Origin of the sequence: Kitasatospora sp. NPDC001540, from assembly GCF_042894345.1 — a bacterium.
Taxonomy (GTDB): Bacteria; Actinomycetota; Actinomycetes; order Streptomycetales; family Streptomycetaceae; genus Kitasatospora; species Kitasatospora phosalacinea_C.
Window position 1 is genome coordinate 79,400 of the sequence record NZ_JBIAVO010000021.1, and the last position, 56,523, is coordinate 135,922.

Annotated in this window: 48 protein-coding genes, 1 pseudogene and 2 CRISPR repeat arrays; of the genes and pseudogenes, 33 read left to right on the forward strand and 16 right to left on the reverse strand. The window is 74.7% G+C overall.

Annotated features, from left to right (window positions below; translation table 11 throughout):
* Positions 1-27: 27 nt before the first annotated feature.
* Positions 28-2,555: a CRISPR direct-repeat array (repeat unit 28 nt; unit sequence GAGCAACCCCCGCGAGCGCGGGGCCGAG).
* Between the two features lie 157 nt (positions 2,556-2,712).
* The 8 genes from cas3 to cas2e all read left to right on the forward strand — a co-directional run bounded on the left by cas3 (position 2,713) and on the right by cas2e (position 12,227).
* Positions 2,713-5,592 (forward strand): CRISPR-associated helicase Cas3', encoded by a 2,880-nt coding sequence (cas3, locus tag ACFY00_RS23830; RefSeq protein ID WP_388033598.1) that lies wholly within the window; start codon positions 2,713-2,715, stop codon positions 5,590-5,592.
* A gap of 212 nt (positions 5,593-5,804) precedes the next feature.
* Entirely contained in the window at positions 5,805-7,517 is a 1,713-nt protein-coding gene (casA, locus tag ACFY00_RS23835) for a type I-E CRISPR-associated protein Cse1/CasA (RefSeq protein ID WP_388033552.1), read from the forward strand.
* Positions 7,507-8,109, forward strand: coding sequence for a type I-E CRISPR-associated protein Cse2/CasB (gene casB / locus ACFY00_RS23840; protein WP_388033553.1), 603 nt, complete (start codon positions 7,507-7,509; stop codon positions 8,107-8,109). Before casA ends, casB begins: the two co-directional genes overlap by 11 nt.
* A 59-nt stretch (positions 8,110-8,168) precedes the next feature.
* Complete coding sequence (gene cas7e, locus ACFY00_RS23845) at positions 8,169-9,305, forward strand: type I-E CRISPR-associated protein Cas7/Cse4/CasC (RefSeq protein WP_388033554.1); 1,137 nt, start codon at positions 8,169-8,171, stop codon at positions 9,303-9,305.
* Positions 9,305-10,138 carry a type I-E CRISPR-associated protein Cas5/CasD gene (cas5e, locus tag ACFY00_RS23850; RefSeq protein WP_388033555.1) on the forward strand — a complete coding sequence of 278 codons (834 nt, stop codon included), beginning with the start codon at positions 9,305-9,307 and terminating at the stop codon, positions 10,136-10,138. The genes cas7e and cas5e overlap by 1 nt, the downstream gene beginning before the upstream one ends.
* A gap of 8 nt (positions 10,139-10,146) precedes the next feature.
* On the forward strand, positions 10,147-10,914 hold the full coding sequence (gene cas6e, locus ACFY00_RS23855) for a type I-E CRISPR-associated protein Cas6/Cse3/CasE (protein ID WP_388033599.1): 768 nt from the start codon (positions 10,147-10,149) through the stop codon (positions 10,912-10,914).
* Between the two features lie 3 nt (positions 10,915-10,917).
* Complete coding sequence (gene cas1e / locus ACFY00_RS23860; protein ID WP_388033556.1) at positions 10,918-11,952, forward strand: type I-E CRISPR-associated endonuclease Cas1e; 1,035 nt, start codon at positions 10,918-10,920, stop codon at positions 11,950-11,952.
* Positions 11,949-12,227 carry a type I-E CRISPR-associated endoribonuclease Cas2e gene (gene cas2e, locus ACFY00_RS23865; protein WP_014133706.1) on the forward strand — a complete coding sequence of 93 codons (279 nt, stop codon included), beginning with the start codon at positions 11,949-11,951 and terminating at the stop codon, positions 12,225-12,227. Before cas1e ends, cas2e begins: the two co-directional genes overlap by 4 nt.
* 18 nt (positions 12,228-12,245) lie before the next feature.
* Positions 12,246-15,751: a CRISPR direct-repeat array (repeat unit 29 nt; unit sequence CTCGGCCCCGCGCTCGCGGGGGTTGCTCC).
* A gap of 650 nt (positions 15,752-16,401) precedes the next feature.
* Here the strand turns inward: cas2e and ACFY00_RS23870 are convergent.
* Positions 16,402-16,671, reverse strand: a complete 270-nt coding sequence (locus ACFY00_RS23870; RefSeq protein ID WP_388033557.1) for a hypothetical protein — start codon at positions 16,669-16,671, stop codon at positions 16,402-16,404.
* Positions 16,672-17,748: 1,077 nt separating this feature from the next.
* Between ACFY00_RS23870 and ACFY00_RS23875 the strand changes: the two genes are divergently transcribed.
* From ACFY00_RS23875 to ACFY00_RS23885, 3 genes are all read left to right on the forward strand, one after another.
* Complete coding sequence (locus tag ACFY00_RS23875; protein WP_388033558.1) at positions 17,749-17,892, forward strand: hypothetical protein; 144 nt, start codon at positions 17,749-17,751, stop codon at positions 17,890-17,892.
* A 54-nt stretch (positions 17,893-17,946) separates the two neighbouring features.
* On the forward strand, positions 17,947-18,909 hold the full coding sequence (locus ACFY00_RS23880) for an MBL fold metallo-hydrolase (RefSeq protein ID WP_388033559.1): 963 nt from the start codon (positions 17,947-17,949) through the stop codon (positions 18,907-18,909).
* 106 nt (positions 18,910-19,015) lie between these two features.
* On the forward strand, positions 19,016-19,609 hold the full coding sequence (locus ACFY00_RS23885) for a flavodoxin family protein (protein WP_388033560.1): 594 nt from the start codon (positions 19,016-19,018) through the stop codon (positions 19,607-19,609).
* A gap of 8 nt (positions 19,610-19,617) precedes the next feature.
* On the opposite strand, the gene ACFY00_RS23890 is transcribed toward ACFY00_RS23885, so the two are convergent.
* The 4 genes from ACFY00_RS23890 to ACFY00_RS23905 all read right to left on the reverse strand — a co-directional run bounded on the left by ACFY00_RS23890 (position 19,618) and on the right by ACFY00_RS23905 (position 28,566).
* Positions 19,618-20,049, reverse strand: coding sequence for an SRPBCC domain-containing protein (locus ACFY00_RS23890; RefSeq protein WP_388033561.1), 432 nt, complete (start codon positions 20,047-20,049; stop codon positions 19,618-19,620).
* A gap of 28 nt (positions 20,050-20,077) precedes the next feature.
* Complete coding sequence (locus tag ACFY00_RS23895; protein ID WP_388033562.1) at positions 20,078-21,709, reverse strand: phytoene desaturase family protein; 1,632 nt, start codon at positions 21,707-21,709, stop codon at positions 20,078-20,080.
* A gap of 99 nt (positions 21,710-21,808) precedes the next feature.
* Positions 21,809-24,250 carry a SpoIIE family protein phosphatase gene (locus ACFY00_RS23900; RefSeq protein WP_388033563.1) on the reverse strand — a complete coding sequence of 814 codons (2,442 nt, stop codon included), beginning with the start codon at positions 24,248-24,250 and terminating at the stop codon, positions 21,809-21,811.
* A 50-nt stretch (positions 24,251-24,300) separates the two neighbouring features.
* The gene (locus tag ACFY00_RS23905; RefSeq protein ID WP_388033564.1) at positions 24,301-28,566 is read right to left on the reverse strand and encodes a HAMP domain-containing protein; all 4,266 of its coding nucleotides are present in this window, start codon (positions 28,564-28,566) and stop codon (positions 24,301-24,303) included.
* A 567-nt stretch (positions 28,567-29,133) separates the two neighbouring features.
* On the opposite strand from ACFY00_RS23905, the gene ACFY00_RS23910 reads away from it, so the two are divergent.
* The 4 genes from ACFY00_RS23910 to ACFY00_RS23925 all read left to right on the forward strand — a co-directional run bounded on the left by ACFY00_RS23910 (position 29,134) and on the right by ACFY00_RS23925 (position 30,870).
* Positions 29,134-29,511 carry an STAS domain-containing protein gene (locus ACFY00_RS23910; RefSeq protein WP_388033565.1) on the forward strand — a complete coding sequence of 126 codons (378 nt, stop codon included), beginning with the start codon at positions 29,134-29,136 and terminating at the stop codon, positions 29,509-29,511.
* A 115-nt stretch (positions 29,512-29,626) separates the two neighbouring features.
* Positions 29,627-30,085: an ATP-binding protein gene (locus tag ACFY00_RS23915; protein ID WP_388033566.1), complete on the forward strand. Its 459-nt coding sequence runs from the start codon at positions 29,627-29,629 to the stop codon at positions 30,083-30,085.
* 69 nt (positions 30,086-30,154) lie between these two features.
* On the forward strand, positions 30,155-30,595 hold the full coding sequence (locus tag ACFY00_RS23920; RefSeq protein ID WP_388033567.1) for a VOC family protein: 441 nt from the start codon (positions 30,155-30,157) through the stop codon (positions 30,593-30,595).
* Positions 30,596-30,687: 92 nt separating this feature from the next.
* Positions 30,688-30,870: a hypothetical protein gene (locus tag ACFY00_RS23925; protein ID WP_388033568.1), complete on the forward strand. Its 183-nt coding sequence runs from the start codon at positions 30,688-30,690 to the stop codon at positions 30,868-30,870.
* 22 nt (positions 30,871-30,892) lie between these two features.
* Here the strand turns inward: ACFY00_RS23925 and ACFY00_RS23930 are convergent, their stop codons facing one another.
* Positions 30,893-32,149, reverse strand: coding sequence for an NAD(P)/FAD-dependent oxidoreductase (locus ACFY00_RS23930; RefSeq protein ID WP_388033569.1), 1,257 nt, complete (start codon positions 32,147-32,149; stop codon positions 30,893-30,895).
* A 117-nt stretch (positions 32,150-32,266) separates the two neighbouring features.
* Between ACFY00_RS23930 and ACFY00_RS23935 the strand changes: the two genes are divergently transcribed.
* Positions 32,267-33,127, forward strand: a complete 861-nt coding sequence (locus tag ACFY00_RS23935) for an oxygenase MpaB family protein (RefSeq protein WP_388033570.1) — start codon at positions 32,267-32,269, stop codon at positions 33,125-33,127.
* A gap of 89 nt (positions 33,128-33,216) precedes the next feature.
* A complete protein-coding gene (locus ACFY00_RS23940) occupies positions 33,217-33,390 on the forward strand; it encodes a CsbD family protein (protein ID WP_388033571.1) in 174 nt (57 codons plus the stop codon).
* A 73-nt stretch (positions 33,391-33,463) separates the two neighbouring features.
* On the opposite strand, the gene ACFY00_RS23945 is transcribed toward ACFY00_RS23940, so the two are convergent.
* Both ACFY00_RS23945 and ACFY00_RS23950 read right to left on the reverse strand, forming a co-directional pair.
* Positions 33,464-33,688, reverse strand: coding sequence for a DUF6458 family protein (locus ACFY00_RS23945; protein ID WP_282204657.1), 225 nt, complete (start codon positions 33,686-33,688; stop codon positions 33,464-33,466).
* Positions 33,689-33,811: 123 nt separating this feature from the next.
* A complete protein-coding gene (locus tag ACFY00_RS23950; RefSeq protein WP_388033572.1) occupies positions 33,812-35,059 on the reverse strand; it encodes a PP2C family protein-serine/threonine phosphatase in 1,248 nt (415 codons plus the stop codon).
* A gap of 197 nt (positions 35,060-35,256) precedes the next feature.
* On the opposite strand from ACFY00_RS23950, the gene ACFY00_RS23955 reads away from it, so the two are divergent.
* The 4 genes from ACFY00_RS23955 to ACFY00_RS23970 all read left to right on the forward strand — a co-directional run bounded on the left by ACFY00_RS23955 (position 35,257) and on the right by ACFY00_RS23970 (position 39,519).
* Positions 35,257-36,285, forward strand: a complete 1,029-nt coding sequence (locus tag ACFY00_RS23955; protein WP_388033573.1) for a cation diffusion facilitator family transporter — start codon at positions 35,257-35,259, stop codon at positions 36,283-36,285.
* A 182-nt stretch (positions 36,286-36,467) separates the two neighbouring features.
* Positions 36,468-36,833 (forward strand): hypothetical protein, encoded by a 366-nt coding sequence (locus tag ACFY00_RS23960; protein ID WP_388033574.1) that lies wholly within the window; start codon positions 36,468-36,470, stop codon positions 36,831-36,833.
* A gap of 210 nt (positions 36,834-37,043) precedes the next feature.
* Positions 37,044-38,564 (forward strand): SulP family inorganic anion transporter, encoded by a 1,521-nt coding sequence (locus ACFY00_RS23965; RefSeq protein ID WP_388033575.1) that lies wholly within the window; start codon positions 37,044-37,046, stop codon positions 38,562-38,564.
* 166 nt (positions 38,565-38,730) lie between these two features.
* Positions 38,731-39,519 carry a PP2C family protein-serine/threonine phosphatase gene (locus tag ACFY00_RS23970; protein ID WP_388033576.1) on the forward strand — a complete coding sequence of 263 codons (789 nt, stop codon included), beginning with the start codon at positions 38,731-38,733 and terminating at the stop codon, positions 39,517-39,519.
* A gap of 27 nt (positions 39,520-39,546) precedes the next feature.
* On the opposite strand, the gene ACFY00_RS23975 is transcribed toward ACFY00_RS23970, so the two are convergent.
* The gene (locus tag ACFY00_RS23975; protein ID WP_388033577.1) at positions 39,547-40,179 is read right to left on the reverse strand and encodes a TetR/AcrR family transcriptional regulator; all 633 of its coding nucleotides are present in this window, start codon (positions 40,177-40,179) and stop codon (positions 39,547-39,549) included.
* 74 nt (positions 40,180-40,253) lie between these two features.
* On the opposite strand from ACFY00_RS23975, the gene ACFY00_RS23980 reads away from it, so the two are divergent.
* From ACFY00_RS23980 to ACFY00_RS23995, 4 genes and pseudogenes are all read left to right on the forward strand, one after another.
* A complete protein-coding gene (locus ACFY00_RS23980) occupies positions 40,254-40,640 on the forward strand; it encodes a nuclear transport factor 2 family protein (protein WP_388033578.1) in 387 nt (128 codons plus the stop codon).
* 124 nt (positions 40,641-40,764) lie between these two features.
* Positions 40,765-40,914, forward strand: coding sequence for a hypothetical protein (locus tag ACFY00_RS23985; protein WP_388033579.1), 150 nt, complete (start codon positions 40,765-40,767; stop codon positions 40,912-40,914).
* Between the two features lie 196 nt (positions 40,915-41,110).
* Positions 41,111-41,566, forward strand: a pseudogene (locus ACFY00_RS23990) (glycosyltransferase); the annotation flags it as partial.
* Positions 41,567-41,724: 158 nt separating this feature from the next.
* Positions 41,725-42,318, forward strand: a complete 594-nt coding sequence (locus ACFY00_RS23995; RefSeq protein ID WP_388033601.1) for a hypothetical protein — start codon at positions 41,725-41,727, stop codon at positions 42,316-42,318.
* A 61-nt stretch (positions 42,319-42,379) separates the two neighbouring features.
* Here the strand turns inward: ACFY00_RS23995 and ACFY00_RS24000 are convergent, their stop codons facing one another.
* Complete coding sequence (locus tag ACFY00_RS24000) at positions 42,380-43,006, reverse strand: TetR/AcrR family transcriptional regulator C-terminal ligand-binding domain-containing protein (protein ID WP_388033580.1); 627 nt, start codon at positions 43,004-43,006, stop codon at positions 42,380-42,382.
* Between the two features lie 233 nt (positions 43,007-43,239).
* On the opposite strand from ACFY00_RS24000, the gene ACFY00_RS24005 reads away from it, so the two are divergent.
* Both ACFY00_RS24005 and ACFY00_RS24010 read left to right on the forward strand, forming a co-directional pair.
* Positions 43,240-44,004 carry a phosphatase PAP2 family protein gene (locus ACFY00_RS24005; RefSeq protein WP_388033600.1) on the forward strand — a complete coding sequence of 255 codons (765 nt, stop codon included), beginning with the start codon at positions 43,240-43,242 and terminating at the stop codon, positions 44,002-44,004.
* Positions 44,005-44,009: 5 nt separating this feature from the next.
* Complete coding sequence (locus tag ACFY00_RS24010; protein WP_388033581.1) at positions 44,010-44,528, forward strand: hypothetical protein; 519 nt, start codon at positions 44,010-44,012, stop codon at positions 44,526-44,528.
* 138 nt (positions 44,529-44,666) lie between these two features.
* On the opposite strand, the gene ACFY00_RS24015 is transcribed toward ACFY00_RS24010, so the two are convergent.
* The gene (locus ACFY00_RS24015; RefSeq protein ID WP_388033582.1) at positions 44,667-45,116 is read right to left on the reverse strand and encodes a DoxX family protein; all 450 of its coding nucleotides are present in this window, start codon (positions 45,114-45,116) and stop codon (positions 44,667-44,669) included.
* 273 nt (positions 45,117-45,389) lie between these two features.
* Between ACFY00_RS24015 and ACFY00_RS24020 the strand changes: the two genes are divergently transcribed.
* Positions 45,390-45,998 (forward strand): GNAT family N-acetyltransferase, encoded by a 609-nt coding sequence (locus ACFY00_RS24020; RefSeq protein WP_388033583.1) that lies wholly within the window; start codon positions 45,390-45,392, stop codon positions 45,996-45,998.
* Between the two features lie 162 nt (positions 45,999-46,160).
* Complete coding sequence (locus tag ACFY00_RS24025) at positions 46,161-47,216, forward strand: phosphatidylinositol-specific phospholipase C domain-containing protein (protein WP_388033584.1); 1,056 nt, start codon at positions 46,161-46,163, stop codon at positions 47,214-47,216.
* A gap of 26 nt (positions 47,217-47,242) precedes the next feature.
* On the opposite strand, the gene ACFY00_RS24030 is transcribed toward ACFY00_RS24025, so the two are convergent.
* From ACFY00_RS24030 to ACFY00_RS24040, 3 genes are read right to left on the reverse strand one after another with little or no spacing between them, the layout of a single operon-like run.
* Complete coding sequence (locus tag ACFY00_RS24030) at positions 47,243-48,271, reverse strand: TIGR03617 family F420-dependent LLM class oxidoreductase (protein WP_388033585.1); 1,029 nt, start codon at positions 48,269-48,271, stop codon at positions 47,243-47,245.
* Between the two features lie 39 nt (positions 48,272-48,310).
* Positions 48,311-48,817, reverse strand: a complete 507-nt coding sequence (locus ACFY00_RS24035; protein ID WP_388033586.1) for a heme-degrading domain-containing protein — start codon at positions 48,815-48,817, stop codon at positions 48,311-48,313.
* Positions 48,814-49,875, reverse strand: coding sequence for a Gfo/Idh/MocA family oxidoreductase (locus ACFY00_RS24040; protein ID WP_388033587.1), 1,062 nt, complete (start codon positions 49,873-49,875; stop codon positions 48,814-48,816). Before ACFY00_RS24040 ends, ACFY00_RS24035 begins: the two co-directional genes overlap by 4 nt.
* Before the next feature lie 53 nt (positions 49,876-49,928).
* Between ACFY00_RS24040 and ACFY00_RS24045 the strand changes: the two genes are divergently transcribed.
* Positions 49,929-51,038 carry an ROK family protein gene (locus ACFY00_RS24045; RefSeq protein ID WP_388033588.1) on the forward strand — a complete coding sequence of 370 codons (1,110 nt, stop codon included), beginning with the start codon at positions 49,929-49,931 and terminating at the stop codon, positions 51,036-51,038.
* 84 nt (positions 51,039-51,122) lie between these two features.
* On the forward strand, positions 51,123-51,686 hold the full coding sequence (locus ACFY00_RS24050; protein ID WP_388033589.1) for a dihydrofolate reductase family protein: 564 nt from the start codon (positions 51,123-51,125) through the stop codon (positions 51,684-51,686).
* 25 nt (positions 51,687-51,711) lie between these two features.
* Here the strand turns inward: ACFY00_RS24050 and ACFY00_RS24055 are convergent, their stop codons facing one another.
* Positions 51,712-53,109 (reverse strand): nucleobase:cation symporter-2 family protein, encoded by a 1,398-nt coding sequence (locus ACFY00_RS24055; RefSeq protein WP_388033590.1) that lies wholly within the window; start codon positions 53,107-53,109, stop codon positions 51,712-51,714.
* Between the two features lie 264 nt (positions 53,110-53,373).
* On the reverse strand, positions 53,374-54,585 hold the full coding sequence (locus ACFY00_RS24060) for a protein kinase (RefSeq protein ID WP_388033591.1): 1,212 nt from the start codon (positions 54,583-54,585) through the stop codon (positions 53,374-53,376).
* Between the two features lie 409 nt (positions 54,586-54,994).
* Here ACFY00_RS24060 and ACFY00_RS24065 point away from each other — a divergent pair, with 409 nt between their 5' ends.
* Entirely contained in the window at positions 54,995-55,636 is a 642-nt protein-coding gene (locus ACFY00_RS24065) for a hypothetical protein (RefSeq protein ID WP_388033592.1), read from the forward strand.
* Between the two features lie 226 nt (positions 55,637-55,862).
* On the forward strand, positions 55,863-56,402 hold the full coding sequence (locus ACFY00_RS24070; protein ID WP_388033593.1) for an SMI1/KNR4 family protein: 540 nt from the start codon (positions 55,863-55,865) through the stop codon (positions 56,400-56,402).
* Positions 56,403-56,523 lie beyond the last annotated feature (121 nt).

Consider the following 56,523-nt stretch of genomic DNA (forward strand, 5'->3'; position numbering starts at 1 on the left):
TTGGCCGCCGCCTTCTCACCAGCCGACGAGCAACCCCCGCGAGCGCGGGGCCGAGACGGGCGGTGCCCGTGAAGGTGGCGGCGGATGCGAGCAACCCCCGCGAGCGCGGGGTCGAGCGGTCGTAGTGCTGCCAGGTGTGGCCGAGCGCGGAGCAACCCCCGCGAGCGCGGGGCCGAGTCGTCTACCGGTACCGAGGACCCCGCGATCCTGGAGCAACCCCCGCGAGCGCGGGGCCGAGGGGTACCGGTGCACCACCGGGCTCGGCGCCGGGGAGCAACCCCCGCGAGCGCGGGGCCGAGGGCGCCACGGTCGCCGCCGCGGCCGCGGCCGCCGAGCAACCCCCGCGAGCGCGGGGCCGAGTTCGCCTACGACGACGGTGAGGTCCGGCAGGAGGAGCAACCCCCGCGAGCGCGGGGCCGAGGTATTGAGGATCGCGTCGGCGAACACGTCGACGGAGCAACCCCCGCGAGCGCGGGGCCGAGGGGTGCCGGGGCCGCCCCTGCCACCGAGAGGAGGAGCAACCCCCGCGAGCGCGGGGCCGAGGGCGGGCAGCCGGTTCGGGATCGTCGCCGGGATGAGCAACCCCCGCGAGCGCGGGGCCGAGAACAGGGGCAGCATCTCGTCGCTACCGTAGAAGGAGCAACCCCCGCGAGCGCGGGGCCGAGTGGCGGCGGCCGTCGGTAAACCTGCCGGTCAAGGAGCAACCCCCGCGAGCGCGGGGCCGAGTGGCCGGTGGACAGGATCGAGTACAGCGCCGCCGAGCAACCCCCGCGAGCGCGGGGCCGAGGAAGAAGCAGCAGCAGAACCGGCCCGCGACCGGGAGCAACCCCCGCGAGCGCGGGGCCGAGTGGTGGCCGCTGCACGAGCTGCCCTTGCTGGCGGAGCAACCCCCGCGAGCGCGGGGCCGAGCAGCTGCGAGAAGTCGTGGAAAATGGCCAGCAGGAGCAACCCCCGCGAGCGCGGGGCCGAGAGATGGGAGAGGTCCGATGAGCTGGCTGGATGGGAGCAACCCCCGCGAGCGCGGGGCCGAGGAGGGCGCCAACGTGCTGCGACGGGTGCCCAACGAGCAACCCCCGCGAGCGCGGGGCCGAGCGACGTCCGGGCCGGTCGGGGAGATCGCGGGTGGAGCAACCCCCGCGAGCGCGGGGCCGAGCATTCCCCCGCAATTCGGTGAATGGGTTTCCAGGAGCAACCCCCGCGAGCGCGGGGCCGAGCGCCAACCGGGCCCGCTGCTGCACCGACTCGAGGAGCAACCCCCGCGAGCGCGGGGCCGAGGTGCGGGAGCTGGCTGGCGTCAGCACCACCCTGGAGCAACCCCCGCGAGCGCGGGGCCGAGCGCGTCTACGCCACCCCCGAGCAGTACCAGGCGGAGCAACCCCCGCGAGCGCGGGGCCGAGAAGCTGCCCGAGACGGCCGAGCGGGGGGCCTGGGAGCAACCCCCGCGAGCGCGGGGCCGAGATGCCCACCGCCAGGCCCGGTATGCCGCCCCGGGAGCAACCCCCGCGAGCGCGGGGCCGAGTTCGGTCGGGCAGCAGGGTGGAACTCGGCCGGAGAGCAACCCCCGCGAGCGCGGGGCCGAGTGGGCATGCCGCTACCTCCCGAAATGGGTCAGGGAGCAACCCCCGCGAGCGCGGGGCCGAGACCCAGGGCGAGGCCCAGCCCGGGGACCTGGTGGAGCAACCCCCGCGAGCGCGGGGCCGAGGTCTGCCGGGTGGTACGCGTCCAGGATGTTCTGGAGCAACCCCCGCGAGCGCGGGGCCGAGCCGGACGCCGTGCGCGACGAGACCCCGGGCGAGGAGCAACCCCCGCGAGCGCGGGGCCGAGTCGGACGGGAGCGTGGACCGAGGGCTCTGGCAGGAGCAACCCCCGCGAGCGCGGGGCCGAGTCCCGTTCTCGTGTTGAGATACAGGCAATAGTGGAGCAACCCCCGCGAGCGCGGGGCCGAGTGACCGGCAGCGGCCAGACCCTGGACCTGGATAGAGCAACCCCCGCGAGCGCGGGGCCGAGTCGATCGGGCCGATCCGGACGTTGCTCCGGGAAGAGCAACCCCCGCGAGCGCGGGGCCGAGCTGAGCGGCGGTCAGAGACCCGTTGGAACCGGGGAGCAACCCCCGCGAGCGCGGGGCCGAGAACCCGCCTTCGTCGTACCCGGCCCGGGCCGGGGAGCAACCCCCGCGAGCGCGGGGCCGAGCAGTCCATCGGCTGGTCGTGGAAAATCGTCCGGGAGCAACCCCCGCGAGCGCGGGGCCGAGCCGTAGTCGCGGCCGCCCGGGGTCTCCACCGGGGAGCAACCCCCGCGAGCGCGGGGCCGAGAGACGAACACCAGGTTGCGCAGCAGCGAGCCCAGAGCAACCCCCGCGAGCGCGGGGCCGAGCTACTGGCAATCAGAAACTGCACAGGTGTACAGGAGCAACCCCCGCGAGCGCGGGGCCGAGTTGTCGCCGCTGGCGCTCCCCTGCAGGGGCTTGAGCAACCCCCGCGAGCGCGGGGCCGAGGAGCCAAAGCCTCCCCAGGACTGCTGCCCCTCGGAGCAACCCCCGCGAGCGCGGGGCCGAGGCTTGGTGAGCTGGGGTGTTGTGGGTCAGGGGGCGACGATTTTATTAGTTGGGTTCGGTGGGGAAGTGCGCATGGCCTGGGTGCTGTCCGAGAGTTGTCGGTGGGGTCCTCTACGCTGCGGAGCGTAGTGGATCGGATACATAAGGTGGGCGGACTTGTGGGGAGTTGGGAGCTCTCGGGGGAGAGGGCCGGATGGCTGGGGGCGTTGTGGGGGAAGTCGGCGGGGAAGGCCGGGGGGACGGCGAATCTGCTGATCTCGCACATGCTGGACACGGCCGCAGTGGCCGAAGTGATGTGGGACGAGTACCTGCCGCCCGTGACGCGTCGGCGGCTGGATGCGGTGGCGGGTGGCCGGGGTCGGGGTCGGTCGTTGTTCGTGTGGTTGTGTGGTGTGCACGACTTGGGGAAGGCGACCCCGGCTTTCCAGCGCATGGATGCGGCTGGTGCCGCCGCGGTGCGGGCAGCGGGGTTGGGGTGGAACGAGTACGCCCTCGCGGGGGGAAAGAAGTGGCGGCACGACCGGGCGGGCGGTCGATTACTGCGGAAGTTGCTTGCCGAAGCGGGCTGGACGGAGGAGCAGGCGGCTTGGGTGTGGCCGCTGGTGGCGGGGCATCACGGCACGTTTCCGACGACGGGGGATCTGGCGCCGCCGAAGAAGAACGAGGAGTTCCAGGGGCGCGGGGTTTCCTGGCAGAGGGCCCAGACGGTGTTGCTCGAGGTCTTCAGCCGGGAGGTCGGCTTCGGCGGTGAGTGCCCGCTGGCCGAGGTGCAGCCATGTGAGGTGCCGCCTCGGGTGGTGCAGTTGCAGCTCGCGGGGTTCGTGGTGATGGCGGATTGGATCGCCAGCAACGAGCGGCACTTCCACGGTATCGCCGATCTCGCGCAGGTCTCGCTGGAAGGAGCGCGTGAGCGGGCCAAGGCAGCCTGGTCGGCCCTGGAGCTGCGCGGAGGGTGGGGGCAACTGGAGCTGCCCGGGCCGGAGTTGTTTCAAGACAGGTTCGGTGACGGTCCCAGGCAGTCGCAGCAGATGGTGTTGGACGCGGTGCACCGGATGGGCGGGCCGGGGCTGGTGGTCATCGAGGCGCCGATGGGGGAGGGCAAGACGAAGGCGGCGCTCGCGGCGGCAGAGGTGCTGGCGGCCCGGAGCGGGGCGGACGGGGTGTTCCTGGGTATGCCGACCCAGGCGACGGCCGACCCGATGTTCACTCAAGTCCGTTCCTGGCTGGGAGAGATCGACGGACGACTGGCCGACCAGGTGGCCCTGCTGCACGGCAAGCGGATCTTCAACAAGGAGTGGCGTGCCCTCCTCGACGGCGCCGACGGCATCGACAGCTTCAGTGCGGACGACTGCTACGGCTCGGTCGGTGAAGACGAGTACGGGATGACCTGGTCGTTCGGAGAGGAGGAGCCCGAGCCACAGCGGCGCGGCCCTTCCGAGTGGTTCCTCGGACGACGCCGCGGTCTGCTCAGCCCGTTCGCGGTCGGCACCGTCGACCAGCTCCTCCAAGCCGCGACCCGGACGAAGCACGTCATGCTGCGGATGGCCGGCCTGGTGGGCAAGGTGGTGATCCTGGACGAGGTGCACGCCGCGGACGTCTACATGTCCCAGTTCCTGTTGGAGGGCCTGCGCTGGCTCGGGCAGGCGGGCGTGCCCGTGCTCCTGCTGTCGGCGACGCTCCCGCCCGAGCAACGCCGCGACTTGGTGGCGGCGTACCTGGCCGGGGCGCAGTGCACCGAGACCCTCGAGATCCTGCCCGAGGTCGAACTCCCGCAGCCGGAGGGCTATCCGAACGTGACGGCGGCATGGGTGGGCGAGGACGGTCCGCACCTGCTGGTGGACAGCACGGAGACCTGGCGGGAGGACCTGGAGGTCGAGGTGCGCGTCCTCGACGAGCCGGTGGCCGATTCGAAGGACGAGGATCCGTCGGGCCCGGCTGCCGAGGCGGTTGCGGAGTACCTGCAGGACCAACTCGCCGACGGTGGTTGCGCCTTGGTCATCCGCAACACGGTCGACCGGGCCCAGCGCACCTTCGAGGCACTGCGCGCGAAGTTCGGCGACCAGGAGGTGCACCTGTTGCACGGCAGACTCCACGCCGGACACCGCGCGGACCGCACCGCGGCAGTGCTGCAGGCGCTCGGCAGGCGTGATGACGGCCGGCCGCGCCCCCAGCGGATGGTGGTCGTCGCCACGCAACTCGCCGAGCAGTCCTTCGACGTCGACGCGGACCTACTGGTCACGGACCTCGCACCGATCGACCTGCTGCTGCAGCGCATCGGCCGCCTCCACCGCCATGACGGCAACCCGCGCCCGCCCAGGCTCACGCACCCGACGGTCGTCGTGACGGGGCTGCGCCAGGCAGGCGACGGAGTCCCGTGGCTGCTCCGAGCCTCAGAGGGCATCTACGGCCGCTACCCGCTGCTCCGCACGGCGGCCGAGGTGATCAAGGTCGACGGCGGCAAGTGGAGCATTCCGGGCCAGGTCCCGGAGCTGGTCGCCCGGGTCTACGGCACCGACCGGATCGTCCCGCCCGAGTGGGCGGCGGAGGAGTCGGCGGCGCGGAAGGCCTGGGACGAGAATCGACGCGGGCGTCGGGAGTCGGCCGCGCAGTACCTGCTCGCCCGGGCCGGGGAGCACGGGCAGCCGACCCTGGAGGGCCTGCACTACGGAGGCCGGGGCGTACTGCGCGACGGACAGATGGAGGCCCTGGTCAGGGACGGCGATCCGAGCGTGGAAGCGATCCTGGTTCGCAGGGTCGGTGAGGGCTACCGGGCGATGACCGGCCGGGCGCTGGGTCCGAACGGTGAGACCGCGGCCGAGCTGCTGGACGACGTGCTCACCGGTACCGTCCGACTCCCCGCCAAACTCGCCGCGGCGGTGGAACAGCACTCCCTCGGCCCGCTGTCGGGCTGGCGCGACCATCCGTGGCTTCGCTACGGCAAGGCGCTGGAGCTGGACGAGCAGGACGAGGCGAGTCTCGGCGGCTGCAGACTCCGGTACGACGACCGGCTCGGGCTGGTCGTGACCGGCCGCCCGTAGCAAGTGCGGGGGTGGGCAAGGAGAACCCTGCCCACCCCCAACCCCGCGACAGCGGGGCCTACATGGTGCCGACCTGACCGTGTAGACACGGCTGGGGGCGATCCCCTGCAGGGGCAGGCAGCAATTCAAGCATTCCCCCTTCAACGGTCGGCGCCTGGTGCCACTATGGGGCTCAATCCCCTGACAGACAAGGCTGGTTGGGAGAATCATCTGTGCCCGAGTACAACTTGGTGGACGAGCCGTGGTTGGCCTTGCGCCCGCTCGACGGCGGTCCGCCCGTCCACCTGGGAATCGCCGAAACGCTGACGCGGGCGCACGAGTTCGACAGCCTGTCCGTCGACTTCGCCACCCAGCTCCCCGCCGTGCTGCGCCAGGTGCTCCTGCCGGTGGTCGTGGCCGCACTGGGGGCGCCCGCGACGGCGGCGGTGCAGGGTGAGCGCCTGGCCCGGGGAGGATTCAGCGCCCAGGAGGGGGAAGACCTGCTCGGGTACCTGGCCGAACACCGGGCGCGCTTCGAGCTGTTCGACGAGGTGGCGCCCTTCGCCCAGGTGGCCGGTCTGCGGACGGTGAAGGACGAGACGAAGGGCGCGGCCGCCTTGGTGGCCACTGCGGCGAGCGGCAACAACGTCCCGCTGTTCGCCAGCCGTTCGGACGCCGACCCGCTCGACCTGACGCCCGCTCAGGCGGCCCATTGGCTCCTGCACACCCACTGCTGGGACACCGCCGCGATCAAGACCGGCGTCCTCGGCGACGACAAGGCGAAGGCGGGCAAGACCACCGGCAACCCGACCGGCCCCCTCGGGCAGCTCGGTGTGATCGTCCCGATGGGACGCACCCTGTACGAGACACTGCAGCTGAACATCCCAATCACCGCCGCAGCGAACCTCGGCAAGCCCCAGTGGGAGCGCCCCCCGGGCACCCCCGCCTGGGAGCAGCGGCCCGTCGAGGGCCTGCTCGACCTGTGGACCTGGCAGGCGCGGCGCGTCCGCCTGGTCCCGGAGCGGGACGGGTCGGGCGGGACGAAGGTGACCCGCGTCGTGATCAGCGCCGGTGACCGCCTCGCCGCGACGCCGGAGTGGGAGCCCCACACCGCCTGGAAGTTCGCCCCACCGACGAAGAAGACGCCGAGCCGGGCCCCCGAGCGCCGACCGCGCCGCCATGACCAGGGCAAGGCCGCCTGGCGCGGGTTGGACGCGCTGCTCGCGCCCGTCCGCCAGAACGACGAGGGCACCTTCGAGACCAGCGTGCTGCTCGACCGGATCGGCGCCCTGCAGGAGGACGGCTGGCTACCTGCCGACTACCCGCTGAGGGTCGAGACCTTCGGCATGGTGTACGGCACGCAGTCGGCGGTGGTCGAGGACGTCGTCCACGACGCCATCCCCCTTCCGCTGCTCGCCCTCCACGGGGACAGCGAGACGCGGCTGTTCCTGCTGGACGTCGCCGAACAGGCCGAGCAACTCGCCCGGGCCCTCAACAACCTCTCCGCGGACCTGCGCCGCGCGGCCGGAGCCGAGCCGATCCCGTGGGGCAAGGGGCAGCGGCCCGGTGAACTGCTGCTGCACGTCCTCGACGGCCTGGTCCGCCGGGTGCTGGCCGGAGCCCGCTATGCGGGCGGGGACGAGGACCTGCTGGAGCGCGGCCGCTTCGCCTGGGAGGAGGCGGCGGCCTGGCGGACCTGGGAGCACGCGGACGCCCTGCTCGCGGCGGCCCCCGCCACCACGTTCGCCGGACGCACCGTCACCCCGGCGGGCAAGCAGGGCAAGGCCCACGCCTTCTCCCTCGGCACGGCGGCCGACAGCTTCAGCCGCGAGGTCGCCCGCATCCTCCCGCGCCACGCGCACACCGCCCGCACCGCCGTACGAGACCGGTTCGGCGCGCTCGAAGACACCGCGAAACCCCTCTCCGGAGCTCACGTTGACGCCTGATCAGCCCGCTGCCCGACGGCGGTACTGGGACAAGTACACCGCCCCCGACCACGGCTGGCGGATCGATCCCCGCTCCAAGCAGCCGCGCCGACCGCCGGGCGAGGAACTGGCCGCACTGCGTTCCGGACTCGGGCGGCCGGTGATGGACAGCCCGAAGATGTGGCCCTACTACAGCACCGAGGTCGACGACGTGCTGGCGCTGCGGGACCGGGTCTCCGACGAGCAGCAGGCCGAGCACGCCGCGCTCGCCCTCTACGGCCTGCACCAGCAGGGGCAGAGCAGGCCGATGCACCGCAGCGGCGTCAAACTCGGCCGGGCACTGCGCGAACTGCGCCATGACGGCAAGTACAGCGAGAACGCACTGGACGCCAGGGTCGCCCAACTGGCCGCCGCGACCAGCGTGCCTGCCCTCCTGGTCCACCTGCGAGGCCTGGTCACCCAACTGCGGACGGTCGGCCAGCCCCTCGACTACGACCACCTGATGGCCGACATCCGTGCCTGGCACCAGCCCGAGCGGCGCCCCCACGTCCGGCTCAAGTGGGCGCTGGGCTACCGGGCATGGCAGAGCAAGGCCCCTGACGCCGACGAGTGACCGCCCTCGGCAACCGCACCCCGTTCTGTCCGTCCCACCCCCAGCCTCAGGAGAAGCGCGTGCCCTCCCGTCTCTACATCGACGTCCACATCCTGCAGACCGTCCCGCCGGCGAACCTCAACCGCGACGACAACGGCAGCCCCAAGGAGGCCTACTTCGGCGGCAAGCGCCGCTCCCGGGTCTCCTCCCAGGCGTGGAAGCGCGCCACCCGCCTGCACTTCGCGGAGCGCTACGAGCCGCAGGACCTCGGCACCCGCACCAAGCGCATCGCGGGCAAGCTCGCCGAACGCCTCACCGCCCGTGCCGCCCTGCCCGCCGAGGACGCGCAGCGCATCGCCGGGGCCCTGCTGAAGCCGATGGGCATCGCCGCGGGCAAGAAGGCCGGTGACACCGCGTACCTGCTGTTCTACGGCCGCCGACAGTTGGAGGGCATCGTCGACCTGGTCGCCGCCGACGCGGCGGAGTTGGCGGCACTGGACGACCAGCAGCTGGAGGAGCGGGTGAAGAACCTGCCGGTCCGCGAGCAGCTCCAGCAGGGCCACCCCGTCGACGTCGCACTGTTCGGCCGGATGGTCGCCGACATCCCCGGCCTCAACGTCGACGCCGCCACCCAGGTCGCGCACGCCCTCTCCACCCACGCCACCGAGCTCGAATTCGACTACTACACGGCCGTGGACGACGAGACCGGCGACGAGGAGACCGGCGCCGGAATGATCGGCACCATCGGCTTCAACTCGGCCACCCTGTATCGCTACGCCACCGTCGGCCTGCACCAGCTGACCGACAACCTCGGCGAGGAGAAGACCGCCGTCGAGGCCGTCGACCTGTTCGTCGACTCCTTCGCCCGCTCCATGCCCACCGGCTACGGCAACTCCTTCGCCCACCGCACCCGGCCCAGCCTGGTGGCCGTCGTGGTCCGCACCGACCAGCCCGTCAACCTGGTCTCCGCGTACGAGAACGCCGTCCCGGTCGGCGACGGCATCCTCGCCGAATCGGCCCGCCGCCTCGCCACCGAGTACCGCACCGCCACCTCCCAGTGGGGCGACGAACCGCTCCACACCGCCATCTGCCACACCCTGGACGCCGCGAGCCCCGAAGCGGCCGCGCTCGCCGAGGCGTTCGGCGCCAACCGCACCTTCGCCGAACTCCGCGAGGGCCTGCGCACCGCCCTCACCGAGCGGACGGCGGAACGCTGATGCCCGCCGACGCCACCCCGCCGGACGACCGGGCTGTCCTCCTGCTGCGCCTCGCCGGACCGCTCCAGTCCTGGGGCGACCGCAGCGCCTTCAACCGCCGCGACACCACCCCGCAGCCCACCAAGTCCGGCGTCGTCGGGCTGCTCGCCGCAGCCGCCGGACGCCAGCGCGAAGCCGACCTCACCGACCTGGTCGGCCTGCGGCTCGGCGTCCGGGTGGACCAGCCCGGCACGCTCCTGCGCGACTACCACACCGTCAGCGACTACCGCGGCCTGCCGCTGCCCCAGGCCGGCGTCAACGCGAAGGGCGTCCAGAAGCCCACCTCGCCCAGCAAGCACACCCACGTGACGCACCGCTACTACCTCCAGGACGCGGTGTTCCTCGCCGCCGTAGAAGGACCCGCCGAACTGGTCGCCGCCCTCGGCGAGGCCGTCATCCGCCCCGCCTTCCCGCTCGCCCTCGGCCGCCGCTCCTGCACGCCCACCCAGCCGTTGAGCCTCGGCGTCCGCCGCGGCACACCGCTGGAGACCGCTCTCGCGGAAGAGCCCTGGCAGGCCAACGAACAGACCAGGAAGGCGTACGAGCGGCAGGCGAAACGCGGTCAGGTCCCGCGGCGGACCGACCGCGTCGACCTGGCGGCCAGCTTCGACGACCCGCACGGCGACGACACCTGCCGGGACGTCCCGCTCAGCTTCGATCCGCGCCGCCGCGGCTTCAGCAGCCGCAAGGTCCGCCACGAGTGGCTCAGCGTCCCCACCGGCCTCCGAGCCGTCCTCCCCACCGAGCCGCCCGCCGACGGCGGCCACGACCCCTTCGCCCTGCTGGGCTGGTGACCCGACCCATGACCTACCTCTCCCGCGTCCGCATCAACCCCCTGCGCGCGGCCAGCCGCACCCTGCTCGCCAACCCGCGCGCCCTGCACGGCGCCGTCCAGGCCGGAGTCCCCGACCAGGCCCCCGGTGACCGGATCCTCTGGCGCCTCGACACCGACCACCCGCGGCGGCCCCACCTCCTGGTCCTCACCCCCGGCAAACCCGACTGGACCCACCTCGTCGAACAGGCCGGATGGCCCGACGCCGACGGCGAGCACTACGCGGTCCGCGACTACACCCCGCTGCTCGCCCAACTCGCCCTCGGCCGCGAGTACGCCTTCCGCCTCACCGCCAGCCCCGTGCAGAACACCTCCAACCCGACGGGCAGCAGCACCCACCGCACCAAGACCGCCGACGAACTCCGCCACCGCTCCTACCGCGTCCCCCACCGCACCGCCGCACACCAACTCGCCTGGTTCCTCGACCGCACCACCCGCTGGGGCTTCACCGTCCCCGAGGCCCGCACCGACACGCCCGCTCCCGGGCTGGGCGCCCCGGACGGCGACGGGTCGCCCGCCCGCGAGGTCCGGATCACCGACCGCGACCGGCGCACCTTCACCAAACCCGGCACCCGCACCCCCGTCACCCTCACCACCGCCACCTTCGAAGGACACCTGCGGATCAGCGACCCCGTCCTCCTGAAGACCGCCCTCCTCGAAGGCATCGGCCCCGCCAAGGCCTACGGCTGCGGACTTCTCACCCTCGCCCCGCTCCCCGGCACCGGCGCGGCCCGCTGACCGATGGCCGACATCTGGTGGAAAGCCCACCCCCACGACCTGCACCGCCTCTCCGACCGCGTCTCCAGCGTCTACGTCGAACGCAGCCACATCGACCGCGACGAGAACGCCGTCGTCGTCATCAACAAGCGCGAAACCGTCCGCGTCCCGGCCGCCATGGTCGCCGTCGTCCTCCTCGGCCCCGGCACCCGCATCACCCACGGCGCGGTCAACCTGCTCGCCGACTCCGGCACCACCGTGTGCTGGGTCGGCGAGCAGGGCGTCCGCATGTACGCGGCCGGACTCGGTCCCAGCCGCGGCGCCGGACTGCTCAACCGGCAGGCATGGCTGGTCAGCCGCACCAAGGAACGCCTCGCCGTCGCCCGCGCCATGTACCGCATGCGCTTCCCCGGCGAGGACGTGGACAGCGCCACCATGCAGCAACTGCGCGGCCGCGAAGGCGCCCGGATCCGCAAGCTCTACCAGGCACACGCACGCCGTACCGGCGTCCCCTGGAACGGACGCGTCTACCAACCCGGAGACGCCCACGCCGCCGGTGACGACCTCAACCGGCTCCTCTCCGCCGCCAACGCCGCGCTCTACGGCATCTGCCACGCCGTCATCACCGGCCTCGGCGCGAGCCCCGGCCTCGGCTTCGTCCACACCGGCCTCGCCACGTCCTTCGTCCTCGACATCGCCGACCTCTACAAAGCCGACTACACCATCCCCCTCGCCTTCGACCTCACCGCCCGCGGCCACACCGAAGAACGCGACGCCCGCCTCGGCCTGCGCGACCGCATCGCAGAAGACCGCCTCCTCGGCCGGATCGTCCGGGACGTCAAAGCCCTCCTCACCCCGGACGGCATCGACTTGGAGGACCAGGACGTCAACCAGCTGTGGGACGAGAAACTCGGCACGGTCCAGGGTGGCGTCAACTGGTCCGCCGATACCGGTGGCTCGGCCCTCCAAACCATCGACCCGGGAATGGGGGACGAGGACGAGCACCTGGCGATCATCGGCCCCGAATTCGACAACGACCCGAAGCAGCCCCCGCGATGACCGTCATCGTCCTGATCGCCGCCCCCGAAGGCCTACGCGGCCACCTCACCCGCTGGATGGTCGAAGTCCACGCCGGCGTTTTCGTCGGCAACCCCAGCCGCCGCATCCGCGACCGCCTCTGGGACCTCCTCGCCACCCGCATCGGCACCGGCCAAGCCATCCTCGTCGAACCCGCCACCAACGAACAAGGCTGGACCGTCCGCACCGCAGGTACGGACCGCTGGAAGCCCGTCGACTTCGACGGACTGATTCTCTCCGCCCGCCCGACCCGATAAAATCGCAGCTCACGAAGCCTCGGCCCCGCGCTCGCGGGGGTTGCTCCACGCTGGACGTCGCCCGCATCGCGGAGAACATCTCGGCCCCGCGCTCGCGGGGGTTGCTCTTCCTCCGCCAGTACACCGGCATTTGGAGCAACCTCGGCCCCGCGCTCGCGGGGGTTGCTCCCTCCAGCTCAGCGGACCTCTTGGCCCGGATTGCTCGGCCCCGCGCTCGCGGGGGTTGCTCCCCGGGCCTGGCCCGCATCGAGCTGCCCAAGCTCTCGGCCCCGCGCTCGCGGGGGTTGCTCGGGCAGTCTGAGCCCGTGGAGGCAGCACCCGGGCTCGGCCCCGCGCTCGCGGGGGTTGCTCCGCCATCCCCTTCCCGGCCGGGCAGCAGCGCGACTCGGCCCCGCGCTCGCGGGGGTTGCTCCAGCGGGGCCTGGTGCTGCACGTCCAGGACGGCCTCGGCCCCGCGCTCGCGGGGGTTGCTCTCCATTCCGTTTCACCCGCGAACGTCATTTCGTCTCGGCCCCGCGCTCGCGGGGGTTGCTCCGGCCCGGGTCGATATCCGCACGCATTCCCGGGCTCGGCCCCGCGCTCGCGGGGGTTGCTCCACCGCCCAGATCACGGCGATTCCGAACGGCCACTCGGCCCCGCGCTCGCGGGGGTTGCTCTCCGACGGGCCGTCAAGCACACCTACACGCGCGCTCGGCCCCGCGCTCGCGGGGGTTGCTCGCTGCAGAAGTCCTACGGGGAGCCGACCGAGCGCTCGGCCCCGCGCTCGCGGGGGTTGCTCCGCCCGCCTGCTGCTGCACCAGTCCCGGCACCACTCGGCCCCGCGCTCGCGGGGGTTGCTTCCTGACGGTGCTGTCCGACACCCTCCTCAAGGTCTCGGCCCCGCGCTCGCGGGGGTTGCTCCTCGGTCTGCAGCGGCCCCTGGTGACGATGTGGCTCGGCCCCGCGCTCGCGGGGGTTGCTCCTCGGGGTCTCGTCGGGGTCGCCTTCCGGGTCGCTCGGCCCCGCGCTCGCGGGGGTTGCTCCGGCACTCGTCTTTCTACCCAGCAGCAGAAGCTCTCGGCCCCGCGCTCGCGGGGGTTGCTCCTCCAAGGGGGCCCTGAGTATCTACAATGCGGCCTCGGCCCCGCGCTCGCGGGGGTTGCTCCCACACCGAGGAGGTGTGGATGGTCTGCGGGGCCTCGGCCCCGCGCTCGCGGGGGTTGCTCCCCGCGATTCGATATCTGGGCGGACAGCGGGAACTCGGCCCCGCGCTCGCGGGGGTTGCTCCTACGGCGGGAGGACCCGGAGTTGCGTGTCTGTCTCGGCCCCGCGCTCGCGGGGGTTGCTCCGCGTTCCGGGACGCGGTCGACATGGGCACCACCTCGGCCCCGCGCTCGCGGGGGTTGCTCCATCACGTGTGCGGCGATTCTTAACGGGATCCGCTCGGCCCCGCGCTCGCGGGGGTTGCTCCGGCGCGAGCAACGTCATCAACGTCTCCGGCGCCTCGGCCCCGCGCTCGCGGGGGTTGCTCCTTCGCGTCCAGGTCGAACGGGGCGGCGGTCGGCTCGGCCCCGCGCTCGCGGGGGTTGCTCCCACCAGGACGACCCGCCCTTGCGCCCCTTCGGCTCGGCCCCGCGCTCGCGGGGGTTGCTCTCGCGGGTTGGAGCCAATCTCCGTGGAAAGGGACTCGGCCCCGCGCTCGCGGGGGTTGCTCCGCCTCGGCGCGGAAGGCGCGGCCGCGGGCCTGCTCGGCCCCGCGCTCGCGGGGGTTGCTCCGCCGCCACCGGGCCGAGCGCCGCGCATCGATGCTCGGCCCCGCGCTCGCGGGGGTTGCTCCAGAAGGTAGTCCTCTGGCCGGAGTTCCGGAAGCTCGGCCCCGCGCTCGCGGGGGTTGCTCCTCCCAGGCCACTGGCCCGGACGTCGCTCCCGCCTCGGCCCCGCGCTCGCGGGGGTTGCTCCCCGTGCCGGGTGCCGCCCTTGTCCTGGCGGTCCTCGGCCCCGCGCTCGCGGGGGTTGCTCCCGCCCCAGGAGCACCCGATGACCGTCGCCCCGCTCGGCCCCGCGCTCGCGGGGGTTGCTCCCGGATGACCGCGGCCGCCAGGATGTCCGACTTCTCGGCCCCGCGCTCGCGGGGGTTGCTCCCCACTGTGCGATCTGCTCGCCGGTCGGTTCCCCTCGGCCCCGCGCTCGCGGGGGTTGCTCCCCACTGTGCGATCTGCTCGCCGGTCGGTTCCCCTCGGCCCCGCGCTCGCGGGGGTTGCTCCTCCCCGCTGCCGCGTAGCCGGTCACGATCCCGCTCGGCCCCGCGCTCGCGGGGATTGCTCCCCGCGGTTCGGCGAAGCTGCCGCCCACCGAGGCTCGGCCCCGCGCTCGCGGGGGTTGCTCCGCGGAGCTGGCTGACGCGATCGAGGTGTCCGACTCGGCCCCGCGCTCGCGGGGGTTGCTCCTGGGCGGCGGGCAGCGGCTGACCGTCCTCCCACTCGGCCCCGCGCTCGCGGGGGTTGCTCCCCGTCGGGCGGGATGATGAACGGGGACGACGTCTCGGCCCCGCGCTCGCGGGGGTTGCTCCGGGGGTACGGCCAGGGCGGCGGCCTCGACCAGCTCGGCCCCGCGCTCGCGGGGGTTGCTCGTGGCCGGCGCCTGGCCGGGCTTGGAGAGGGTCCTCGGCCCCGCGCTCGCGGGGGTTGCTCGGCGGGAGCTGCTGTCCGGCGGCGGGGCCGGCCCTCGGCCCCGCGCTCGCGGGGGTTGCTCTCCCGCCTCAGCCCCTGTGCCCTCTCTGGGAAACTCGGCCCCGCGCTCGCGGGGGTTGCTCCCAGCAGTCCCAGCTCCTGCCCACCCCGGCCCCCTCGGCCCCGCGCTCGCGGGGGTTGCTCCGCGGTGTACAGCGGGTCGCGCCGGGCACCCTCCTCGGCCCCGCGCTCGCGGGGGTTGCTCCCCCGACGCCCCGTTGACGGGCCGCCAGCGCCCCTCGGCCCCGCGCTCGCGGGGGTTGCTCCTGGTAGTTCCTCAGCTCGGTGCCGGACAGGCCCTCGGCCCCGCGCTCGCGGGGGTTGCTCCGGCGTACTCGACGCCCGGATCAAGGCGGCCGTCTCGGCCCCGCGCTCGCGGGGGTTGCTCTCCGCGGCTGGCCGCGCGCTGCTTGGCGCGTTCCTCGGCCCCGCGCTCGCGGGGGTTGATCCCCTGACGCCCCGTTGACGGGCCGCCAGCGCCCCTCGGCCCCGCGCTCGCGGGGGTTGCTCCCCGCGACGTGCTCGAAGGAGAGGTAGAGGCCGCTCGGCCCCGCGCTCGCGGGGGTTGCTCGCCGAAGACCTCGCCGACTTCGACGTCGCCGTCCTCGGCCCCGCGCTCGCGGGGGTTGCTCCCCAGGCCCGCTCGTGCATCGACCGCTGGTACTCTCGGTCCCGCGCTCGCGGGGGTTGCTCCGGGTTCCCGGCCTTCTCCTCGGCGTAGATCCGCTCGGCCCCGCGCTCGCGGGGGTTGCTCCACCCCCACCAAGGGGGCCGCCGTGGCCGGCCACTCGGTCCCGCGCTCGCGGGGGTTGCTCCACGGCGGCGATGACGGCGGACGGTATCGCGGGAGCGACCGCACTCGACGGGGTGGAGTCGGTGATCCACGCTGCGTTGGCCCACAGGCCGGTCGCCTGGGCGAGGGCGCGGATAGCTTGCTGGAGCAGGCGCCTGGCGGCGCGCAAATGTTTGTTGTAGGCCGGGAGTTCGGGCAGGTGTAGGAACATACCGCGCAGGTGGGTGCGGACGAAGTGGCTCCAGCGGGCCTTGGAGCGGGAGACCAGCAGGACCTAGGCGACGGCCAGGCAGACCAGCTCCGGAGCCCGTCAGCCGCAGCGGACGCCCTAAGCATGGCGTTCGGATTAGATAATCATCAATCCGCACCCAGAGTGCCGTCGGGAGGGTGTCCAGCTCTTCGGTTGTCACAACCCGAACGCTGGACACCCTCCCTGTGCGTTCGAAGCAGAACCGGCAGACCCAGCCGACTTCGGAGCCACTTGTCTTGCGCCGTCTACACCTCATGGACGACGACTGCCTGGTCAGAGCCGGGCCACTCCGCGCCTCACCATAACCACCAGTATCGCGAGTTCAAACTGGGCGGGCACATAGATTGCGCCCCAGCTGGATCGGCGGTTTGTCTGGCGTTGCGGGCCCTCGCGTTCGAAACTTGCTGGGAGGTGACAACCGCTTCACCTGCTACGCATTGAGCGAACCCCGGTCAGATTCGGGCGGGGCCGGCCACCAGGCGTACAGGCGGCAGCACTTGCGGCGATCAAGATGATGATCACGATCACCAATCCCGCAATCTGCTCCGGGGAGATGCTTGTCGGCTGTCCCTTGAGCGCACAGGTGGCAGCAGTCGTGGCCAATGCAACCAGGTCCTTGTTCTGGCGCAGCTGACGTGCGACGATGATCGGGATGCTGCCGTGCATGCGGGCATCGCGGATCGGGAGACGCATATGTCCTCCAGGTCATAGTTGGGCGCCCCAATCAATGCTTCGCAGGCATGGGGCGCCCTTCTCTGTTTTCTGAGGGTGACAGTAGCGCACTGTCGCGGCCTCGATCCACCTGATGGACCATCAAGAACATTGGTAGGCACTTCATTTGAAGCAGCCGAGGCCTGAGCCACTTTGTTCTGTGCTTAAGGCGTCGCCTTGGCTCGTGACTGGTGGAGCTACCCCGCGAGCGCGGGGCCGATGCAGAGTCCTGAGCAGAGCCCTGAGCTACTTTGGAGCCATTCCCGCAGGCGCGGGACCGAGGTCTGCCGTAGCAGTATCCCCTGGATGCGCGCTGCAAGCATCCATGGGATGGCTCTCATGGTCAACTTCCCGTTGGTCAGCGCGATCCAAAGGCATCCTCGCCCCGTACGCGTTGTTGTAGCGCAATGTCGGGACCCGGCTGATGCGGCCTCGGTCCTGGGCGGGCGTCAGGTGTTCCGGGTTCAGTTTGGTTGCTGCGTACACGTTGCGCGGGTCGGGCGGGGTACCCTCCGCCAGTCGGTGCTGTTGACCGGGCCGCCCGGAGTCGGCACCCGGATGGTGGCATCACCGACCGGTAAAGAGCTGGCGGCCAGTTGCCGTTGCCGGGCTGGCGACTGGCATGCTGCCCGGAGTCCCGGCCGGTAGCGGCGCTCGCGTTGGGGTGGGGCTGGCGAGGAAGGGGTGGGCTGTCGGCCTGTCGCTGGCTCCTGGGCGAGTCGAGCTGGCGTCCCGTCTCGTCAGGTCAGCGAAGTCAGCATGAGTCCGAGTACAGCCTGGTCCACGCACCCGTACCTGGGAACCGAAGCCTCCTGAGCCGTCCCGGCACCAGCCGCACGGCGAGGTCGACTACCTCGTGCAGGCAGTCGAACCGATCTTCCGGACAGCGCGGCTGTGGAGCCCGTTCCCGCAGGTCATGGTGGTGGTGGGTGGCTGTTGGTGTCGTGGCCGGAGGCGGTTGGGCGCGCGGCCCTCCGTCTTCAATTCCCTTCACTCGTCCCATGGTGCTCCGGTAGGTTCTCAACACCGGATGGGCGAACGTAGAACCTGTACGTCTCGGTGACCAACTCCACCGCCTTCACCCCCACCGACACCATGCCGCTGTCCACCCGGGCCAAGGCCCTGATGGCGATCGAGAGCATCGCCGCGCTCATCACCTCCCTGCTCGTCATCGCCCACGCCGCGGGCGTCCTCGACAAGTAGCGGCCCGGTCCGCGGACGGAACCGGTGGCACCCGAGCGGCCGTCCTTCCCGGGCATGAACGACAACGAGAAGACTTTAGGACGACGCGGACTGCTCCGGACGGCGGTCGCGGGGGCCGCCCTCCTCCCGGTGGCCGCCGCCGTCCCCACGGCCGCCGCCGAGGAGCCGGCGCAGCGTGGCACCGGCAGCGGCACCGAGACGGCGTTCACCTGGCTCGGCAACAGCGGCTGGCGGATCGAGGGCAACGGGCACACCGTCCTGTTCGACCCGTACCTCACCCGCTTCCCCACCCACGGCTTCGACCCCGCGACCCCGCTCACCGTGGCCACCGACGTGGTCGACCGGCACATCGGGGAACCCGAGCTGGTCCTGGTCAGCCACAGCCACTGGGACCACGTCAACGACGTCCCGTACATCTCGAGGAGCCGCGGGGTGCGGGTGGTCGGCACCGCCACCACCTGCCACCTGCTGCAGGCGATGGGCGTGGCCCCGGCGCAGCTGGTCGTGGTGAAGGGCGGCGAGGTCCTCGACTTCGGCGGGTACACCGTGCGGGTGGTGGCCAGCCTGCACAGCCGCAACGCCAAGCACCGGTACTGGGCGCCCGGCACCCTCACCGCGCCGCCCGCGGCGCCGCCCGGGACGATCGGCGAACTCGTCGAGGGCGACACCCTGGCCTTCCAGGTGCAGTTCGGCGACGGCCCCGCGACCCTGCTCACCGGCGCCAGCGACTTCGTCGAGCACACCTACGCCGGGCTGCGGCCCGACGTCGCGATGATCGCCGTCGAGAGCACCGCCCGCACCACCCACCGGTACGTGCCGCGGCTGCTCCAGGCGCTCGACCACCCGCGCACCGTCGTCCCCGTGCACTGGGACGACTTCGAGACGCCGCTGACCGGGCCCGCCGTCCAGGACCCGGGGATGGACCTCGACGGCCTGCTCGACCAGGTCCGCCGACTCTCCCCGCGCACCCGGCTGATCCGCCCCGAGCACCTCGCCACCCTGCGCCTGCGGGCCTGACGGAGGGTCGGGAATGCCCGGCGGCCCGCCGGAGGTTGGGCAGGCGTCAGCCCCACCCCCTCCGGCGGGCCGCCGCCCGACCGGAAGCACCCGCACCGGAGCCCCGATGACCGCGCCCCGCTCGTTCCTGTTCCTGCTCGGCAGCGCCCGCACCGGCGGCAACACCGAGGCGCTCGCCCGGGCCGCCGCCGAGCAGCTCCCGCCCGGCACCGAGCAGCGCTGGCTGCACCTGGCCTCCCTCGACCTGCCCGAGTTCGTCGACGCGCGGCACGCCCCGGGCGGCCCGGAGTCGGTGCCCACCACCGGGGACGAGGCGCTGCTGCTGGAGGCCACCCTCGGCGCGAGCGACCTGGTGATCGCCTCGCCGCTGTACTGGTACTCGCTCTCCTCCGCCACCAAGCGCTACCTCGACCACTGGTCGAAGTGGCTGCGCACCCCCGACCCGGAGTTCCGGGCCAAGATGGCCGGGCGCACCCTGTGGGGCGTCACCGCGATGGCGCACGCCGAGCAGGAGGTGGCCCGCCCGCTGGAACTGACGCTCCAGCACACCGCCGCGTACATGGGCATGCGCTTCGGCGGCGTCCTGCTGGGCAGCGCCAGCCGCCCGGGCCAGGTGCGGGACGACGAGCGGGCGGCGGCCCGGGCCAAGACCTTCTTCGCCCGGCGGCCCGGCCTCGCCCGCTTCCCCTACGAGCAGTAGTCCCGGCCTCAGCCCGAGGAGGCGTGGCGGGCGAGGTTGCCCAGCAGGCGGCGGTTGCGCAGGTGCAGGAGCAGCTCGGTCAGCGGGTTCTCCAGCCGGGCCCCGAGGCCGCGCAGCGGGTGCTCGTCGAGCAGCAGCAGGGTGTCCTCGCCCCAGGGGACGAGCGAGAAGGCGATCCGGGCGGTGCCCAGCGGGTCCGCCGCGGCCTCCAGCTCGAGACGGCGGCCGGGCTCGCAGATCCGCACCACGCAGGTGTCCTCCAGCGTGGCGGGCCCGAGGCCGACCCGGAACCTGAGCCGGGCCCCGACCTCGGGCCAGTGCTCGTCCGCGGCCAGGACGTCCTGCGTCCCGACCACCCACTGCGCGTAGCTCCGGGCGGTCGCCAGGACGTCCCAGACCTGCTCGGGCGGACAGTCGATCAGGCGTTGGCGCTGTGCCATGGGGTCCGTTCCCTTCGGACGGGGCGGGTCAGCGGTGCGGCCCGCGCCGGGTGGAGGAGCCGCCCACCGGCAGGAAGCGGGCCGGGGAGCGACGGTGGGCGTTCAGCGCGGCGCGCGCGGCGTTGGCGCCGCACGCCCCGTGCACGCCGCCGCCGGGATGGGCGGAGGCGGAGGCCAGGTAGAGCCGGGCCACCGGGGTGCGGGGCCCGGCGGTGCCCGGGGTGGGACGCAGGAACAGCTGCTGGTGCGGGGCCGCGGTGCCGCCGTTGAGGGCGCCGCCGACCAGGTTGTCGTCCAGCGCGCGCAGCACCGGCGGGGTGAGCACCCGGCGGGCGGCCACCAGCTCGCGGAAGCCGGGCGCGAACCGCTCCACCTGCCGCTCGATCCGGTCGGCCATCGCCTCCCCCTCGCGCTCGTCCCACCGCCCGGTGATGCCGTCCGGGCCGAGGTCCGCGGCGATCCGCTGCGGGACGTGCGTGTAGGCCCAGGCCGACTCGGTGCCGCGGGGCGAACGGGACGGGTCGGCCACCGTCATCTGCCCGAACAGCGCGAACGGACGGGCGGGCAGCCGCCCGGTGAGCACCTGGTGGGCGTAGTCGCCGAGCTCGTCCAGGTCGGCGCCCAGGTGCACCGTCCCGGCCCGGCCCGCCAGGGGCGCGCTCCAGGGCACCGGCCCGCGCAGCGCCCAGTCCACCTTGACGGTGCCGAAGTCCCACTGGAAGCGGCCCATGTCCCGGCGCAGCGACCCCGGCAGGTGCTCCCAGCCGACCAGACCGCCGTACAGGGCGGTCGCCGCGGTGTCCGCCAGGACGGCCCGCCGGGCGCGGTGGCGGCAGCCGTCCGCGGTGCGCACGCCCAGCGCCGTCCCGTCGCGGACCAGCACCTCCCGCACCGGCTGCCCGCAGCGCAGCTCCCCGCCCCGCGCCTCCAGCCGGCGCACCAGCGCCTCCGTCAGCGCGGACGCCCCGCCCACCGGCACCGGCCAGCCGTGCCGCCGCCCCAGCATCGCCATCAGCCAGCCGAACGCGGCGCTGCCCGCCGCCTCCGGCAGCAGGTCGGCGTGCAGGGCGCAACCGGCCAGCAGCAGCCCCGGCCCGTCGCCCGCGAACTCCTCCTCCGCCAGGCGCCGCACCGGCAGCGCCAGGAAGCGCGCCAGGTCCAGCAGCCCGGCGGTGCGCAACCGGGCCGCGATCGCCGCCCCCGCCCGCACCGGCGGGAACGGCTTCAGCAGCGCGTCCACCAGGTGCGGCTCCAGCTCGTCCCAGCGCTCCGCCAGCCGCTGCCAGGCCCGGGCGTCCGGCCCGCCGAACATCCGCTCCAGCCGCTCCCCGTCCGGCCCGTCGATGCCGTCGCCGTCGCGGTACAGGCCGGCGCAGCGGCCGTCCGGCAGCGGGTGCGCCAGCACCAGCGGGGCGCGGCTCCAGCGCAGCCCGAACTCGCCCAGCCCCAGCCCCCGGATCGCCGGGGAGGTGACCGCCAGCGGGTGGAAGGAGCTGAACAGGTCGGAGACGAACTCCGGGTCCACGCCCCGGTCGCTGCGCACCGCCCCGCCCGGGTCGGGCTGCGCCTCCAGCACCAGGACCTGCCAGCCCGCGTCCGCGAGCAGGTTGGCCGCCACCAGCCCGTTCGGGCCGGAGCCGATCACGATCGCGTCAGCCATGCCGCCTCCTCGGAGCCTCGACGGCCCCGCGCCTGCCCCGGCCGGCCGGAACGCACACCTCCGGCCGGGGCCCGCGTCGCGCGGCCGGGCGGGGAGGGCCTACCGCACCTCGATGCCGACCAGGCAGGTGTCGTCGTCGGTGTCGGCGCCGCTGAAGCGCAGCAGGTGGTCCAGGTGCGCCTCCAGCGCGGTGGCGCCCGCCTGGGGAGCGGTCTCGGAGAGGGCCACCAGGTTGGCCAGCGAGGCCTGCAGGCCCTGGTCGCGGCGCTCGATCAGACCGTCGGTGTACATCACGATCCGGTCGCCCGTCCGCAGCTCGATCTCGCTCTCCTGGTAGTCGGCCTGGCCGATCACGCCCAGCAGGATGCCGTCCACCTGCGGCAGGCACCGCGCCGTCCCGCCGCGCAGCAGCACCGGCGGCAGGTGCCCGGCCCGGGCCCAGCGCAGGCGGCGCCGCTGCGGGTCGTACAGGCCGCAGATCGCGGTCGCGGTGACGTTGTCGGTCAGGTGGTGCGTCACGCTGTTCAGCCAGGCCAGCAACTGGGCCGGACCGGCGCCGGTGGCGGCCAGGCCGCGCAGCGCGTTGCGCAGCGCGACCATCCCGGTGGCGGCCTCGATGCCGTGCCCGGCGACGTCGCCGACGCACACCAGCACCTGCCCGGACGGCAGCGGCAGCGCGTCGTACCAGTCGCCGCCGACCAGGTGGTCCTTCTCCGCGGGGCGGTAGCGCACCGCGACCTCCAGGTCGCCCAGCGACAGCGGACCGGCGCTCGGCGGCATGATGGCGTGCTGCAACTGCCGCACCAGCCGGTGCCGTTCGGCCACCTGCTGCTCGGTCTGCGCCAACTGGTCGCGGGTCGCGGCGAGCGCGACCTCCGTCCAGTGCTGCGCCGAGATGTCCTGGTAGGCGCCGCGGACCGCGCTGAGCCGCTCCCCGTGGTCGTGGACCGGCTCGGCCACCACCCGGATGTGCCGGGTCACGCCGTCCGCGCGCTGCAGCCGGAAGGCGGTGGACGCCGGACGCCGGTGGTGCAGCAGGGTCCGCAGGAAGCGGTCGACGGCGTCGCGGTCGTCCGGGTGGGCGTGCTCGGCCAGCTCCTCCAGGGCGATCGGCCGCGCGGTGGGGGGCATCCCGTACAGCTCGAACAGGGTGTCGTTCCACACCACCTGGCGGGAGTCCAGGTCCTCCTCGAAGCCGCCGATCCGGCCCAGCCGCTGCGCGTGGTGCAGCAGGCGGGCGATCTTCGGGGTGTGGTCGGCCAGCCGCCACAGCACGGTCACGTGGTCGCCGTGCCGGCTGACCGACACGTACGCGTCCGCGGTCAGCAGCACCCCGTCGACCAGGGCGGCCAGCCGCATCCCCGGGTCCCGGAACGGCGCCCCGGTGGCGTGGACGTCCTCCACCGCCCCCAGCAGGCCGCCCTCCCGCGCGACCAGCGGGTACGCCTCCAGCAGCGGCGAGCCGACCAGGGAGGCGGTCGGGCGGCCCGCGAAGTCCACGAACGCCGGATTGGCGTGCCGGATCACGAACTGCGGCGGGAAGGCGTCGTCGACGGGCTCCAGGACCATGCACGGATCGAGCAGCCCGTCGACCAACCGGGTCAGCTCGTCCAGCCGCCCGGACGCCGGGGTGTCGTCCGGGGCGTCCTCGGCCCAGGTCTCCAGAGTGGCGGCGCACAGCTCGGCCAGCGCCTCGAACTGCCGCTGCAGCGACTGCGATCGCTCCGGCGGCTCCCCGCGCCAGCACACCTCCAGGACGCCGGTCAGCCGACCGCCGACCCCGGCCGGGACGGCGGTCCGCCCGCCGCCCGTCTCGTGCTGCCCGATCGACGGGACGCCCGCGTCGGCCAGGGTGCGGTACTCCACCGTCGTCCGCCCGTCCAGGGCCCGGCGGGCCGCGGTGAGCACCCCCGGCGGCACGTGGTGCCAGCGGCGCGCCTCCGCCTCGGTGAAGCCCGCGCTGCCCGCCAGCGCCAGCGAGAGGTCCGGCCGGGCCGCCCAGATCGCCACCGCGACCGCGCCGAGCGGCCGCAGCGCGTGCTCCAGCATCGCCCGGGCGGCCGACGCCGCGTCGCTGCCGCTCAGCGCGTCCGCCTCGGTGTTGCGCAGCCGCACGCCCACGTCCGGGTCCGCCGGTTCCGTGGTGCGCGCCACGAACTCCTGGGCCGCCTCGGAGATCTTGTCCGCGGCGGCCTGGTTGACCAGCCCGGCGGCCAGCGCCAGCGGAGTGGTGCCGGCCTGCTCCGCCAGCAGGTGCAGCTGCTTGGCGGCCTCGGTCGGCCCGCAGCGCAGCCGCTCCACCAGGATGCCCACCGCCATCTCCACCACCGAGCGGCCCGCGGCGTGCGCCTGCGCCTCGTCGAGCTGGCGGCGCAGCCGGTCCACCGTCCCGGCCAGCCGCCCCAGGGCGCCGCTGACCGCCGCGCCGTCCGGCCCGGCGTGCGCTTCGAGCACGGCGGGCCGTGGCACGCCGATCAGTTCGGCCCGGCTCGTCGGGATCGACAGCTCCTGGCCGGGGTGCGGCTCCCGGGACTGGTGCACGGCGTGGACTCCTGCGGTGGTGCGGGCGGGCGGACGGGGGCGGAGGGGCGCTACCGGGTCAGCTGGGCCTCGATCCGGCTGATCAGCTCGCCCGCGTCGACCGGCTTGGTGACGTAGTCGCTGGCCCCGGAGGCGAGGCTCTTCTCGCGGTCGCCGACCATCGCCTTGGCGGTCACCGCGATGATCGGCAGCGTCGCGTGCTCCGGCATCGCGCGGATCGCCGCGGTGGCGGTGTAGCCGTCCATCTCGGGCATCATCACGTCCATCAGGATCACGTCGACGTCCGGGTTGGCGGCCAGCGTCTCCAGCGCCGCCCGGCCGTTCTCGGCCTGCAGCACCCGCATGCCGTGCAGCTCCAGGATGCCGGTGATGGCGTACAGGTTCCGGTCGTCGTCGTCGACCACCAGCACCAGGCGGCCGTTCAGGGCGGAGCTCCCGGCCTCCCACGGGTCGTCCTGCGGGAGCCCGCGCACCAGCGGGACGTCCTGGGGGTGGTCGGCGCTCATGTGCAGGGCGATCCGCTCGCGCAGCTCGTCCAGGCTGGAGATGACCTCCAAGGGGCGGGACCCGGAGCGGGAGAGCGCGTCGGCGTCGCCGGGCGTCCCGCGGTTGCTGTGGACCAGCACCGGCACGCCCTGCAGCGCGGGGTCGCGGTCCATCTCGCGCAGCAGCGCGGGGGCCGCGCCCTCGGGCAGGTCGAGGTCCAGCACGACGCAGTGCGGGGCCGCCGCCGCCAGGACGGCCGCGGCCTCCGCCGCGCCGACCGCGGTGACCACCTCGGTGCGGCGCCGGGCCTCCCCGGGGCCGACCGGCTCGGTGGTGGCGTTCTCGGCGACCAGGGACAGCAGGCCGCCCTGGCGCTCCTCGACGACCAGCAGGCGGCGCGGCCGCAGCGCGGCCGGGCCCTCCTCGACGAGCTGGCGCGGGCCCTCGGCGGGCGCCTCCTGCTCCTCGTCCGACCCGGCCCGCTGCTCGGCCTCCAGCACCAGGAACTCCGGGCGGGTGACCGGCAGGAACAGGGTGAAGGTGCTGCCGCTGCCCAGCACGCTCTCGGCGGTGATCGCGCCGCCCAGCAGGTAGGCGATCTCCCGGCTGATCGACAGGCCCAGGCCGGTGCCGCCGTACTTGCGGCTGGTGGTGCCGTCCGCCTGCTGGAAGGCGCCGAAGACGCTCTCCAGGTGCTCCGGCGCGATGCCGATGCCGCTGTCGGAGACCTGGAAGGCCAGCACCGGACCGCCGCGGCGCACCCCCTCGGGGACCTGCTCCTCCGCGGCCAGCCCGATCTGCAGCTCGACCCGGCCCCGCTCGGTGAACTTCACCGCGTTGGACAGCAGGTTCCGCAGCACCTGGCGCAGCCGGTAGTCGTCGGTGACGAGCTGCTCGGGCACGTCCGCGGCGGTGCGGACGGTGAAGGTCAGGCCCTTCTGCCCGGTCAGCGGCTTGAAGGTGGCCTCGGCGTACTCCAGCAGGCTGCGCAGCGACACCGGCTCCGGGTTGAGGTCCATCTTGCCCGCCTCGACCTTGGACAGGTCGAGGATGTCGTTGATCAGCTGCAGCAGGTCGGAGCCGGCCGAGTGGATGATGCCCGCGTACTCGACCTGCTTGGCCGTCAGGTTCCGGGTCGGGTTCTGGGCCAGCAGCTGGGCCAGGATCAGCAGGCTGTTCAGCGGGGTGCGCAGCTCGTGGCTCATGTTGGCCAGGAACTCCGACTTGTACGTGGAGGCCAGCGAGAGCTGGTGCGCGCGCTCCTCCAGCTCCTGCCGGGCCTGCTCGATCTCCAGGTTCTTGGTCTCGATGTCCCGGTTCTGGGCGGCCAGCAGGGCGGCCTTGTCCTCCAACTCCGCGTTGGACGCCTGCAGTTCCTCCTGCCGGGCCTGCAGCTCCTGCGAGCGGGCCTGCAGTTCGGCGGTCAGCCGCTGCGACTCGTCCAGCAGCTCGTCGGTGCGGACGTTGGCGACGATGGTGTTCAGGTTGACGCCGACGGTCTCCATCAGCTGGTCCAGGAAGGCCCGGTGGACGGGGGCGTACGGCTGGACCGCGGCCAGCTCGATCACGCCGAGCACCTGCTCCTCGACCACGATCGGGACGACCAGCAGCGTCAGCTCCTCGGTGCGGCCGAGCCCGGAGGAGGCCGCCAGGTAGCCGGCCGGGAGCGCCTCGACGGCGATGGTGCGCTTGCTGCGGGCGGCCTGCCCGACGAACGACTCGCCCAGCCGGAAGCTGGTCGGCCGCTCGCCGTCCGGGTAGGCGTACGAGCCGATCAGCCGCAGCACCGTGCCGCCGTCGGCCTCCTCGGCGAGGTAGAACGCGCCGACCTGGGCGCCCACCAGCGGGGTGAGCTCGTCCATCACCGCCTCGGCGACCACGGCCAGGTCGCGCTGGCCCTGCAGCAGGCCGGAGAAGCGGGCCAGGTTGGTCTTCAGCCAGTCCTGCTCCTCGTTGGCGCGGGTGGTCTCGCGCAGCGAGCCGACCATCGCGTTGATGTTGTCCTTGAGGTCGGCGACCTCGCCGGAGGCGTCCACCGTGATCGAGCGGGTCAGGTCGCCCGCCGCGACGGCGCTGGTCACCTCGGCGATCGCCCGGACCTGCCGGGTCAGGTTCCCGGCCAGCTCGTTGACGTTCTCGGTCAGCCGCTTCCAGGTGCCCGAGACGCCCTCCACCTCGGCCTGGCCGCCCAGGCGGCCCTCGCTGCCGACCTCGCGGGCGACGCGGGTGACCTCGGCGGCGAACGAGCCGAGCTGGTCGACCATGGTGTTGATGGTGGTCTTGAGCTCCAGGATCTCGCCGCGCGCGTCGACGTCGATCTTGCGGGTCAGGTCGCCGTTGGCGACCGCGGTGGTGACCTGCGCGATGTTGCGGACCTGCGAGGTCAGGTTGTGCGCCATGAAGTTGACGTTGTCGGTGAGGTCCTTCCAGGTGCCCGCGACGTTCGGCACCCGGGCCTGGCCGCCGAGGATGCCCTCGGTGCCGACCTCGCGGGCCACGCGCGTCACCTCGTCCGCGAACGCCGAGAGGGTGTCCACCATGGTGTTGATCACCCCGGCCAGCGCGGCGACCTCGCCCTCCGCCTCGACGGTGATCTTCTGGCTGAGGTCGCCGCGGGCCACCGCGGTGGCGACCTGCGCGATCGAGCGGACCTGGCCGGTCAGGTTGGACGCCATCACGTTGACGTTGTCGGTCAGGTCCTTCCAGGTGCCGGAGACGCCCCGGACGGTGGCCTGGCCGCCCAGGTTGCCCGCCGTGCCGACCTCGCGGGCGACGCGGGTGACCTCGTCGGCGAACGCGGAGAGCTGGTCGACCATCGTGTTGATGGTCTCCTTCAGCTCCAGGATCTCGCCCCGGGCGTCCACCCGGATCTTCTGCGACAGGTCGCCCTTGGCGACGGCCGTGGTGACCTGCGCGATCGCCCGGACCTGCGCGGTCAGGTTGTCGGCCATCACGTTCACCGACTCGGTCAGGTCGCGCCAGGTGCCCGAGACGTCCCGGACGTCGGCCTGCCCGCCGAGCCGGCCCTCGGTGCCGACCTCGCGGGCGACGCGGGTGACCTCGCCCGCGAACGAGCTCAGCTGGTCGACCATCGTGTTGATGGTGTCCTTCAGCTCGAGGATCTCGCCGCGCGCGGCCACCGTGATCTTCTGCGACAGGTCGCCCTCGGCCACCGCGGTCGCCACCTGCGCGATCGCCCGGACCTGGCCGGTCAGGTTGCCCGCCATCGAGTTGACGCTGTCGGTCAGGTCGCGCCAGGTGCCCGAGACGCCCTTCACGTCGGCCTGGCCGCCGAGGATGCCCTCGGTGCCGACCTCGCGGGCGACGCGGGTGACCTCGCCCGCGAACGAGCTCAGCTGGTCGACCATCGTGTTGACGGTGTTCTTCAGCTCGAGGATCTCGCCCCGGGCGTCCACGGTGATCTTCTGCGACAGGTCGCCCTTGGCGACGGCGGTGGCCACCTGGGCGATGTCGCGCACCTGCGTGGTGAGGTTGCCCGCCATCGCGTTGACCGAGTCGGTCAGGTCCGCCCAGGTCCCGGACACCCCGGGGACGACCGCCTGGCCGCCCAGGCGCCCCTCGGTGCCGACCTCGCGGGCGACGCGGGTCACCTCGGAGGTGAACCGGGACAGCTGGTCCACCATGCCGTTGAACACGGTCGCGATCTCGCCCAGCAGCCCGTCCGCGTCCCCGGCCAGCTCGGTGCTGAAATCGCCGTCGCGCACCGCGGTCAGACCGGCCAGCAGCAGCCGCAGCTCGGCCTCGCCGATCTGGGAGCGGTCGGCCGCCGGCTCCGGTCGGGAGTCCTGCGACGTCGTCGAGCCAGCCATCGAAAGCTCAGCCTCCTAGCAGGCTCCGCCGTCCGGCGGAGCAACCGATCGTGCGCACAGGGCCCGGACGGTCCGAGTGCGGTCACCCCGGGGCCCCGGGCGAGGCTACCCCAGCCCCGTGAAGCGGGGGAAACGCCCGGTCGGGCCCGGGGCCCCTCAGGAGGGCGGCGCGCGGCCCCCGGAGGGCAGCACGGTGACGCGCAGGCGGCCGGCGCCCCGGTGAACGCCTCCCCGCCGACGGCGCCGGGGGCCGGCGGCAGGTCCACCGTGAACGCGGTGCCGCAGTCCGGGACGGACGTGGTGGTGACCGTCCCGCCGTGCAGCTCGACCGGCTCCGGGCCCCGGGCCGTCCACGTCGAGAAGCGCGAGGGGAGCACCGGGCCCACCGCCGAGCCCAGGCTCCGCGGCCAGTGCGCCGGGTCCCCGGCGGCGTGGCCGCCTGGTCGACCCGCGCCAGATCGGCCCCCACCACAGGATCGGCACCGAAGATCCCCGCGCCCGCTCCCGGACGCGGCAACCACCCGGCAACTCCCCGGCCCCGGGCCCCGCCCGGCTAGCATGACCGCCATGACCGACCACACCGCGGAGCCGCCCGAGGCGACGGTGCTGCAGCTGCGCGGCGACCTCGACCACGACAACGAGCGCGAACTCGCGGCCGCGGTCGACGGCGCCCTCGCCCGCAGCACGGGCGTCCTCGTCCTGGACGTCTCGGCGGTCACCTTCGCCGACTCCTCCACCCTGCGGACGCTGGTCCTGGCGCAGCAGCGCACCGAGGCGGCGGACGGCGCGCTGGTCCTGCTCGGACCGCTGGGGCCCGCGGTGCGGCGGCTGCTGGAGATCACCGCGACCGACGGCTACTTCACCGTCGCCGACAGCCTGCCGCAGGCCCTGGCGGCGGCCGCGGAACTCCTGCGCCGCGACCAGCACGGAGCGGGGGGCGGGTGACCCGCAGCCCGTCCGCGCCGCATCATCCGCCCTTCCCTGGGCACACGCTCCCCGACCCCTCAGCCCGGCCTCACCGGCCGGCACGAACGGTGCCGTAGACGATTCGAGGTCGTTCATGCCCCACGACGACGCCCTGCCGCTCACCCCGGAGGCCGCCGTCCCCGAAGGTCGGCCGCCCGAGCCCGCACGTCCGCCGGAGCTCGAGCCCGCGCCCGTGCGGACGGCCGGTCAGGCCCGCACCGCCCTCGCCCGGCTGCTGGACGCCGCCGGGCACCCCGGCGGCCAGGTGCTGGCCGACGCGCAGCTCGCGGTCACCGAGCTCGTCGCCAACGCCCTGCGCCACGGCGGCGGCCTGACCTGCTTCGAGGCCCGGCTCGGCCGGTGCGGCACCGAACTGGTCGTCGAGGTCGAGGACAAGGACGACCGCCACCCCGTCGTCCTGTCGCTGCACGACCGCGACCCCGCCACCGCCGGGGGCCGGGGCTGGGCCATCGTCCAGGCCCTCGCCGCGACCTGCCAGGTCGTGCCGCTGCCCGCGGGCGGCAAGCGCATCCGGGTCACCTTCGCACTCTGACGCCCGCCCGGACGGGCGAGGCACTAGCGTGGCGGTGGACCGACACCCGCCGCACGGAGGAGGACCGGCATGGCGGTCAGACGGATGGACAACGTCCTGGTGGTCGTCGAGGACCTCGACGCCGCCGTCGCCTTCTTCGTCGAACTCGGCCTGGAACTGGAGGGCCGGGGCCCGCTGGAGTGGAGCGGGGCCGAGCGCGTCATCGGCCTCCGCGACGTCCGGCAGGACGTGGCCATGCTGCGCGTCCCCGGCGGGCACGGCCGGGTGGAGCTGGTGAAGTTCCACCGGCCCCGGGCCCTCGCGCCCGAACCGCGGGACGCCCCGGCGAACACGCTGGGCCTGCGCCGGATGATGTTCGCCGTCGACGACCTCGACGACCTGCTGGAGCGCCTGCGGGCCCACGGCGCCGAACTCGTCGACGAGGTCGTGCGCTACGGGGACGTCTACCGGCTCTGCTACGTCCGCGGCCCCGAGGGCGTCGTGGTCGGACTCGCCGAGGAGCTCGGCTGAACGACCGCCCCGACCGGCCGCTCCGACCCGCCGCCGACCCGCCGCCGGAAAATCGGAGGATTCGACCGTTGCCGACAGGTCAGACTGGGCCCGTGAACACTGATCGCCACCCGCTGTGGCAGCCCTTCTCCGAGACCGCCACCCACCGCCCGCTGCACCCCCGCGACGGGCAGCGGCCCGCGCCGGTCACCGCGTCGCCCTTCCTCGAACCGAGCCCGGCGACCACCCGGCGGCCCGTGGAGCCCCACCCGGCCGCCGCGTCCCCGAACGAGTGACCCCCCGGGGCCCGGGGCCCGCTCACCCGCCCGGCCGGGCGCCCCGCCCGGCCGCCAGGTCGGCCAGCACCTCGCGGGCGGCCCGCGCCCCCGACGCCAGCGCGCCCTGCACCGAACCGGTCGCCCGGTGGTCGCCGCACACGTACCGGCCCGGCGCCCAGCGGCTGCCGCGGGTCAGCGGGTGCGGGGCGGGCATCGCGGGCAGCGCGCCCGGGATCCGGTACGCGGCCAGCGGCTCCCACCCCGAGGTGTCGCAGCCGTACAGCTCCGCCAGCCGCAGCCGCACCGCCCGCTCCCCGGCGTCCGTGCCGAGCACCGAGGTGGACACCAGCGAGCGCCCCGGCGGCGCGCAGCCCGGCACCACCTCCGACAGCACCACCGAGTTCAGCAGCCGCCGCCCGCCGTCCACCAGCAGGGTCGGTCCGGCCGGCGGGCGGCGCTCCGCGGCGTGGTAGAAGGTCGTCACCGCGCGGGTCGGCGGCACCGGCAGACCGGGCAACAGTGCCGCGGCCGCCGCGGGCTCGGTGGCCACCACCACGCAGCGCGCCGCCAGCTCCCGGCCGTCCGCCCGCAGCAGCCCGCCCCGGTGCACGGACGCCACCGGCGCGTCCAGCTCCAGCACCCCCGGGGGCAGCAGCGCGGCCAGTGCCGTCGGGACGGCCCCGATGCCCGCCGCCGGGAGGGCGAGCGTCCCGCGGACCATGCTGCGCCAGTACAGGTGGAACACCCGGGCGGAGGTGGTCAGTTCGTCCTCCAGGAAGACGCCGGCCAGGAACGGGCGCAGCACCCCGTCGACGGTCGCCCGCGACACGCCCGCCGCGCGCAGCGCCGCCGCCGTCGGCACGTCGCGCCCGCGGCGCAGGGCCGCGGCGGGCAGCAGGGCGTCGCGCGCGGTCAGCGCGGCGAGCACCGCCGCGTCCCGGGCGGGGAGCACCCGCCCGCGCAGGAGGTCGCCCGCCAGGCCGGGGCGGCGCAGCGGGTCGACCACCCGACGGTGCCCGGCCGGGCCCGCCAGCACGAAGCCCGGCGTGAACGGGTGCAGGCGCAGCGGGCGCAGGGCCAGACGGCGCCGCACCTGCGGGTAGGAGGTGTTGAACACCTGGAAGCCGCGGTCCAGCCGGAAGCCGTCGCGCCGGTCGGTGCGCATCCGCCCGCCCACCGCGTCCGAAGCCTCCAGCAGTCGCACCCGCCACCCGGCCGCCGCGACGTCCAGCGCGCAGGCCAGGCCCGCCGCCCCGGCGCCGACCACCGCCACGTCCACCGCACCGCTCGCGTCCACCGCGCTCCTCCTGTCCTCGGTCCGTGCCCCGCCACAGGCGTTCGTACGGGTTCGGAGCCGGACCGGCGGACGGATGGGACCGCCCGCCGGTCCGGACCGCGGACTACCGTGGAGGGCATGGACGCGGAACGGGTGGACCTGCGGGAACGGCTCGGGGCGGCCCTGTTCGCCAAGGTGGCGGGGCCGGAGGGCCCCGCCGTCCGGCGGCGCATCCACGGCACCCCGGGGCCGCGCCCGTTCGGCCCGGACCGGCCGATCCGGCGGGTGCACGGCGACGCCGCGATGTTCGTCGGCGGGCTCGCCGCGCTGCTGGTCCAGTCGCTGCACCCGTCGGCGATGGCGGCGGTCGCCGCGCACTCCGGCTACCGCAGCGACCCGTGGGGCAGGCTCCAGCGCACCAGCACCTTTCTCGCCGTCACCACCTTCGGCACCGCCGACGACGCGCGGGCCGCCGTGGAGCGGGTCCGCGCCGTGCACGCCCGGATCCGCGGCACGACGGCCGCCGGGGTCCGCTACCGGGCCGACGACCCGCACCTGCTGGCCTGGGTGCACGCGGCGGAGACCGACAGCTTCCTGCGCGCCCACCAGGCGTACGGGGCCGCGCCGCTCGACCCGGCGGGCTGCGACGGCTACGTGGCCGACACCGCGGAGGTCGCCGCCGCCCTCGGCGTCGAGCGGCCGCCGCGCAGCCGCGCGGAGCTCGACGCGGTGCTCCGCTCCTACCGACCGGAGCTGGCCCGGACGGCCGAGGCCCGCGCGGCCGCCCGCTTCCTGCTGCTCCACCCGCCGCTGCCGTGGGCGGTCCGTCCCGCCTACGGCGCGCTGGCGGCCGCCGCCGCGGGCCTGCCCGCCCCCGAGCACCGCGCCCTGCTGGGCCTGCCGACCGACCGGCTGAGCGCCGCCGCGGTCCGCCCGCTCGGCCTGGCCGTGGTGCGGACGATCCGGTGGGCGATGCCGGTGCCCCGGGAGGCGGCCTGACCGGCCGGACCCGATCCGGAGGAATGTTTCCGGACAAGCCGGGCATACGGAACTCCGTCAGTGACGGAACGACCGGTCAGGAGGCCGCGATGGGCATGGGCGACAAGATCGAGAACGTCGGCGACAAGGCCAAGGGCACCGCCAAGGAGGCCGCGGGCAAGGCGGTCGGCAACGAGCGCCTGGAGGCCGAGGGCAAGGCCGACAAGGCCAAGGGCGACGTCAAGCAGGCCGGCGAGAAGGTCAAGGACGTCTTCAAGGACTGAGCGCAGCGTCCCACTGGAAGGGGCCCGGAACCGTCCACCGGTTCCGGGCCCCTCCGCTGTTCCCGCGCCACCGTCACAGCACGTCGCGCCGCTCCTCGATCACCACCTCGTCCACGCCACGCCCGCCCAGGTAGCGGCGGCGCCCCAGCACCCGCGCGTAGACCACCACGCCGATCAGGCCCGCCGCCATCAGGACGACGCCGACCACCGTGAGGTTGACACCCGCCAGGTGCCAGTGCACGCCGAACGCCAGGATCGCCCCGACCGCCAGCAGGATGATGCAGCCACCGAGCCCCATGATCGCCTCCGTCACCGTCTCGTCACGCCCCGGGACCGGGGCCGACCGGCGTCTACCCCCGACCGGCCGGAGGATTCCCGTCCCGCTCCCGGTCGCTGACGACGCGTCGGCCGCCCGGAGCGCTCAGGGGCCGTCGGGGTGCCAGGCGGCCAGCAGCACGGTGGCGTCGTCCCGCAGGCGGTCGCCCTGGTGCGCGGTGATCCGCCGGACGAGCCGGCGCAGCGCCTCGGGGGCGGGCAGGCCGTCCGCCATCGCCCGGGAGACCACCTCGACCAGCAGCTCCTCGCCGAACGGGGCCCCCGCCGCGTCCCGGCCCTCGGTCACCCCGTCCGAGTGCACCAGCAGCTGGTCGCCGGGCTCCAGGCGCGCGGTGTGGACGGTCGGCGCGGTGCGCGGCAGGCCGGCGGGCAGGCCCAGCGGCGGGTGGACGGGGCGCTCCAGGGCCCGGGCGAGGATGCGGCCGCGGCGGATCAGCAGGGGCGTCGGGTGGCCGCAGTTGACCCAGGACAGCACGCCGGTGGTGAGGTCGAGGTCGGCGATCACGCAGGTCAGCAGGCGGTCGGGGATCCACTGGGTCAGCGCGTCGTCGATGGCCCCCGCGATGTCGGCGAGGGTGCCGCCGGCCCGGCGGGTGGAGCGGCAGGCGGCCAGGGCGACGGCGCTGCAGCCCCCGGAGGCCAGGTCGTGGCCCATCGCGTCGACCAGGGTCAGGTGCAGGCGGCGGTCGGCCAGGTTGTGGTCGAAGGCGTCGCCGCCGATGTCGTAGGCGGGCTCCAGGACGGCGCTGGAGGTGACCTCGCGGCTGCCGATCGTGCGCGGCGGCAGGATCGCCCGGACGAGTTCGGCCTGCAGGGTCATCGCCCGGCGCCGCCCGGTGCGCACCAGCAGGTCGCTGAACGGCGTCTTGGAGGCGATCAGCAGCGCGGTCACGGAGGCCAGCGCCCGGCAGGAGTCGAGCAGGCCCTCGTCGAGGGCGGGCGCGGTGACCTGCAGCACCCCCAGGCGTCCGATGCCGTCCACGATCGGCACCCAGCCCACCGTGCCCGCGCCGGCCCCGGTGCCCGCGTCGCCGCCCGCGTTGCCCGCACCGGCGGCGCGCCCGGTGCGGTAGGCGCGCCCGGCCAGCGAGTTCTCCACGTCGAGCACCTCGGGGCCCGCGGGCCCGGTCAGGTGCGGCGCCTCGGGCGGGACGGGCAGCGCGGTCAGGCAGGTCTCCTGCACGTCGGCCAGGTAGATCCAGGCGCCGGTGAGCCCGATCCGCCGGGCCGCGTCCTGCACCAGCCGCGGGAGGTCCCGGGGCCCGGCCCGGTGCGAGTCCTCCAGCAGGCCGAGCACCGCGGCCCCGGCCCGCTCCTCGTCGTGGCGGTGCATCCTCGCTCACCTCCGCTGTCGGCCACCCCTCCGTCCGTTCCTACCCTCCCGGACCGCGCGGGCCCCCGCCCGCCGGGGCCGCGGGCCCGGGCGCTCCGGTCGCCGCTGAAAACCGTCATCGGTGCAGCCTTTGCCAAGGTGCGAGGCGGTGCGCTTCACTTCCCCGGGTCGAACGAGCGGACGGGGAGGGCGGAGCCATGGGCGCGGAGCACGACCACGGGCACGGAGACGGCGGCCACGATCACGGGCACGATCACGGGCACGGCGGGCACGCGCACGGGGTCGCGGCCGACGCCGACCGCCGCTGGCTGGCGACCGCGCTCGGGCTGATCTGCGCCTACATGGCGGTCGAGGTCGCCGTCGGTCTGGCCGCCGGTTCGCTCGCCCTGCTGTCGGACGCGGCGCACATGCTCACCGACGCGGCGTCGATCGTCCTCGCGCTGGTGGCGATGCGGCTGGCCGCCCGGCCCGCCCGGGGCGGGTTCACCTTCGGGCTCAAGCGGGCCGAGATCCTCTCCGCGCAGGCCAACGGGCTGTCGCTGATCCTGCTGGCGGCCTGGCTGAGCTACGAGGCGGTGCGGCGGCTGGTCAGCCCGCCGGAGGTGGCGGGCGCGCCGGTGCTGTTGACCGCGCTGGCGGGCATCGCGGTCAACGTGGTCGCCGCCTGGTGCCTCTCCCGGGCCAACCGCACCTCGCTGAACGTCGAGGGCGCCTACCAGCACGTGCTGAACGACCTGTTCGGGTTCGCGGCCACCGCCGTGGCGGGCCTGGTCGTGATGGCCACCGGGTACGCCCGGGCCGACGCGACCGTCTCGCTGGTCGTGGTGGTGCTGATGGTCAGGGCCGGATGCGGGCTGCTCAAGGAGTCCGGCCGGATCTTCCTGGAGGCGGCCCCCGCCGGGCTCGACCCGGACGCGATCGGCGACGCCATGGTCGGCCGCCCCGGTGTGGTCGAGGTCCACGACCTGCACGTCTGGCAGATCACCTCCGGCCAGACCGCGCTCTCCGCGCACGTCCTGGTCGCCCCGGACCGGGACTGCCACGCGGTGCGCGAGGAGCTGGAGCGCGACCTCGCCGACCGCAACGGCATCACCCACACCACCCTCCAGGTCGACCACGCCGCCGCCGAACTGCTCACCGTCGGCGCCGCCGCCCCGCGGGCCGCCGACGGCCACTGCGCCCAGCCGCACGGCGCGGTCCACCGCGGGGAGCCCCACCCGCACTGACCGTCAGCACCGTCCGTCCGCCGGTCCGATGGGGCCCGAACGAACTGACGCATCGTCAAGTTCCTTGCCGATTATCGGGTTTCGTTCATGTTTCATTTCCGGAATCCGACCCTCCGGCGCCGTCCCGCACCTAAGCTGGAACGGCACGGCGACCGGGCCGGGCACGGGCCGGGGAGGTGGGGATGACCGGACGCGGAACGACGCGGGGCGGGCGGCTCGCCGTCCTGCTGGCCGTCGCCCTCGCCGCGGTGCTCGCCGTCCTCACGGCCGGGCCCCCGGCGCAGGCGCAGCCCCGGGCGGCCCGTCCGGCCGCCGCCTCGGTCGCCGAGGAGCACCTGGAGTGCGCCCACCCGCACGAGGCGCCAGCCCCGGCGGGCCGCGGCACCGGGCGGCCGCGGGCGAACGGCGGCCCGCCCGTGCGCGGCGCGGCCCGCTCCGGGGGAGCGGACGCCGGGGAGCCGGGCGCGCAGACGTCCCCGGTGCCGGTGGCGGTCGTCGGCGGGTCCAGACCGGCCGCGCTGGCGCGCCTCCAGGTCTTCCGCTGCTGAGCGGGCCCGTGAGCTGACTGAGGACGGCGACGGGCCGGGGCCGGTCCGTCCGGACGCCGCCCCCGCCCGCCCTGACGACACGTCGGTTCGCTCCGTTGCCCTGACAGCAGCCCCCGTCCGGCCGCGGCCGCACGGGCGGAAGGAGACACCCATGCGCTCGTCCACGCACCACCACGTCCGCGCCCTCCCGCACCGGGAGGTCCGACCGCTGTGAACACCACCGACACCACCACCCGCCCCTCCGCCGCGCGCCGGGCGCTCGCCCACTGGCGCCAGGACCTGCCCGCCTCGCTGGTGGTCTTCCTGGTCGCCGTCCCGCTGTGCGTCGGCGTCGCCGTCGCCTCCGGCGTCCCCGCCGAACGCGGGCTGGTCACCGGCATCGTCGGCGGCCTCGTGGTCGGCCTGCTGCCCGGCAGCAGCCTCCAGGTCAGCGGCCCCGCGGCGGGCCTGACCGTCCTCGTGTTCGACGCCGTCCAGCGCTTCGGCCTCGGCTCGCTCGGCGTGCTGGTGCTCGCCGCCGGGCTGCTGCAGATCGCCATGGGCCTGCTGCGCACCGGCCGCTGGTTCCGGGCGATCTCGCTGTCCGTCGTGCACGGCATGCTGGCGGGCATCGGCCTGATCCTGATCCTCGGCCAGCTGTACGCCGTCTCCGGACGGACCGCGCCGGGCAGCGGCGGCGGGAAGATCGCCCACCTGCCCGCGCTGGCCGCCGACTGGTTCACCGGCCGGGCCGCGACCGCCGCGCTGCTGATGGCGGCCGCGACCGTCCTCCTGCTGACGCTGTGGAAGAAGCTGCCCGGCCCGGTCCGCGCCGTGCCCGCCCCGCTGGCCGCCGTCCTGCTCGCCGCCGCGGCCACCGCCGCGTTCGGCCTGGACGTGCCCCGGGTCGAGGTGGACGGCCTGCTGGAGTCCGTCGCCCCGCCCACCGGCGACGGCCTCGCCGCCGTCACCGGCGCCGCCGGGCTCGGCACCGTCCTCGCCCTCGCCCTGATCGCCTCCGCGGAGAGCCTGTTCAGCGCCGCCGCCGTCGACCGGATGCACCACGGGCCGCGCACCGACTACGACCGCGAACTCACCGCCCAGGGCATCGGCAACACCCTGTGCGGCCTGCTCGGCGCCCTCCCGATGACCGCCGTCATCGTCCGCAGCGCCGCCAACGTCCAGGCGGGCGCCCGCAGCAAGGCCTCCCGCGTCCTGCACGGCCTGTGGCTGCTGCTGTTCGCCGCCCTGCTGCCCGCCGTCCTCGGGCTCGTCCCGCTCGCCGTGCTCGGCGGCGTGCTGATCCACGCCGGGGCCAAACTGATCCCGCTGCGCCCGGCCGCCGCCCTGTGGCGCGGCCACCGCGGCGAACTCGCGGTCCTCGCCGTCACCACCACCGCGATCGTCCTGACCACCCTCTTCGAGGGCGTCCTGATCGGCGTCGCCCTCGCCGTCGCCAAGAGCGCCTGGCAGACCTCCCACCTGCACATCGACCTCACCGACAGCGGCCCCGGCGGCCCGCTGCGGATCCGGCTCAGCGGCAACGCCACCTTCCTGCGCCTGCCCCGCCTCCTGGACACCCTGGAGTCCCTCCCCACCGGCCGGGCCGTCGAACTCGACTGGACCGACCTGCGCCACCTCGACCACGCCTGCCGCACCGCCCTGCTCACCTGGGCCGGGCGGCACGCCGTCGACGGCGGCCCCGCCATCACCTGGGAACCCCCGCTCACCGCCGCCACCGCCGGAACCTGACCCGTCGCACCCCGGCCCCCGCGAGGGCCGGGGAACGGCCGGATCCCGCCCGGCCCGCCCCGCCCCGCTGACCGGCCCACCCGGCCCTGGTGGCGGGGCGGGGAGGGGGACGGGGCAGAATCTGCTGCGTCAGGATGTGGTCGGGGGTCGGTGAAAGGGCCGTGGAGTGCCGTACGTCGTCGTCAGCGCGCTCAGCCATGACGGGGTGGTCAGGGACCACAACGAGGACAGCCTGGTGCTGGGCCCGTGGACGCTGAGCGCGCTGTCCACCGACAGCCCGCAGTCGCTGGTCTTCCCGCTCGGCGGGACCCCGGTGGTGGTCGCCGTCGCGGACGGGCTCGGCGGCCACCCGGCGGGGGACGTCGCCTCCGCGCTGACCGTTCGCCACCTGGCCGCCGCCGGGCCGCAGTTGCGCACCGAGCAGGACGTCACCGAGGAGCTGCGGGCCTGCCACGCCGCCCTGCGCGAGGCCGCCGAGGCCGACCCCGCGCTGGCGGGCATGGCCACCACCGTGGCCGGGGCGGCCTTCGGGGCCGAGCACGTCCTGGTCTTCAACGTCGGCGACAGCCAGGTCTTCGAGATCACCCCCGACCGCGGCGACGGACTCGGCCTGCGCCAGCTCAGCACCGACGACAGCCCGCCCCCCGCGCCCGGCCGCCGCACCAGCCACCTGGTCACCCGCACCCTCGGCGGCCCCACCGCCCCCGAGGACCTCGACCCCCACCTGGTCCGGCTGCCCGTCGCGCCGGGCGCCCGCTACCTGCTGTGCACCGACGGCCTCACCGACCCGGTCGCCCCGGACGAGCTCGCCGCCCTGCTCACCGAGGCGGACGCCGAGGCCGACGGCGACGCGCAGGGCGACGACCAGCGGGCCCTGGTCGACCTCTGGCGCGCCGCGATCCGGGCCGGCGCCCCGGACAACGTCACCCTCGCCCTGGTCCGGATCGAGGACTGAGCCGGACCGAGGGCCGAGCCGCCGTCCTCAGCAGGGCCCGGGACCGGGCACGCCCACGAGCTTGCGCAGGAAGCGGTCGACCTGCTCCTCCAACGGCGGCCAGGGGTGGCCCGGCTGGTTGACCCGCATGGAGACCGCCCCGTGCACGGCCGCCCGCAGGTCGAGCGCGACGGTGGCGGCGTCGTCCGCGGGAGCCAGCCCGGCGTCCATGCAGGCCTGCACCGCCGCCGCCGTGCTGCGGCCCAGCTCCTCCTTGAAGGGCATCTCCGCGCGCTGGTTGAGGGTGCTCTCGTGGAGCACCTTGTAGAGCCCGGGGTGCCGGTGCGCCCAGGCGCCGAGGACGAGGGTCCGGGCGCGCAGCCGGGCCACCGGGTCGTCGGCGGCGGTGAGTTCGGCCCGCCGCACGGCGTCCGTCAGATCCCGGTGGCAGTGCTCCAGCGCGGCCAGGACCAGGGCGTCGCGATCGGGGAAGTGCAGGTAGACCGAGGTCGCGGCGACGTCGACCTCCCGGGCGACGGCGCGCAGGGAGAGTGCCTGGTCGTCGCCGAGCCCGTCGAGCATCCGGAGCGCGGCGGCCAGCACCTCGGCGCGCAGGCGGTCGCCCTGACCCCGGGGGTTGCGTCCGCGGGCGGCTCGGGTGCTCGGTGACTTGGCTTCCACGGTGGGTGATTGTATCCCTACGGCAGTTGCCCTACAGTCGTAGCGCTACAGCTGTTCACACATGAGGGGGAGCCATGTCGAGTGCACGACTCGAGGAGAACAAGCGGACCGTCCTGGCCTTCTACCGGGCGGCGATCAACGACAAGGACCACGCCGCGGCCGCCGCACTGCTCGGCGACCACTACGTCCAGCACAACCCCCGGATCGCCGACGGGCCGGACGGCCTGCGGGAGTTCGTCGAGACCCTGCGGACGAACTTCCCGCGGCTGCGCGCCGAGGTGCGGCGGATCTTCGCCGAGGACGACCACGTGGTCGCGCACGTCAGGGGCGTCCGGGTGCCGGGCGGGCCGGGGACCGCGATCGTCGACATCTTCCGGTTGGAGGACGGCCGGATCGTCGAGCACTGGGACGTCATGCAGCAGGTCCCCGACGAGGCCCGCAACCCCAACGGCATGTTCTGAGCACCCCGCGAGGTCGGCGGGATGACGCCGCGTCACCCGCTCCGCGAACTGACGGTGCGTCACCGCACGGCTCCGTCGAGGGTGGCAGGGAGGACTGTTCCCTTCCCCCTTTGCGAGGCGTGCGGTGTACCAGAACCAGTTGGCGCAGACCGGTGCGGGCGTGTTGGTGATCGGCGGGCTGACCCTGGCCGGGTGGTGGGTGGCGGCGGCCGCCGCGGCGCTGATCGCCGTCGGGGTGCTGTGCGTGCGGATCGGGTTCCGCCGTGGGCGCTGAGGGGGTGGGCGCTGAGGGGGTGGGAGCCGAGGCCGTGGGCGCCGGGAGCACCGGCGTCCTGACGGCCCGGCGGCGCAGGCCCGCGGTGCTGCTCGCCGTACTGGCGGGGCTGCTGGTGGTGGCGACGGTGCCGGCCGCGTACGGGCTGCGGGCCTGGAGCGTCGCGCTGGGCGCCGAGGACCGGTGGGCGCAGTGGATGTGGACGCCGCTGGCGGCCGCGCTGGTGCTGCAGACCGCGCTGTACCTGGCGGAGCGGCCGGTGCGGGCCGCCCCGGCGCAGCAGTGCGCCCTGGACCGGCTGGAGGTGGCGGTGCTGGTGCCGGTGTTCGACGAGGACCCCGGCTACCTGCGCTCGGCCCTGGCCGCGCTGCTGGAGCAGACCCGCCGCCCGCAGTCCGTCCACGTCGTCGACGACGGCTCCATCGTCGACTACCGCGAGGTGCGCGCGCAGTGGCTGCGCGCCGCCGCCGCGGCCGGGATCCGGACGAGCTGGCAGCGGCAGCCCAACCGGGGCAAGCGCCACGCCCAGGTCGCCGCCGTCCGGCACTGCCCCGGCGCGGACGTCCTGGTGACCGTCGACTCCGACGCCCACCTCGACCCGCACGCCCTGCACGAACTCCTCCAGCCGCTCGCCGACCCGCGGGTGCAGGCCGTCGCCGGGGTGGTCGTCGCGCACAACAACCGGCGCGGACCGATCAGCCGGATCGCCGACCTGTGGTACGTCACCAACCAGTTGGTGGACCGCTCCACGCTCTCCCCGCTGGGCGCGGTGGTGGTCTGCTCCGCTCGCTCGCCGCCTACCGCGCCGAGGTGCTCACCGACCACCTGGACGAGTACGTCGCGGAGCGCTTCGCCGGACGGCCCGTCACCTTCTCCGACGACTCGATGCTCACCTTCTACGCCCTGCGGCGCGGCCGGGTCGTGCAGCAGCCCACCGCGATCGTCTTCTCCGTCATGCCGGAGACCGTCGGCCACCACCTGCGCCAGTACCTGCGCTGGATGCGCGGCTCCACCATCCGCTCGCTGTGGCGGGTGCGCTACCTGCCGCTGTGCCACCCGGCGTTCCTCGCCCAGGTCCTGCGCTGGTACCAGCACCTGGCCGCCACCGCCGCGGCCGCCCTGCTGCTGGGCCACTCGCTGTACGGCGGGACGCCGCTCCCGCCGGAGCTGCTCGCCGTGCCGCTGCTGATCGTCTCCGGCCAGACCCTGCGCTACCTGACCGTGCGCCGCTCCGACCAGTCGCTGCGTTCGCAGCTCGGCACCCGGGCGCTGACCCCGCTCGCGGTCGCCTGGTCCTGGGCGGTGCTGCGGCCGGTGCGCTGGTACGCCACCGCCACCTGCCTGCGCACCGGCTGGGGCACCCGCCGCAACGGGCCCGAGGTCACCGCGGCGCCGGTCCGCTGAGGCCGGGGCGCCCCTGCCCGCCGAGGCCGGGGGACGGTCAGGACAGGCCGGGGGGGGACGGTCAGGACAGGCCGAGGGCGGGCAGGACGACGGACTCCACGTACCGGGTCAGGTACTCCGCGTCGGCGGGCCGTCCGGAGATCAGCGGCCGGATCCGCGTCACGCCGAAGATCATGCTCGGGACGAACTCCAGGGCCGGGTGGCCGACCGGCACCTCGCCCCGTTCCACCCCGCGCCGCAGCACGGCCTCCAGGGCCGCGACCTCGGGGGCGACCACGGTCTCCCGGACGGCGTCCCGGAGGTCGCTGTCGGTCATCACGGCGTAGCCGAGGGCCTGCAGCAGCGGGGTGTCCTGGTCGGACCAGGCTCCGGCCGCGGCGGCGACCAGGCGCAGGTCGCCGGCCAGCGAACCGGTGTCGATGCCCGCGCAGCGCGGCTGCCGGTCGGCGCGCAGGGCGGCCGCGACGAACCGGGCCTTGGTCCGCCAGCGCCGGTAGAGCGTGGACTTGCCGCACCGGGTGCGGGCGGCGACGCCCTCCATGGTGACGGCCTCGTAGCCGTGGGTGCGGACCTCGTCGAGCACGGCCGCGAAGAACTCCCGTTCGCGCTCGGAGCTGATCTTCGAGCGGGTCGCGGCGGGGGCGGGGTCCGGGTCCGGAGCGGGATCCGGGGCGGGGTGGTGCGTCATGCCTTCCCCATGGTGTCGGTGCGGTGGCAGGCGTATGTACACTACCGAAACGTATCGATACGCGTCCGTATCGATACGTCAGCGTATCGGCACTCGCAGGCGCGGGTCGTGCACGGCCCGCCGGTAAGGGGGGAGGGTTGCAAGCCCGCACCGGAGCCCGCGTCGCGGCTCGCACCAGGGCTCTCGTCGGGGTCCTCACGAGGTTCGGCACCGGAGGCGGGGTCAGGCCCCCGCTGCTGCGGGAGCTGCTGCTCGTCCTGGGGCTGTTCTCCGTCTACAAGTTCGGCCGTCGGATGGCCATCGGCCGCACCGACGCCGCCTTCCACAACGCCGACCGGGTCTGGAGCCTGGAGCGCACCGTCCACCTCCCGGGGGAGGGCGCCGTGCAGTCGCTGCTGCTGCACGACCACGCGGTGGTCCAGGCGGCCAACACCTACTACGCCACCGTCCACTTCCCCGCGACCGCGCTGTTCCTGGTCTGGCTCTACCTCCGCCGCCCCGCCCACTACCTGTGGGCGCGCCGGGTGCTGGCGGCCGTCACCTCGGTCGCGCTGGTGCTGCCGTTCACCTTCCCGCTGGCGCCGCCGCGGATGCTCGCCGCGACCGGGCTGCAGGACACCGGACGGCTCTACGGGCCCTCGGTCTACGGCCCGCCGGACGTCGACCGGATCTCCAACCAGTTCGCCGCGATGCCCTCGCTGCACTTCGGCTGGGCCCTGATGGTGGCCATCGGCCTGATCGCGGCCACCCGCTCGCGCTGGCGCTGGCTGTGGCTGCTGCACCCGCTGGTCACCCTGACGGTGATAGTCGGCACGGCCAACCACTACTGGCTGGACTCGATCGTCGCCACCCTGATGTTCCTGGTCGCCTTCACCTTCATCCGCGCCCCGAACCGCAGCCCGGCGCCCCCGACCCGTCCCGCGCCCCCGGACCGCCCGGTGCCAGGCCGTCCGGTCCCGCCCCGGAGGCCCGGCCCGGAAGCGGCCCTGGCACCCTGATCGCCATGACGACACCGGGACCGGAGCCCACCACCTCCGCACGGCGCGGCCTCGCCCTCCTCGGCGAGGCCGCGTGCCGCTACCGGGTGGACGGGATCCGCCCGGAGGACCTGCCGATGATCGCCGCCGAGGCGCTCGCGGCCGGACTGGACACCCCGACCCTGTGCGAACTCGCCGGACTGCCGCGCAACTCGGCGAGCGGCGACGTCCACGACGCCTTCGCCCAGGCGCTCGCCGAGTGCGGCCTCCCGCTGCCCGACCCGGTCACGGCCCGCCGCCACGCCCTGCGCAGGCTGGCGGCCGGGCTCGTCGACGGGACGGTCGACCCGGGGGAAGCGGCGGGGGAGGAGTGGTGGGAGGCGCAGACCGGCACCGCCGAGGAGCGGGCCTTCGTCGCCCTGATGCCCCAGTGCACCTGCTGCCTCGCCTACACCGTGGGGACCGACCTGCGGACCTGGACGGCCGAGCTGCGGGCCGCCGCCCGCGCCCTGACCGCCGCCGTCCCCGCCACCCCCGGCTGCTGACCCCCGCCCCGCCCGGCACCTCCACCGCGCGTGAGCCGAGGACGACGTTCCCCTGCCGGGAACGGACGAGCGGTGCCGCCGTGGCGTCCCACGGCGGCACCGCTCGGGTCGGACCGGATCGGCGTCGCCGCCGGAGGCTCAGGCCACCGCGGGCCGCGCCGCCTGCTCCTGCCGCTCCGGCTGACGGCGCAGCAGGCTGCCCAGCGCGAAGCTGCCCGGCCCGACGGCCGCGATCAGCAGGAACACCCAGCAGAACATCGCGGACGGCTCGCCGCCGTTCTGGATCGGCCACAGCGCGTTCTCCTGGTGCACGCTGAAGTACGCGTACGCCATCGAGCCCGAGCACAGCAGCGCGGCGGGCCGGGTGGCGATCCCGACCAGCACCAGCGCGCCGCCCACCAGCTGGATCAGCGCGGCCCACCAGCCGGGCCACTCGCCGACCGACGGCGCCTTGCCGTGGGGGCCGCCCAGGACGTTGAACAGGGTGGCCGCTCCGTGGCAGGCGAACAGCAGCGACACCACGATCCGGGTCAGGCCGAGCACGGTCGGCCGGGACCGATCGGCGAGTCGCGAGAGGTCTTCGAGCATGATGGGGACTCCTGGTGTGGGGACGGGGTCTCGAGCAGGTGCGGGAGCTGTCTGCGCCAGGGTGGTACATCGCCTGATTGAGCGGACTCCGACAATTCTGACGCACCATCAGCGGGCGGGCCAAGCTCTTGATCCTCTGAGAATCCTCTGAGAATCGCCCCCCCCGTTTGAGAGCGCGCGGGCCCCGATCGCGCCCCTCCCGGCGTTCCTCCCGGCGCCCCGACGACGGAATCCGTCGAGCGCCGCCGCCGTCCCTCCGGCTACGGTGCGGCGGTGACCAGCACCCACCCGCCGACCCCCGCCCGGGCGGCCACCCCCGCCGACCTCGACGCGATGGTCTCCACCCTCACCAGCGCCTTCTTCCACGACCCGCTCTGGGGCCCGGCCTTCCCCGACCCGTCCCGGCGCGCCGAACAGGCCGCGGTCATGTGGCGCCTGTACGCCGCCTCGGCGCTGCGCTACCCCTGGACCCTGGTCACCCCCGGCGCGGAGGCCGTCGCCGTGTGGATCCCGCCGGGCGGCACCGAACTCACCGCCCGGGAGGCCCGCGACCTCCCCGCCCTGCTCACCGCCGCCGCGGGCCCGGAGGCGGCCCGCGCGATCCTGGGCATCTACGACCAACTGGAAGCCGCCCACCCCGGCGTCCCCTGCTTCTACCTCACCCTCCTCGGCGTCCACGACGACCACCGCGGCCAGGGCCTCGGCATGGGACTCCTCGCCCGCAGCCTGGCCCGGATCGACGCCCTCGGCGCCCCCGCCTACCTGGAGTCCTCCAACCCCGCCAACCTCGCCCGCTACCGCGGCGTCGGCTTCGTCCCCCGCCAGGACGTCACCACCGCCACCGGACACACCGTCACCACCATGTGGCGCCCGGCCCGCTGACCGCAGGCCCCGGCGGGGGCGTCCGCCGGGGGAGTCGACCGCTCGACGACGCGTCGGCTTCCCCGGCACTTTGTTGTCATGTCACCCGAAGGACCGTCGGGTGGTCCATCCTGTTCGCTGACCGGCCGTCAGTTCGGGCCGCCCGACCGTCCAGGGGACCGCATGAACCTCCGCCGCACCGCCACCCTCACCGCCGTGCTCCTCGCCGCCTTCCTGCTGCCCGGCCGGCTCGGCGCCGTCGCCGACGCCGCCACCGCGGGGGAGCAGCCGTTCGCCTCGACCACCGGGGTCGGCCTGCACAACACCTACGACCCGGCGGCCTTCGGGCACCTCGCCGAGGCGCTGGACACCGGGACCTCGATGATCGAGCTGGACGTGTGGACCGACACCGTCACCACGGAGTGGAAGGTCAGCCACTCCAACCCGCTCGGGAACGCCAACAACTGCGTCAGCGCCGACACCCCCGCCCAGCTGTACGCGGGCGGCACCAACAAGAACCTGGAGAACTGCCTCGACGACGTCCGGGTCTGGCTGGCGGCGCACCCCGGGGCCGGGCCGCTGACCGTCAAGCTGGAGCTGAAGGGCGGGTTCGCCGCGAACCGGGGGATGGGGCCGACCGAGCTCGACGCGCTGATCGCCGCCCACCTCGGCGGCGCCGCCCTCCGCCCGGCCGAGCTGCTGGCGAAGCCGGGCGGCGGCAGCTACGCCACGCTCGACGACGCGGCCCGGGCCGGGAACTGGCCGAGCCGGGCGGCGCTGGCCGGGCGCGTCCTGGTGTACGCGATCCCCGGGACGGTCGAGGAGGGCAACCCCTTCGACACCCTGCACACCGACGTCGAGGAGGCCCGCCACCTGCGCGACCTGGCCGCCGCCGGGCGGATCGGCGAGGCCCGGGTCTTCCCCGCCGTGCACGGCGCCGCCGCGGGCGACCCGCGCACCGGCTACGCCGAGACCACCGTCCGCCCCTGGTTCGTGGTCTTCGACGGCGACGCCGCCGCGTACCTGAACGGCATCGACACCGCGTGGTACGACCAGCGGCACTACCTGCTCTCGATGACCGACGCGCAGAACGTCGCCCCGGCGATCAGCGCCACCGACCCCACGGCCGACCAGGCCCGGGCCCGAGCGGTCCAACTCGCCGCCGCCCACGCCACCCTGGTCTCCTCCGACTGGCGGCACCTGCCCGAGGTGCAGTCCCTGGTCCTGCCGCGCGGCTGACCCCGCGACGGGACCGGCCCGGCGGGTCAGCCGAGCGCGCGGGTCTCCGCCAGGACGCGCAGCAGGGCGGCGGGGTCGGCGCCGTCCGGGCCGGACAGGCAGAGGCGGTCGGCCAACGCGCCGTAACGGCGGCGCAGTTCGCGGGCGGCCTCGGCGGGCGGGCCGGTGACGGCGAAGGCGGACAGGACGGTGTCGTCCAGGGCCTCGCCCATCTCCTGCCAGCGGCCGCGGGTGGAGAGCCGGTGCAGCTCCTCCTGCAGGTCGCCCCAGCCGTGGGTCTCCAGGACCGGACGGTAGGCGGGCGTGGAGGCGTAGAAGGCGATCCGCTCCCGCACCAGGCGCAGGTTGGCCCGGTACTCCTCCTCGTCCCGCCCGGTGGCCACCAGCACGTTGGCGACCACCTCGAACGGGCGGGCGGTCCACGGCTCCCGGGCGGCCTCCGCCCGGGCCCGGGCCGCCCGGACGCCGGGCAGCACCTGCTCGGCGAGGTGCCGCGGCGTGCAGAACGGGTGGGCCAGGAACCCGTCGGCGACGGCCCCCGCCGCGGCCGTCATCAGCGGCCCGACCCCGGCCAGCAGCAGCGGCGGCGGGCCGGACGGCAGCGGGTCGGGCGCGAACACCGGCGTCATCAGGGTGTGCCGGTAGAACTCGCCGCGGAACGCCAGCCGTTCACCGCTCTGCCAGCTGTGCCAGATCGCCCGCACCGCCGCCACGTACTCCCGCATCCGCGCGGCCGGCCGGTCCCACGGCATGCCGAAGCGGCGCACCACGTGCGGCTTGACCTGGGTGCCGAGCCCGATCGCGGCCCGCCCGCCGGAGCTCTCCTGCAGCCCCCAGGCCTGGTACGCCAGCACCATCGGCGTCCGGGCGAACGCCACCGCCACGCCCGTGGCGAGCTCGATCCGGGAGGTCCGGTCGGCGGCCCGGGCCAGTTGCAGGAACGGGTCGTGCGAGGTCTCCGCGAGGCTGATCCGGTCGGCCCCGGACTCCTCGGCCAGCCGGGCCAGCTCGGGCGAGGCGGCGGGCAGGGCGGTGGCGGAGAGGTCGAGGCGCATCGCGGGTCCTCCTCGGGCGGCGGCGGTGACCGCCCGATGCTATGCGCCCGCGGGGCCCGGAGCCGCCCGCGGGGCCGCCACCGCGTCCCGGCCCTCCTGCTCCGCCAGGTACCGGGCCAGGCACTCGGTGACCAGCAGGTGGTCCTCCAGCTGCGGCAGGCCGGAGACGGTGACCGTCCCCACCATGCCGGTGCCCCGCACCAGCAGCGGGAAGGAGCCGCCGTGCGCGGCGTACCGCGCGGGGTCGAGGTCGAAGGTGCGGCCCTTGGCCCGGTGGCGTTCGCCCACCAGGTAGGAGGCCTCGCCGAAGCGGCGGACCACGGCCGCCTTGCGGCGGATCCAGTCGTCGTTGTCGGCGCTGGTGCCCGGCAGGGCGGCGTGGAAGGCGAGCTGCTCGCCGTGGCGGATGTCGACCGCGACCGGGAGGCCGCGCTCCAGGGCGGTGGCGACGATCAGCGAGCCGAGCCGCCAGGTCTCCGCCAGACCGGCTGCGGGGAGCTGCAACTCCCGGTGCTGGCGCTCCAGTTCGGGGATGCCCAGGCTCACGGCGCCACCACCTCGCCGGTGCGGGAGGAGCGCTGCGCCGCCTCCAGCACGCGCAGCACCGCCACGGCGTCGCCCGCGTCGACCGGGGAGGGCCCGCGGCCGCGCAGCGCCTCGGCCACGCCCGCGTAGTAGTCCTGGTAGCCGCCGGGCAGGGTCGCCACCGCCTCGACGGCGTCCCCGGCCCGCAGCGAGCCCCAGCGTTCGGGCGGGGAGACGCCCCAGCCCTCGTCCGCGGGGGTGCGGCCCGCGCGCAGCGCGTCCTCCTGGCCGTCCAGGCCGTGGACGACGTACGCGCCCCGCGAGCCCAGGACGCGGAAGCGCGGGCCGAGGTCGCCCGCGGTCGCGCTCATCCACAGGTGCGAGCGGGTGCCGTCGGCGTGGGTGAGGGCGACGAAGCTGTCGTCGTCGGCGGCGGCGCCGGTGCGGCGCGCGTCCAGCTCGGCGTAGACCCGCTCGGCCGGGCCGAACAGGAGCAGCGCCTGGTCGACCAGGTGCGCGCCGAGGTCGTAGAGCAGGCCGCCGGCCGCGGCCGGGTCGCCCGACTCCCGCCAGGCGCCGGTGAGTTCGGGCCGCCAGCGCTCGAAGCGGGACTCGAAGCGGTTGACCCGGCCGAGCCGGCCCTCGTCGAGCAGCTGCCGGACGGTGCGGAAGTCGCCGTCCCAGCGCCGGTTCTGGAAGACGCTGAGCAGCAGCCCCCGCTCCCGGGCCAGCGCGACCAGCCGCCCGCCCTCGGCGGCGGTGGCGGCGAGCGGCTTGTCGACCACGACCGGCAGTCCGGCCTCCAGCGCGGCGGCGGCCAACGGGACGTGGGTGCGGTTGGGGGAGGCGACCACCAGCAGGTCCAGGCCCAGCTCGGGCGCGGCGGCCAGCAGCGCGTCGGCGTCCGCGAACAGGGCGGCCCGCGGGTGCTCGCGGGTCGCCCGGGCGCGGCGCTCCGGGTCGGCGGTCACCACCGCGGCGAGGCGCAGGCCCGGGGTGGTGCTGATCAGGGGCGCGTGGAAGACGGCACCGGCGAGGCCGTAGCCGACGAGTCCCACGTTGAGGGGCGAGGAGTCCATGCGCCAAGTTAAACAACAGTGTGGACTAACCGGCAAGCTCCCATAATCGACAGGTGACCACCGACCCGCCCGCCCCGCTCGACCCCGGCGCCCCCGCCCCGGCCTCCTCGCCCGGCGCCCTCAACCTCGCGCTGCTCCGCGACCGCAACGACGCCGCCGTGCTGCGCGCCGTCCGCGCCGCCCGGGACGGCACCAGCCGGGTCGAACTGGCCGTCCGCACCGGCCTCACCGCCCAGGCCATCAGCAAGATCACCGCCCGGCTGCTCGCCGACGGCCTGCTCACCGAGGCGGGCCGCAGCCACGTCGCGGGCCGCAGCGGCAAGCCCCGCACCCTGCTCCGGCTCGTCCCGGACGCCCGCTCCGCCCTCGGCGCCGAGATCGGCCGCCGCGAGCTCCACCTGCTCCGCACCGACCTCACCGGCGCCGTCGTCGCCCGGGCCCGCACCCCGATCGACCCGGACGGCGAGCCCGGCCCGACCCTGGACCGGCTGGCCGCCATGGTCCGCGAACTCACCGCGGACACCGGGGGCGGCCGCGTCCTCGGCCTCGGCCTGGCCTGCCCCGGCCCGCTCGACACCCGCGACGGCATCCTGCACCAGGTCACCGGCATGCCCCGCTGGCACGGCCTGCACCTGCGCGAAGCCGTCCAGGACCGCACCGGGCTCCCGGTCCTGGTCGAGAAGAACACCACCGCGGGCGTCCTCAGCCGTCCCGGCCCCGACCACCGCGCCTTCGTCTACCTCGGCGACGGCGTCGGCGCCGGACTCGTCCTCGGCGGACGGGTCCAGCGCGGCGCCCGCACCAACGCGGGCGAGTTCGGCCACCAGTGCCTCGACCCGGACGGCCCGCCCTGCGCCTGTGGCGCCCGCGGCTGCCTCGAAGCCCTCTGCCTCGCCGCCCTGCGCACCGGCCGCACCGACCGGGCCGCCGCCGTCCTCGCCCTCGGCGTCGCCAACCTGGTCCGCCTCCTCGACGTCGAGGAGGTCACCCTCGGCGGCGCCACCCTGCTCGGCGACCCCGAACCCTACGAGGCCGCCATCCGCACCGCCCTCGCCGCCCGCCTCCCCGACCCTCACTGGCAGCGCGTCACCCTCGCCCGCGCCACCGCCCTCGCCGTCCCCCAGGGCGCGGCCGCCCTCGCCCTGTCCCGCCTCTTCGGCTGACCGCCCCGCCGCTCCCGGCGCCGCCTCCCGCACCCGCCCCGCCCCCGGGCCGTACCGTCGAAGCCGACACCGAGGAGGGCTCCGATGCGCCACGTGACCTATTCGATGGGCGTCTCGGCCGACGGCTACGTCACCGGGCCGGACGGCGAACTGGACTGGGGCTTCCCCGACGAGGAGGTCTTCCGCCACGCCACCGAGGAGGTGCGGGGGGCGGGTGTCCACCTGATGGGGCGGCGGCTGTACGAGACGATGCTCGTCTGGGAGAGCATCGACCAGGACCCCGCGCTCGCCTTCCCGACCCACGAGTTCGCCGCGCTCTGGAGGGCGCTCCCCAAGGTGGTCTTCTCCACCACCCTGACGACGGTGCGGGGCAACGCCCGGCTGGCCTCCGGCAGCCTCGCCCAGGAGATCGCCCGGCTGCGCGCCGAACCGGACGGCGGCGACATCGCGATCGGCGGCGCCACCCTCGCCGCCGAGGCCGCCGCCGCCGACCTGATCGACGAGTACCGGCTCCGGATCCACCCCGTCCTCCTCGGCGGCGGCACCCCGTTCTTCCCCCGGCACGGCCGCCGCGTCACCCTCGACCTGGTCGAGAACCGCCCCCTCGGCGCCCGCGTCCTCCACCACCGCTACCGCGTCGTCCGCTGACCGGTCCGCCGGTGCGGAGGAGGGCTCAGGTGGCGGGGACGGCCGTCGGGACCGCTTCCGTCCCCGGCTCGGCCTTCTTCCGTCCGGGCGTGTGGTGGAACAGCAGGTTCAGCAGGAACGCGGTGACCGTCGTGCTGGTGATGGCGCTGCCGCCGATGATCTGCACCCAGGTCGGGAAGGCGTGGTAGATGGACGGTGCCACGACCGGGAGCATGCCCGCGCCGATCGACACGGCCACGATCAGCAGGTTGCCGGTGCCCTCGAACTCCACCTTGCGCAGGGTGCTGATGCCGACCGAGGTGACGGTGGCGAACATGACCAGGCCCGCGCCGCCGACGACCGGGCCGGGCAGGGAGGCGACGACCTCGCCGAGCTTGGGGACGAGGGCGAGGACGAGGAGGACGCCGCCGGCGACCGCGGCGACGTACCGGCTGCGGACCTTGGTCATGCCGACCAGGCCGACGTTCTGGGCGAAGACGGTGTCCAGGAAGCCGTTCATGACGCCGCCGAGGACACCGGAGACGCCGTCGGCGGCCAGGCCGCGCGCCAGGTCCTGCCGGGAGAGCGGGCGGCCGGTCATCTCGCCGACGGCGAGCATGTCGGCGGTGGACTCGGTGAACGTCACCAGCATGACCACGCACATCGAGATCACGGCCGCGATCGGGAAGTGCGGGGCGCCGAAGTGGAAGGGCGAAGCCAGGCCGAACCAGTCGGCGCCGCCCACGGAGGAGAAGTCCGTCAGGCCCATGGGAACGGCGACCAGGGTGCCGACGACCAGGCCGAGCAGGACGCCGAGCTGGGAGAGGAAGCCGCGGGTGAAACGACTGACCAGGACGATCAGCAGCACGATGCCGCCCGCCAGGGCGAGGCGGCCGGGGGCGGCGTAGTCCTCGGCGGTGGAGTCGCGGCCCGCGATCAGCCCGGTGGCCACCCCGATCAGCGACAGTCCGATGACGGTGATGACGGACCCGCTGACCAGGGGCGGGAAGAACCGCACCGCCCGGGCGAAGGGCACCGCGACGAGCAGGCCGAAGACACCTGCGGCGATCATCGAGCCGTAGACGGCCTGCACGCCGTACTCGCCCGCGATCAGGATCATCGGGGTGACGGCGCTGAACGTGGCACCCGCGACGACGGGCAGCCGTACGCCCAGCACCTTGCCGACGCCCAGGGCCTGGAGGAGCGTCACCAGGCCGGCCACCAGCAGGTCGGCGTTGATCAGCAGGCCGACGGTGGAGGTGCCGAGGCCGGCGGCGCCGCCGAAGACCAGCGGGACGGTGACGCAGCCGGTGTACATCACCAGCACGTGCTGGAGACCGAGCAGGCCGAGCCGGGCGGGCGGCAGGACCTCGTCGGCCGGGTGCCGGGCGGACACGGTCGGGGGCTGGGGCGCGGACGCGGGTGCGTCGGGGGCCTGGGACACGGGAAGCCTCCGAGGGCGAAGCCGAGTTGGGGATGAGGCCCGATCGACCGGATCGGCGAGGTCAACTTTTTGTTGAATTGATTGCGCCCGCGTTTCCGCGGACGAACGGCGGTGTTGCTCTTGCGGTGGCCACCGCCTCCGCGAGCACCCGCCCTGCCGCGACCTCCGCCGTCCACGCCCGCAGGAGTGGCCCCAACTGCCCTCCTGCACCCGTCCGTCCGGAGCGGCCACCCCGGTCCGCCGGGCGTAGGCGGGAGGCCCTGTTCACCGCTTCGGTCCCTTGCGGGGCGGCTTCCCGCCCTTCTCCGCCTTCTTCCCGCTGTCGGCGTGGGGCGCCGCCGCCGGGGCGGTCTTCGGGTCGGGTCCGGGCCGCGCTGCGTCCTGCGGGGCCGACCCGGCGGGCGTGCTGGCGTCGGCGGTGCTCGCCGTCGGTGTCGGCGCCGGCGCGGTGGAGGGCGTCGGCGCGGGGGAGGGGGTGGAGGTGATCGCGGGCTGCGGGGCGGGCGGTGCCGCGGGGTGGCCGGTGCCGAAGGCCATGCTGCCGGCTCCGGCGGCGAGCAGCAGGCCGACCGTCCCCGCGGACAGGGCGACGCGCTTGCGCCGGGTGGTGCCCCGGCCCGCCGGGGCCTCGGGCCCGACGGTCGGGAGCCGCAGCGTCCGCGGGTCGAGCAGGTCCGCGCAGGCCGCGGCGGAGGGGCGCGCCGCGGGGTCGGTCCGGGTCATGGCGTGCAGGGCCCCGGCGAGCGGTGCGGGCGTGCCCGGGGGGACGGCGGGGGAGTGCAGCAGGCGGGCCACTGCCGCTTCCATGGGGCCGCCGGGATAGACGCGCCGACCGGTGAGGCACTCGATCAGCAGCAGGCCCAGCGCGTAGACGTCGGCGGGCGGGCGGGCGCCCTCGCCGCGGATCTGCTCCGGTGCCAGGTAGGCGGGGGTGCCGACGACGAAGCCCGTCCGGGTCGCGTCGGCGTCCTGGGCGTACTCGTCCCAGGGGTGGCGCGCGATGCCGAAGTCCGTGAGGCGGGGGGTCCCCGAGGCGTCGATCAGGACGTTGGACGGTTTGACGTCGCGGTGGACGACGCCGTGGGCGTGGACGAACGCCAGGGTGCGGGCGAGCTCCCGGCCGAGCCGGAGCGTGGCGGAGGCGGGCAGCGGTGACGCGCGCAGCACGTCGGCCAGCGTCGTCCCGTCCACGAGTTCCAGGACGAGGTAGGGGCGGTCGTCGGCGCTCCCGTGGTCGTAGACCTCGACCACGCCGTGGTGCCGGAGCCGGGCCAGCGTCCGGGCCTCGGCGGTGAACCGGCGGGCGAAGTCCTCGGGAGCGCCGCGGCGCAGCACCTTCAGCGCGACCTCCCGGCCCAGGTGGAGGTCGACGGCGCGCAGCACCTCGGCGGCGCTCCCCTGCCCCAGGGTGCCTTCGACCCGGTACCGGCCGGCGAACAGGGCCGTGTCGTCGATGCTCTCTACTGTCACGTTCATGCCACTCTCCGTTGCCGGACGGCCGACCCCACCGTGCAGGTGGGCCGTGGTCCGCTGGCGCGTACCCCCGATGGGCGGCGCGATGCCCGGCCCGGCCGGGATGTGCGCCACCGCCGCCGGTGCGGGTCGCCGTCCGGGGCCGGGAGCGCCCGTCTCCAACGCGACCGCCGCCGGCCGGGGGCTCGCGCACGGGCGCGCCCGGCCCTACCGGCCGCGGCGCAACGGCGAGGTCGAACGTCGGCGGCGGCGAGCACGTGGTCGGGCAGGTCGACGGTCCGCTGTCGAACCGGCGGGTCCGGGCCGTAGCCTGTCCCCCTGGGCCGATCGGCTCGGCGGGGGTGTCATGACCGGGGGTGGGGCTGTGAACGGGAGCGGTCGAGCAACGAGGGAGCCGGTCGCCGGGGAGCCGGTGTCCGAGGGCGGCGCGGCACCGGGGGCGGCGGGTTCGCCGCCCCCGCAGGCGCGCTGGTGGCGGCGCCAGCGGCGGACGGTCGCGTTCGGACTGCTCGCGCTGGCGGCGCTGCTCGTCGCGCTGGTCTACGCCGCGGCGCGAGCCACCCGGGACGGCGGACCGGTGGTCCTCATCGAGGGCTTCCACCACCCGCTGCCGTACGGCGCCGCGGTGCTGGCGCTGATCGTCCTCGCCGTCCTGGCCGGGTTCCGCTCCCGGGCGACCAGGACGCTGCTGCTGGTCCCGATCCTCGGCTGCGCGCTGCTGGCCTCGCCCTTCGCGCTGCTCGGCTTCGGCAGCGCGCCGCACAAGACCGCGGACCGGTCGGCCCCCGGACGCTCCGACCGCAGCCTGGTGATCCACGAGGGCAGCGCGGTGATCGACCCGCTCTGGTGGGTCTCGGTGGACGCCGGCTCCGGCCTGACCGCGCGGCGCTGGCCGGTCGGCTACTTCAACGGCGACGACCCCGACAACGCCCTGGCCTCGGCGCAGTGGGACGGTCCCGACCGGATCAAGCTGACCACCGAGGGCGGCGAGGTGTTCGTGGTGGCCCTCGACCCGGGGACCGGAAAGCCCGAGCGCCGGGTACGCATGGGCTGAAGGCCCGGCTCCGCAGTGGCGCGGAACGGTCCGAACGCCTCGGCCGCGCAGGCGACGTACGGTCAACGGCGGCTTCGGGGCTACGCGTTGAGGTCGGGCCCCGTCGTCGGCCGCTGGTCCGGGCCCTCCGGGGAGAGCGCAAGGGCCCTTTCCCCAGGGGAGTGACCACCGAGGCCTGCGGGAACAAGGGCCTCCAGTTCCAGGACGAGAAGAAGTGACGGACCCCGTGGACAACGCCCTCGAGCACCTCGGCCGCCTCCTCCCGCGCCCCGCCGGCGTCGAGCCCAAGGACTGGGACCTCGTCCGGCACCAGCTCGGCACCGACCTGCCCGGCGACTACAGGACGTTCATCGACACCTACGGCGGCGGTTGCGTCGACCACTACCTGTGGGTCCTGGAACCCGGCTGCGCGAACGCGTCCTACGACCTCGTCGACGCGGACGAGGAACGCGCCGAGGCCAACCAGTGGCTCTGGGACGGCGGCGAGGAGAAACCCGCGGAACTCGAAGGAGCCGACGCCCGCCTCGTTCCGTGGGCGTCCACCGACAACGGGGAGTTCCTCTACTGGCTCGCCCGGCCCGGCGAGGACCCCGACGAGTGGACCGTCATGGTCAACGAGGCCCGCGGCCCCCGGTGGGAGCACCTGGACATGGGCTGCACCCGGTTCCTCGCCGCCGTCCTCAGCGGCGACCTCCGCTCCGAGATCCTCTCCGACTCCTTTCCCACCGACCCCCACGCCTTCCTCCCCTCCGCCGACTTCGGCTAGGGAGCGTATTTGGTCGTGATCAAGGGGTGGTCCTGGTGAGGTCCTTGATCCAGATCATCGCGCCGCGAAGCTGGAGGCCGGCGAGGTAGCTCTCGGGCTTCTTGTCGAACCGGGTGGCGAT

Coding starts and splice junctions, on each gene's coding strand:
- ACFY00_RS24000 (WP_388033580.1), bottom strand. CDS start 43,006: ATGACGCACCACCCCGCCCCGGATCCCGCTCCGGACCCGGACCCCGCC.
- ACFY00_RS23940 (WP_388033571.1), top strand. CDS start 33,217: ATGGGCATGGGCGACAAGATCGAGAACGTCGGCGACAAGGCCAAGGGC.
- cas2e (WP_014133706.1), top strand. CDS start 11,949: ATGACCGTCATCGTCCTGATCGCCGCCCCCGAAGGCCTACGCGGCCAC.
- ACFY00_RS24025 (WP_388033584.1), top strand. CDS start 46,161: ATGAACCTCCGCCGCACCGCCACCCTCACCGCCGTGCTCCTCGCCGCC.
- ACFY00_RS23950 (WP_388033572.1), bottom strand. CDS start 35,059: ATGCACCGCCACGACGAGGAGCGGGCCGGGGCCGCGGTGCTCGGCCTG.
- ACFY00_RS23915 (WP_388033566.1), top strand. CDS start 29,627: ATGCCCCACGACGACGCCCTGCCGCTCACCCCGGAGGCCGCCGTCCCC.
- ACFY00_RS23945 (WP_282204657.1), bottom strand. CDS start 33,688: ATGGGGCTCGGTGGCTGCATCATCCTGCTGGCGGTCGGGGCGATCCTG.
- cas1e (WP_388033556.1), top strand. CDS start 10,918: ATGGCCGACATCTGGTGGAAAGCCCACCCCCACGACCTGCACCGCCTC.
- ACFY00_RS24030 (WP_388033585.1), bottom strand. CDS start 48,271: ATGCGCCTCGACCTCTCCGCCACCGCCCTGCCCGCCGCCTCGCCCGAG.
- ACFY00_RS23905 (WP_388033564.1), bottom strand. CDS start 28,566: ATGGCTGGCTCGACGACGTCGCAGGACTCCCGACCGGAGCCGGCGGCC.
- ACFY00_RS24050 (WP_388033589.1), top strand. CDS start 51,123: ATGCGCCACGTGACCTATTCGATGGGCGTCTCGGCCGACGGCTACGTC.
- cas5e (WP_388033555.1), top strand. CDS start 9,305: ATGCCCGCCGACGCCACCCCGCCGGACGACCGGGCTGTCCTCCTGCTG.
- ACFY00_RS23920 (WP_388033567.1), top strand. CDS start 30,155: ATGGCGGTCAGACGGATGGACAACGTCCTGGTGGTCGTCGAGGACCTC.
- ACFY00_RS23955 (WP_388033573.1), top strand. CDS start 35,257: ATGGGCGCGGAGCACGACCACGGGCACGGAGACGGCGGCCACGATCAC.
- ACFY00_RS24010 (WP_388033581.1), top strand. CDS start 44,010: ATGACGACACCGGGACCGGAGCCCACCACCTCCGCACGGCGCGGCCTC.
- ACFY00_RS23980 (WP_388033578.1), top strand. CDS start 40,254: ATGTCGAGTGCACGACTCGAGGAGAACAAGCGGACCGTCCTGGCCTTC.
- ACFY00_RS23935 (WP_388033570.1), top strand. CDS start 32,267: ATGGACGCGGAACGGGTGGACCTGCGGGAACGGCTCGGGGCGGCCCTG.
- ACFY00_RS23910 (WP_388033565.1), top strand. CDS start 29,134: ATGACCGACCACACCGCGGAGCCGCCCGAGGCGACGGTGCTGCAGCTG.
- ACFY00_RS23895 (WP_388033562.1), bottom strand. CDS start 21,709: ATGGCTGACGCGATCGTGATCGGCTCCGGCCCGAACGGGCTGGTGGCG.
- ACFY00_RS24040 (WP_388033587.1), bottom strand. CDS start 49,875: ATGGACTCCTCGCCCCTCAACGTGGGACTCGTCGGCTACGGCCTCGCC.
- ACFY00_RS24015 (WP_388033582.1), bottom strand. CDS start 45,116: ATGCTCGAAGACCTCTCGCGACTCGCCGATCGGTCCCGGCCGACCGTG.
- ACFY00_RS23880 (WP_388033559.1), top strand. CDS start 17,947: ATGAACGACAACGAGAAGACTTTAGGACGACGCGGACTGCTCCGGACG.
- ACFY00_RS23885 (WP_388033560.1), top strand. CDS start 19,016: ATGACCGCGCCCCGCTCGTTCCTGTTCCTGCTCGGCAGCGCCCGCACC.
- ACFY00_RS23960 (WP_388033574.1), top strand. CDS start 36,468: ATGACCGGACGCGGAACGACGCGGGGCGGGCGGCTCGCCGTCCTGCTG.
- cas6e (WP_388033599.1), top strand. CDS start 10,147: ATGACCTACCTCTCCCGCGTCCGCATCAACCCCCTGCGCGCGGCCAGC.
- ACFY00_RS23890 (WP_388033561.1), bottom strand. CDS start 20,049: ATGGCACAGCGCCAACGCCTGATCGACTGTCCGCCCGAGCAGGTCTGG.
- ACFY00_RS23870 (WP_388033557.1), bottom strand. CDS start 16,671: ATGCGTCTCCCGATCCGCGATGCCCGCATGCACGGCAGCATCCCGATC.
- ACFY00_RS24060 (WP_388033591.1), bottom strand. CDS start 54,585: ATGAACGTGACAGTAGAGAGCATCGACGACACGGCCCTGTTCGCCGGC.